Below are 57,671 nucleotides of genomic sequence, written 5' to 3'. Positions count from 1 at the left end.
GGAGGTATTCTTCCATTGCACGGCGTCAAGTCCAAGACTAAACTGTACCAGAGCATTTACACCATATCGAAACCTCTCTACCCTTTGTTAGAAAAATGGTTCCCGAATTCGATTACGACTTCAGAAAAGATCGGACGCGCAATGATCAAAATTGCCAAGCAAGGTTATCCAAAATCAATCATTGAGGGCCGTGATATCAATCTCATTTGAGAAATTGGCAAAGATGAATATCACATAAACGTGGAGCTGTCGTTCCTCTCATTCGATTTCTAGCGTAGATTTCCCAAAATAAAGAATCGACGTTCCGCTAAACTAGCGGCCGGGTGACTTTCCCTTGGAATTGTGCCCCTAAGTGAATATATATCCTTTCGGGACAGCCCCTTTCGTTGTTAAATTTCAAATATGATCACGAGAGGAGAAGATCATGATTACCGCTGATGAAATTAGAAGCAACGTGCTGTCTTTACCTGAAACGGAAGAACATGACCATTGGGAAAAACCTTCCTTTCGTATACGCAGCAAAATTTATGCGGTTATCCAACCTGATGGTGTCTCACTCGTGATTAAAACGACCAAAGAGGATCGAGCGGCTTATACCGCGATGGATCCTGATGTTTATCAGTTACCAGACAGCTTCCAAAACTTAGCGTTCATGATTATTCGAATGGATCGTGTCGATCCTGAGGAATGTCGTAATATGCTTACGCTGGCTTGGAGCCTTGTAGCCCCTAAGAAAGTCGTTAAAGCTTTTAATGAAAAAGAGCAAGAGTTAAAACAAGATTAACTTACATAAACAGCTGCTTAACGCTTGGGTTCCCAAGCGTTTTTTATTGTTTGCATAGTCAATAGCCTATTGACTGCGAATTGAAAATGATTTAAGCTACACATATGATTTATCGATGAATGAATTGTTCATTTAAAAATAAAGAGCGAGGTGCACGAATGAATAAAAAACATTTAGTTTGGGATCTGCTCCTAAGAAAGCCAAATCAGCGTAAAAATGCTAAGAGGCTTATCTTCCATGCGCCAAATGGCATCGCCCAGGAACGATTCGTTCAAATTGGCGGCATTGATCAATGGATCACCATTCGCGGCGAAGATCGCAGTAAGCCCGTCCTGTTCTTCATACATGGCGGTCCCGCATCAACTTATACCGTCTTCACTCCATTGCTGCGTTCATGGGAGAAGCACTTTACCGTCGTCCAATGGGACCAGCGCGGTGCAGGTAAGACATTCCGCAGGAATGGTGTGAATGGGAGTGGAGAAATTACTTTTGACAGCCTCGCACGTGATGGGCTCGAGGTTGCCGAATTCCTATGCAAGTATCTCAATCAAGAAAAAATTATTCTTGTTGGCAGCTCTGTAGGTAGCTGTATAGGTGTCATGATGGTTAAGCGCCGACCAGACCTCTTCCATGCCTATGTCGGGACTGATCAGAACGTCGGCCCAGATCCGGATCATCTGTCGTATCAGATGACACTGGAAGGACTTCGCGCTGCGGGGAACATTAAGGGCTTGCTGGCGATCGAGAGAATTGGTCCCGATTCCTCGAAGTGGAGCCGCAAGGACTTCGATGAAAGGAACAAGTGGATCATTAAATCTATTACTACGGTTCCTAATATGATTATGGACATCATGCTGCCTGCTATTCTGTCGTCGCCGGGCCACACCGTACGTGATATTATAGATATTTTCAAAGGCATGAACTTCTCCTTGGACTTACTTTTTGATGAACTCATGGCCTTTGACGTCCGCAACCTCGGGTTGGAATTTGACATACCATTCTTCATCTTCCAAGGTGATACTGACGCCATAACACCAACTGCACTAGCCCAAGCCTATTTCGATGATATTAGAGCTCCTCACAAAGAAATGGTTCTTATGCATAATGCTGGCCATCTCGCTGCTTTTGCTCGGTCAGAGCAATTTCTAGATGAACTTAGGAGGAGGATTAGTCCGCTTATAGACTCGGCAAGCAAGAAGGATGATGTTTCACTTCAACTTGAGAAGCCTATATAATAGGTTTAATGAAATGACATTATGCAGATCGGAGATTGACGACCATTGTCCCCATTAAATGAACAACAATTGACTCAGATTCGTGATGATCGCAGAGAACAAATTAAGAAAGCCGCTCTTACCGTATTTGCCCACCATGGAATCGCAGGAACTAAAATGAGCATGATCGCGGCAGAAGCTGGCATCAGTCAAGGCCTCTTCTACCGTTACTATAGCTCCAAGGACTCGCTATTCACTTCTCTCGTTCAAGAACTTATGGAAGAAGCAGGCAAGGAAATTGCTTACATTGCTCAAATACCTGGCACTCCCGTGGAACAAATTAAAGCGTTGACTCAAGGAATGTTGGATGAAGACAATAAGCATGCTTTCATGCTTATTCAACAAGCACGAAAAACGGATGATGTACCCGAAGAGGTTAAGCAAGCCCTTGAACAGCATTCCCCGAAAGTTCTTATTGATCAGCTAGTCCCTATTTTTATCAAAGGGCAGCAAGCTGGAGAATTCTCTGAAGGTGATCCCCGGGAACTGTTATCATGGTATTTTAACATCATCAATAGTCTGATTATGCAAGAACAAGAATATGAAGAATATGGGTTTCCAAGCGTGGATATTCTTATGCGGATTATTACGAAATAAAGCTCCTCTTTGCCATACCAATTGACATTGAAAAAGAGGAATGTTATAAAGATAGGGATGGCACTCGAAGACTGAGAGTGCTAATAATCATCTCTGACTAATTTCTACATATTTGAAAGGAGATCTCCCATTGGAAAAGAAACAGTTTCAAGCTGAATCCAAACGCTTATTGGAAATGATGATCAATTCGATTTATACGCAAAGAGAGATATTTCTAAGAGAGCTTATCTCCAATGCCAGCGATGCTATCGACAAAATTTACTACAAAGCTTTAACCGATGACACGTTGGTTTTTGACAAAGATAGTTATTTCATTAAAGTCATTGCCGACAAAACGAATCGCACACTCACACTGCGTGATACTGGTATTGGTATGACGAAGGAAGATTTGGAGAATAACCTGGGGATCATTGCGAAGAGCGGATCTTTGGCCTTCAAAAAAGAAAATGAAGCAAAAGACGGTCACAATATCATCGGCCAGTTCGGTGTTGGCTTCTATTCAGCGTTTATGGTTGCTGATGTCGTAACCGTAATTAGCAGAGCTTTAGGCAGCGATGTTGCTTACAAGTGGGAGTCCACAGGCGCTGATGGCTACACGATCGAAACGGCGGAGAAAGACGCAGTAGGCACGGAGATCATCCTGAAAATTAAGGATAATACGGAAGATGAGAACTTCGATGAGTTTTTAGACGAGTATCGTTTAAAAGCGATTATTAAAAAGTACTCCGATTTCATTCGTTACCCTATTAAAATGGACATTACCGGAAAAAGGCTGAAAGAAGGCAGCGAAAGCGACTTCGAGGATTACCAAGAAGAGCAGCATGTCAACAGCATGGTTCCCATCTGGAGAAAAAACAAAAGTGAATTGACTCCGGAAGATTACGAGAAGTTCTATCACGAGAAACATTACGGCTTCGACAAGCCGCTCAAACATATTCACGTTAGCGCAGATGGCGCTGTGGTCTATCAAGCTATCCTCTTTATCCCTGAAAATATTCCTTTTGACTTTTATTCCAAAGAGTATGAAAAGGGCTTGGAGCTCTACGCCAATGGCGTATTGATCATGAACAAATGTGCGGACCTGCTTCCTGACTATTTCAGCTTCGTTAAAGGTATGGTTGATTCAGAAAGCCTATCGCTCAATATTTCCAGAGAAATGCTGCAGCATGACCGTCAATTGAAGCTGATTGCCAAAAACATTTCAAGCAAGATCAAAGGCCAGCTGCAAAGCCTGCTGAAGGACGAAAGAGAGAAATATGAGCAATTCTACAAATCCTTCGGCCGACAGCTCAAATTCGGTGTCTACAGCGATTACGGAAGCCATAAGGACGTCCTGCAGGATCTATTGATGTTCCACTCCTCCAAGGAGAAAAAGCTGGTTACGTTGGACGAATACGTGGCAAGAATGCCGGAAGATCAGAAGTACATTTACTACGCTTCTGGAGAATCGATGGAAAGAATCGATAAGCTTCCACAAACAGAGCTCGTCACAGATAAAGGCTATGAAATTTTGTATTTCACTGATGATATCGATGAATTCGCGATTAAAATGATCATGACCTACAAAGAAAAAGAATTTAAATCCGTTTCAAGCGGCGATCTTGGTATTGAAGTGGATGACAACCAAACGGAAACCGATGCTGAAAAAAATGACAACAAAGAGCTTTTCGATTATATGAAAGACTTGTTGTTAGGCAAGGTTACAAATGTAAAAGCATCCAAGCGTCTTAAAAAGCACCCTGTGTGCTTATCGACAGACGGCGATGTGACGATCGAAATGGAAAAAATCTTAAATGCGATGCCGAATAATCCTAACGTGAAGGCTGAGAAGGTATTGGAAATCAACGTCAATCACGAAGTATTCGCTTCCTTAAAAGACGCTTTTGACAAAGACAAAGAGAAGCTGAATCTTTATACGGCCCTGCTCTACAATCAAGCGCTCTTAATTGAAGGATTGCCTCTTCAAGATCCGGTTGAATTCACGAACGATATCTGCAAAATCATGGTTTAATATGATTAAAGCACTACAACTATTACGTTGTAGTGCTTTTTTTATAGGATCAACCACTCTTATAGTCGGGAAAGGTTTCCTTTACCTCATATTGTTTCTTCGAATCCGAGTTTGCATACACATAAGCCAATAAGCGATCTTGATCAATTCCGAGAGAGCTAGCAACTTTTACGATATCTAATTCATAAGAAATGCTTGGAATTTGATTGGACTTGACGGACATATGCTTCAACCATCCTTCGAATAATGTAATTAATGGAAACTCAATCCGTAAATATGATATAGTTTTCTTACAAACATAAATCGGTCGATAAAGGCAAAACCACTGAAAAGTGGCGACGCAAAGCTAAAGGGACTAAAATGGCATTCGATGAATGTCCAAAATGTCAGCCAGCTACCGCCTCCGTCCGATTCATGTAGAAAGACTAGGAGGAAAAAAAAATGATGGGAAAAATTACGGTGGATGGTAAAATGAGTTTGGATGTACAGCAATTGATTGATAACTTGCACCTTCCAGAAAATGATCTTTTGGACATGTTCTCCTTTAAGTTTGATAACAACGTTTTAACCCAAGATGAAGCTATTCGGTTTATTCATTTTCTCAGAAGTGAACTGGACAAACGCACTCAATAAAGGAATTATGCACGAAAGCATACAAAAATACAGTCGGTTGATGTCTAAAGATTTACTTTTTTCAAATAAATTTTAATCGCACGATTGTTGATATCATGGGAAAAAATGAGAAAAGACAACGGGAATCCCGCTGTCTTTTTCTTATTTTTTGTCATATTTAGTTATTATTTATCCCGGAGAAGTCCGGTGTCATGCTTTCCCAATATTTGCGTTAACTCCTTCAGGAACATATTAATGTCCTTAAACTGTCGGTATACGGAGGCAAAGCGAATGTACGCCACTTCATCGACGGGGTACAGCTGTTCCATGACGATTTCGCCAATGCTTAAACTATCCACTTCAGCATGAGCTGTGGTGCGAAGCTGCATTTCCACTTCAGATACCATCATCTCAAGCCTCTCCATCGATACCGGGCGCTTCTCACAAGCTCGAATCAAGCCCCTTAATATTTTCTCTCGACTAAATTCTTCCCTACTTCCATCTTTCTTAATCACGATTAACGGCGTTTCTTCCACCATCTCAAATGTGGTGAATCTTCTCGCGCATTTCTCACATTCACGACGACGACGAATTGATTTGTTTTCATTGGCTGAACGTGAATCAAGAACTTTCGTACCGGAATAGTCACAGAACGGACACTTCATTCGCTATCTCTCCTTTCTCTTCTTTGATCTATTACCATATGTTACATGTCATGAACTTGAGAGATATGCACACAATACTATTACCAAACGACAAGGAGGTGAACAGACATGGGCGCAGGACAATCCCGCAGCAGCAATACATTAGTCGTTCCTCAAGCTAACGCAGCGTTGGATCAGTTGAAATACGAAGTAGCTCAAGAGCTAGGTATCGCCATCCCTCAAGATGGATATATGGGCAATATGGCTACTCGTGATGCTGGTTCTATTGGTGGTAACATCACTCGTCGACTGGTACAAATCGCTGAGCAATCCTTGGCTGGTCAATTCAAGTAATCTTGAATCCTAGCTACTGAAGCTCAAAAACAGGAAGTATTGGACTCTAAGCCCCCAAAAGGAGCTAGTCCAATGCTTCTTTGTTTTTGAAGAGGCAACCTAATCCTTATTTACCCCATTGCTGAGAATAAAGCTTCGTGTATTTTTCGTAATAATAGAGCACCCGCTGTACATAATGACGTGTTTCTCCGAATGGAATTTGATTAATATGCTCTTCTGAACCATCCCAAATGTCATTTTGCTTCCATTTATTCACATTCCCTTGACCTGCATTATAAGCCGCAATCGCATAAATTAAATTACCATTATAATGCTTCTTTAGCCAGCTCAAATACCAAGAACCAAGATTAATATTTACGTCCACTTTTAATAAATCTTCCTGCACATGAGGCCCTAAATTCGTAGATTCTACAATCCACTCTGCTGTGTCTGGCATAAGCTGCATAAGGCCTAATGCGCCTTTTCTTGACTCCAAATGATATTTGTAATTCGTCTCAACCTTAATAATCGCAGCAATTAAAAATGGATCTATATTGTGTTTCGCCGCGCTCTGCCTAATTTCCTGCTCAAAGTAGATCGGGTACAGCTTTCTTCCGATAAAATCACTATTCATAAAGAGAACCAAGACAAAAAAGATAAGAAGCAGGGCAAAAACTCTTTTTTTACGTAAAAAGGTCATGAAAGCCCCTTCTCTAGCCAAAACCGCTCCACTTCAGCGTTAGTTTCTTCCCATGTACCACTGTTGTCAATGACAACATCCGCGAATTTACGTTTCTCCTCAATGGACATCTGAGCATCAATGCGATTATTCGCCGCACTTTCCGCCAGTCCATCTCGCTCTATAAGCCGCTCCAACTGGACTGGACGTGGTACATAAACAACCATAACTTCTTGAAACATGAAAGATAAATTAGATTCGATTAATAACGGGACGTCGACCACAACAAGCTTGTCTGGAAATTGCCGTTCATAGGCTTCCATCTGTTCACGTATTTGTGCACGAATTGGCGGATGCAGAATACTTTCCAGCTGCTTGCGTGCCTCGGTATTACCAAAAATGATCTCGCCAAGCTTCTTGCGATGAAGTGAGCCGTCAGCCTGAAGAACGGCTTGTCCAAAATGTGCAGCAACCTGTTCAAGAACAGGGCTGCCGGGCTCGACGACATCGCGGGCTATGGTATCCGCATCTACTAATAGGGCGCCGCGGCTAACCAGCATGGCGCTAACCGTGCTTTTGCCGCAAGCGATTCCTCCTGTTAACCCGATATTCATGGGCAAATCTCTCCTCGTTTGCGTGCTACAACATTTTCAAAAGACCCATAATAATGAGTACACATCCCGGAAGTACAGATAGTTTCTTCATCCAATTCATCTCCGCATACCGTAAACCAAACCGCAAACCTAATGCAATAAATGAACCACTTGATATCGAAATGACGGTAGCCGTTAACAGTGGAACGAAACCGATTAATGCTGCGCCAATGCCTGCACCGAACGCATCCAATGATAGCGCCAAACCAAGCAGTGTAGCCTCTGAAGCCGAAATATTACCCGATTTGTCAACGTCTGCAATGGATGGTGTTCGCAAAATTTGAATAACAAGTCCGAAGCGTTTCAGCTCGATATTCAGTATTTCCTTCGTTCGCTGCAAAGTATCAAACGCGAGAATCTCTCCAGAACCAGGATGCTTACCCTCTTGTGAAGGAAGAACACCGCTTATCGATGCTTGATCTAAAGATGCGACTCCCCCTCGTTCCTGATGCTCTTGAGGCTTTTGTTGTCTCGTTTGAGCTAATGCCCAGATGCCAATCCCAATCAAGATGAGAGCACCGATACGCTTAGCTACCAAGGGAGACATGAAGGACGACATCAGTACACCGATCTGCATCGAGCTGTAGATAATGATACCAGACCAAAGCGATATAATCCCAATGGATAGGAGCGGAATTCGTATTTTACGTAATCCATACATCACACCGACGCCGAAGCCGTCCAAAGAAACTGCGAAAGCAAGAATAAGTAGTGAAACTACAGGAAGCATAATACCCCTCCTAAGAGTTTTACCTAGAAACTAGCTTGTAAGCCGTTTGTCTAGGCTAAGTACTCCATATCATATGGGGAGGGGAGGCTTCACGTGCCTATTTCTCTGACTTCTTTCGGATTCTAGTCTGCTTTAACGGTTGACAGGTTGGGCAAATATGCGTTCCTCTGCCGCCAACGACGGTTTTGTAGATCTCACTCCCGCATGTTTTACAGGGTTGAGACTGTCTGCCATAAATGTTCAGTTGATGCTGGAACAAGCCAATTTCGCCTTGTCCATTCACATACGATTTGATGGAGGATCCTCCAACTTCAACCGATTCACGAAGCGTACGAATAATAGCTGAGTGAAGGAGTACGAGTTCCTTCTTGCTCAGCGAGGAGGCTTCGCGTTCTGGATGAATACCAGCCAAGAAAAGGGACTCGTCTACATAAATATTCCCGATACCCACGATATATTCTTGATTCAGCAGCAGCGGTTTAATCTTCGTCGAACGATGAGCGATCCGGTCTTGGAAAGCCTCGAAGGTGAAGCTTTCATCAAGCGGTTCAAGTCCGAGCTTATGGAGCGGAGGCTGCGTCAGGTCTTCGCCTTTGGGGAACAGATGCATCGTTCCAAATTGTCTAACATCCTTATAGCGGAGCTCGCTGCCATCAGTGAAGCGAAACAAGACATGGGTGTGCAGCTCCAACGGATCTTCACCATCATACAGACCGTACCGTCCTTCCATCCGCAGATGTGAAACCATAACGTAATCGGTAAGTATGAAGCGCAGAAATTTCCCTCTGCGTTCTATCGTCTCAACCGTCTGGCCTTGCAGTAGAACCTCAAACATATGAATATCGTCCGGCTTTTGGATGATGCGAGGCAGTCTGACCTGAACATGTTCAATCGTTTTACCGGTGATTAGATTGTTCAGCGTTCGTCTGACCGTTTCGACTTCGGGTAGTTCAGGCACGGATGTTCACCTCTTTTTGTGTTGTTGATTGGCCGAGCGGGCGAGAAGGAGAGGCCGAGAGTGCCGAATGGCTCTCTCAGCGGCTACATTCACCGGGTTGATCAGCTGCTGAGAGGAACGAAATGTTCCTCTCAATGTGACGATTAACACATCTGAGCCATGTTTAACGCTGAAGAACATGCTTAATCTTAATCGGGGGCCACAGTTTTAAGTACAGTGCATCCTACTTAGCATCGTACCACGTAAGGCCGAAGTCAACATCCGCGCTCAGCGGGACGTCCAGCTTTAGGGCTGCAGCCATGACTTCCGGTACTAAGCTGCGCATGGTCTCAAGTTCCTCTTCTGGGACTTCAAAGACGAGCTCATCGTGTACTTGAAGCAGCATGCGGCTCTTGAGTCCGTCTTGTTTCAAACGGTCGGCCATCTGGACCATGGCTAGTTTAATGATATCTGCCGCCGTACCCTGTATCGGCGTGTTCATAGCTGTTCGTTCAGCAAAGGAACGCAGATTAAAGTTCGATGCCGTGATCTCGGGAAGATAGCGGCGGCGTTGCAGCAAGGTCGTGACATAACCGTCCCTGCGAGCATCCTTCACGATTTCATCCATATATTTGCGAACCCCTTGGAAAACAGCAAAATACTGTTCAATGAACTGAGCTGCATCCCTGCGGGTAATGTCTAAGTTCTGGGACAAGCCGTAGTCGCTGATGCCGTAAACGATCCCGAAGTTGACGGCTTTGGCCTGACGGCGCATGTTCGCGTCGACGGCGCTCTCTTCCACCCCGAAGACGTCCATGGCCGTCTTCGTGTGGATGTCCATATTCTGAAGGAACGCTTCCTTCAGATTGTCATCCTGCGAGATGTGCGCAAGCACGCGCAGCTCGATCTGCGAGTAATCCGCAGCAAGAATGTACCATCCAGGCTCGGATGGAACGAATACCTTGCGGATCTTACGACCTTCCTCCAGACGAATAGGAATATTCTGGAGGTTCGGGAACTGGCTGCTGAGCCGGCCCGTGGCGGCAATAGTCTGCCGGTAATAGGTGTGCACCTTACCGGTCTCCGGCCGCACCTCTTTGAGCAGCCCTTCGACGTACGTCGATTGCAGCTTCGCGAGCGACCGGTAGTTCAAAATCTCCCCTACGACTTCGTGGTAGGGCGCAAGGCGCTCAAGTACCTCGGCATCCGTCGAGTAGCCGGTTTTGGTCTTCTTCCAAGCTGGCAGCCCCAGCTTCTCGAACAAGATCTCGCCAAGCTGCTTCGGCGAGTTGATGTTGAACTCTACGCCGGCGAGCGTGTAGATGCGGGTCATGATCGCATCCAGCTTGCCTGCAAGCTCCACGCCGAAGGCTTTGAGCCCCTCGGCATCCAGCGCTATGCCGCGCAGCTCCATCTCTGCGAGCACGCCCGCGAGAGGCAGCTCCAGCTCGTAGAAGAGGCTATGCATCTCGCTCTTCTCCAACTCTTCGCGTAGCACCGGCACGATGCGTGCAATGGCCATCGCTTTGCGACCCAAGTGGTCGCTAAGCGCATCAAGCTCAGGCAAGCGAAACTTCGCCCCCTTGCCGAACACTTCCTCGTCGGTCTTAACGCCCGGCAGGCTGTACTTGCCCGTCAAGCCGCTCAAGCTAAGATTCGACTCTGTCGGATCGAGTAAGTAAGCGGCCAGCAGAGCATCGAAATCCACACCTTTGAGGTGGATGCCTTGCCAAGCCAGCACCAGCTGGGCACGGTGTTGGTCGAAGAGCTGCTTCTTCTTGGTATCATCGCTTAGCCAAGTGCGCAGCGGCTCGCCCGCTTCGCTCTTCAGCAGCGCTAAGGGCACGAAGTAAGATGTATTCGTTTCCCCATCATACGTAAACCAGACAACGCCAACCCCCACAGCTTGATGGGGATTTTCCCCAACAGCCTCAACATGGATTGCTGCGTTATCGCCTATTTTGCCAATCAGTTCTTCCATGTTGTCTTCCGTTACAACAACCGCATCCAAACTCTCGACAACTTGTTCCTCATCCACACTGCTTGGCCCGAAATCCATCTTCTCCAAGAGGGATTTGAATTCCAGCTTGCGGAACATACTGGATAAAGCTTGTCCATCAAAGCCATCGTAGCGGAAAACATCCCACTCGGTTTCCATCGGCACTTCGCGGAAAATCGTCGCGAGTTCTTTACTCATGATGGCACTTTGTGCATGTTCCTCGACTTTTTCTTTCATTTTGCCTTTGAGGCTTGATGCATTAGCAAGCACTTCTTCCACGGAACCAAACTCATGTAACATCTTGAGTGCCGTTTTTTCCCCAACACCCGGAATGCCAGGAATATTATCTGACGTATCGCCCATCAACCCTTTAAGGTCGATAATTTGTGCAGGCGTGAGCCCGTATTTCTCTTTTATTTCTGCAGGATTATAAAGATCAACTTCGCTAATTCCTTTACGTGTGATCGCAACGGTCACATGCTCGGAAGCCAGCTGCAGCATATCCTTATCTCCCGAAACGAGAAGCACCTTCTCGCCTCTTACATCGGCAGCCTTGGTCAAGGTTCCAATAATATCGTCAGCCTCATAGCCTGTCAGCTCAAACTGTGGAATCTTGAAAGCTTTAAGCAGCTCTTTGATCAGCGGAAACTGCTCGGAGAGCTCAGACGGCGTTTTGGCACGCCCACCCTTATATTCCGTATATTCTTTATGTCTAAATGTTATTTTCCCTGCGTCGAACGCAACGAGAAAATGCGTAGGCTTTTCTTCTTCTATTAATTTCAGCAGCATCGTTGTAAATCCATAAACCGCATTCGTGTGTAAACCACTAGAATTACTGAGCAAAGGTAAAGCATAAAAAGCTCGATTCGCGATAGAGTTACCATCAATAATAATAAGCTTATCCATAAGTTCGCACCCCGATTTTTGACATACTTCCTTCATCATAGCATACGAAATTAAAATAAAAAAACGGTTCCGCACATAAACTGTATGGAATCCATTATTCAATGGGCCGGTCTTCAGAAGGAGGTTCTCCATATGAGCCCTTTTTTCTCACCAATACGCAAAAAGGTTATTTTTTTCGATATGAATAATACGATCCTGGATCGCAGGCAATGCTTTGATTCGGCATTCCTTGAAGTCATGAACGACTTTACGGCGAGATGGGATCCGGGCGAAATGCTTTTTACAGCCCAAGAAGCCCTACAAAGCTACAAGATGGAGTGGAGCCGTCACCGAAAGGCACCGATAAGGAGTCCCATATCCCCTGATGAGTTGCGCCACATTTGTTTACGTAAAGCTCTTCAACCTATGCCTGTGAACGTTAGTCCTGCTTTTACACGGTCTTTTTTCGAACAGGTAGAAGATCAGGAAGATAACTTCGTTGCCCTCTTTCCCGGCGTTGAAGACACACTTGAGGCATTATCACATAACTATAAACTGGCTATCATCAGTAACGGAAATCGGAAAAGGTTGCTGAGTAATTTGGAGAAAATGAAACTCACCAGGTGGATCGATCAAGATCGTTTATTTAGTTCAGAGAAGGATGGACCGCGAAAGCCGCACCCCGCTATCTTTGAGAGAGCTCTAAAGACGATGGGCACGGCTTCAAACCAAAGTGTTATGGTTGGAAATTCGTGGCGTAACGATGTGGTGGGGGCCGCGTCAAGCGGCATGGATGCGATTTGGATACATCCGGGGAATATCAAGAAAATATCCGAGCGCCGAATCGGTAAACAGAAGGTCATTATTATTCGTTCTTTTAAACAATTGTTATACACTTTTTAATTCAAGGCCACTTGAGCCAATTTTTTCAAAATAATAAATACTTCCTTGATGCGCTTTTGCTTTCTTTTTAAGTAGGGCGGCTGTTTGGGAAATGTGTTCGAGTGAAATGGGAGATTCGCAGACACAAACGACTAAAGAGAGCGAAAGCGTAACTCCCTCGCTCTTTACCTTGTTGCCGCTCCGATCCCATACATACTCCCACTCCTCATCCTCATAGAACATCTGCACACCTTGTTCGAAGCGGCGAATGATTTCCTGACACAGTTGTTTTGGAGATAACGTGGCAGAGATCACGATAAAATCATCGCCTCCCACATGCCCGACAAAATCATGAGGTGTCCCACAAACCGCAATGGATTGCTGCATAACATCCGCTGTATATTGAATCAGTTGATCCCCTTTTTGAAATCCAAACCGATCATTGAACCACTTGAAGTAATCCAAATCCGCATACACCACATGAAACGGTTTGTTCTCACTTATCCTCTTGTTCAATTCGCGATTGATTTGCAAATTCCCTGGCAGTCCTGTTAGTGGATTGGCCACACGCGCAGACTCCATTCGTACATTCGTTATACTCTCAAGAATCGTTCTAATGGATGCTACTCCTCCCATTTTCCCATTGCTTGTAACGATGACTAGGTCGTATAAGTGGTTTATTGCGCGTGAGGTAGCCATCTGTGATACTTCCTCAACAGGCATGAACTCGTCCACGATTAACGGCGATTCATCCATAATACTGTCAATGGTTCGATTCCAGAACAAGGAGAAGGCGTATTGACCGGTTAATTGTTGAAATAAGCGGTCTCTCATCATGAGGCCAATCGGCACCTCTTCATCCACGATGACAGCACCCACAGCTTCTTGATTTTTTTTGAAGTAATCCGCCACTTCCGAAATCAGTTTTTTCTTGTCAAACACTTTTACAGGAGTTTTCAGGTCGCCAATGCTCCAAGTCATACTGCCTCCTTGTACTTTGCGATGCTGCCAAATCAACATTTTATGCATGTCCTGCACCTTCGCGGGAGATTCATTTGGCTTTCCAAGCAAGTAGCCTTGGGCATAATGCACGCCGAGCCGAGTTAATTTGGTTAGTTCATCCGCATGTTCAATGCCTTCAGCGATGAGGGATATGTTCATTTTATGGGCAAAAGTAACGAACGTTTCAAGGATATACTCTTTTACTTTGTTTTTATGTATATTTTCAATGAGGGAACGATCAATCTTAATAAAATCCGGTTGAAGCTCAGCTATTGCTTGCAGGGAGGAATATCCCGCACCAGCATCATCTATGGCAATTCGATAGCCTTGTTTACGGTAATGCTCCAGAATCTTTTGGGCTAAGGAGAAGTCCTCAATCGAACTTCTTTCCGTAATTTCAAAAACGACATTGCTTGGACGGAGTCCGTATTTCTGTAAAATCTCAAGCGTTTTACCAGGAACAAACCCAGGATCGTAAAGCACTTGTGATGAAATATTGATAAAAAGCAATTGCTGTGGATGCTCCAAAATGGATCCTTTAATCGCTTTTTCACGAGCAAGCTGCTCAAGCATGTAGAGCTCTCCTTGCTGCTCTGCGAATTGAAACATGGCCAAAGGTAAATGAAAGGGACTATCTTTGGGACCTCGCGTTAACGCTTCATACCCCATTACTTGACCATCCTGCAGTGAGATAATAGGCTGATAAACGGAATATATGTACTCTTTATCTATCATCTTATAGAATTGTTCCAGCATTTCTGACTGAGCCTTCATGTCCATCATCCCTTACCTGAATATACTTATTTCTCTAGTCTATCAAATCAAATGACTGGCTTTATTATCCATATGTAAAATGTATGTAAAGACTTCAAAAAAAAAAGAGGGAATTCAATCTTTTTCCCGAAAAAGAGAAGGATGGATTGTTAGGTGCGTACAATGTACAAGCACGGAAAGGATTTGAAATGGAACAACAAGTAAAAATCTTGGCGGTAGATGACCGCTACGAGAACTTGCTGGCTCTGAATAGCATTCTGGCCTCTTCCAACTATGACGTTATTTCTTTGCAATCAGGCGAGGAAGTTCTGAGATATTTATTAAAAGAACCCGCTGATCACATCGCTGTAATCTTGATGGATGTGCAAATGCCTGGACTTAGCGGCTTCGAGACGGCCGAACTGATCAAGCAGCGAAAAGCTTGTCAGGATATTCCCATCATCTTCCTAACGGCTCTCAGCACCTCTATTGAGCATGTTTTGAAGGGTTACCATGTGGGCTCTATTGATTATTTATTCAAACCAATTCATCCTAAAATGCTGCGCATGAAAGTCGATGGCTTCGTTAACATGCACCTCAATCATCAAAAAATCAAATATCAAAGTGAACTGCTGCATAAGCGAACGCTAGATCTCGAAGAGACCAATCGCAAGTTAGCTGAAGCGGAAGAGAAATTAAAGCAGCAAAATTTTCTTTTGGAGCAATGGGTGGAAGAGAGAACCTCCGAGTTAGTGGATGCCCATGAAAAGCTCATAAAATCACAAGAACACTTCAAGAAAATGTTCATACTCTCTCCTTCTTTGATGGCTATCCGCCGTCTACCTGATCTCACCTATCTCGAAATTAATGAAAGCTGGAAACAATATACAGGCTATGGTGATGAAATCATTGGAACAACACTTGATCTCTTACTAGCTGAAGTAGGTGATTCAAGGAATTGTAATGATGTCATCCATAATTGCAAGGTCAAGTACGAAACCAAGTCCAAGGAAATTCGAACGGCCCTGCTATCAACGGAAATCATCGATATTGAAAATGAAAGCTGCTTGCTTGAAGTTGCCGTCGATATCACGGAAAGTTTGCGATTTGAATCAGAGATGGCTCGTCTAGCTCAACTCAATCTAGTTGGGGAAATGGCCGCCGGTATTGCCCACGAGATTCGCAACCCGATGACGACCATTCGCGGCTTCCTCCAATTATTTCAAGAGAACGATCGTCATATGCAAAAAGAATACATCCCTATCATGCTAGAAGAGTTGGACAGAGCGAACGAGATTATTACCGAATATTTATCTCTAGCCAAAAATAAGCAATCCCACCAACAACCTGAAAATATCAATCGAATTATCGAAATGCTCATCCCCCTCATCCAAGCTGAAGCCGTCATGTCCGGCAAGCATGTTCATTTCCAATTCAAGGATTGTCCTGTTATTCAACTCGACGATAAAGAATTGCGTCAACTCATATTGAATATGTGTATGAATGGTTTAGAAGCAATGAGCCTCGGCGGTAAGCTGAGAATTGAAACCTACACCGAGACAGAACACGTCGTTCTACTTATTGCTGATGAAGGTATAGGAATTAATGAGGAACACCTGGAGAAGCTAGGAAGACCTTTCTTCACGACCAAAGATGAAGGTACAGGGCTCGGTTTAGCTATTTGCTACAGCATCGCTGCCAGGCATCATGCTTCGATTGAAGTTCAGTCAAGTGAGAAAGGAACGACCTTCCTCATTCGCTTTCCGATTACCGCCTCACGCACATGAAAAAGGGACGCTCACAAGTCATGATGACTTAGGAGCGTCCCTTCTATATACGATTTATTTACACATTCAAATCCTTGCGTTTCCCTGTGACCATATAAATAACACCTTCACCGATATTCGTAGTGTGATCGGCTACACGCTCTAAGAAATGAGCAACAAACAATAAATGGGTCAACTGACGGTTACGATTGTAATCCGAACCCATCATCCCCATCAATTCCTGCATCACCGAGCTGTATAGCTTATCCACGCGGTCATCTTTCTCGGCAAGCGATGCCGCCCTGTGAACATCGCGCTCCGTATAAGAAAGGAGGCTCTCATGCAGCATCTCAATGGCAATATCGGCCATTTCAGGAATGACTTCGAGCGGCTTAACAAGCTCTTCTCCAGCGAGACGGATCGTAATCTTCGCAATATCTACGGCATGATCAGCAATTCGTTCCAAGTCTGTAGCGATTTTCATAGCCGTTCCAATGATTCGCAGATCACTTGCCATTGGTTGTTGTAAAGCAATTAATCGAAGGCAGAGCTCATCGATTGTCGTTAAATAATCATCAATGAGATCATCATTCTTAATGACTTGCCGTGCCGCATTCTCATCGAACTTGGCCAACGACTCCACGGACTTAAGAATCAAATCCTTAACGCTTTCCCCCATATCCTGCAATTCTTTTTGCAAAACTGACAATGATTGATGAAACCCAGGTCTTGCGTCCATTTTGCGTCTCTCCCCTCAGTTGTAGTTAACCGAATCTTCCCGTAATGTAATCTTCCGTACGTTGATCATTCGGATTGGTGAAAATCTTATCCGTCTTGTCCGTTTCCACTAAGTATCCATTAAGGAAGAAGGAGGTCATATCCGAAATTCTTGCTGCCTGCTGCATGTTGTGCGTGACGATGATGATGGTGTATTTCTCTTTCAAGGTTTGTGTCAACTCTTCAACTTTGAGCGTTGAGATTGGATCTAGCGCCGATGTAGGCTCATCCATAAGAAGTACGTCAGGTTCTACAGCTAGTAACCGCGCGATGCATAAACGCTGTTGTTGTCCGCCGGACAGGCCTAGAGCAGATTTATGCAAACGATCCTTTACTTCATCCCACAAGGCTGCTTGTACAAGACTGCGCTCTACGATTTCATCTAGGACGGCTTTCTTCTTCGTACCATGGATGCGAGGGCCATATGCAATGTTGTCATAAATGCTCATCGGAAACGGATTTGGACGTTGAAATACCATCCCTACACGCTTACGCAGTGAAACAACATCGGAATCGGAATCATAGATATTGTGACCATCCACGGCTACATTTCCAGTAATACGTACACTATCAATAAGATCATTCATACGGTTCAAGGTGCGCAGGAAGGTGGATTTCCCACAGCCTGAAGGACCGATCAAAGCGGCGATTGTACCCGTTTCTATAGCCAATTCAATATCGTGGAGAGCATGATTATCTCCGTAAAATAAATTTAATTTGTCCGCTTTAATCTTATGCTTGGTCGCCACGATTTATTTCCCCCCGGAAAGTCTTTTTTGTAAAATTCGGCTTGGTATACTGACAAGTAGGTTAAATATGAGTACGACGATCAGGAGCAGCGCGGCACTTCCTTTAGCGATTTCCTTGGCATCCGGAACTAACGCTTCAGCGCCAACATACCAGAGATGAACAGATAGCGTCTCCCCCATCTTCAGTGGATTGAAATCCGGAAAGAAGCGAGAAACCGATAAGCCCGCTGTATAAATTAGAATCGCAGATTCGCCTAGCGCGCGTCCAGCAATCAAAGTAATCCCCGTAATTAAGCTTGGTAGCGAAGCAGGTATGAGCACTTTGCGAATGGCTTGCCATCTCGTTGAGCCAAGTGCAAGGCTTGCCTCCCAATATGACTCAGGAACCGTACGGATCGAGACCTCTGTGACCCTTACCATAACAGGTAAATTAAGCAGAGCAACCGTCGCGGCCCCACCAATAATTGAAAACTTCAGACCAAGCAAATTGGCGAAAAGTAAGAAACCGAACAATCCAAATACGATAGAAGGAACAGAAGCCAGAGCTTCAACCGAGATTCGTACGAGATCAGTGAACCAATTTTTTTGTGCGTATATCGCCAAGTATATCCCCGAGAATAAACCGATTGGAATGGATATCAGCAGGGATAAGAATAGGACATAGAAGGAGTTGAACAATTGCGGGCCTACACCGCCGCCAGCTTTGATCTCCTCAGACTTCCCAAAGATGAAATTCCATGATAAATGTGGAACTCCATCACCTAATATTCGAAATAGAAACCAAGCCAGAATCAATATAATAACAATGCCAGATGCCCAGAAATACATCGTGGCCAAACGATCCGTTGTTTTGCTCTTCATTTAAGTTCACTCCTTTTGGCTACGATACGGATAATAAGAATTAAGGATAAGGAGATCACTAGTAGAAGAAGCGCCATTAAATAGAGCGCATTATTCCAAGTGCTTCCGTAATTCGTATTCCCCATATCCTTCACAATCGCGGTCGTTAATACCGTGGTTGAGTCAAGGAGTGATTTCGGCATTTGCGGCGAGTTACCAATAACCATGAAAACAGCCATGGTTTCACCGATTGCACGCCCCATGCCAAGGATGATTGCTGTTAGAATACCGGGTCTAGCTGCAGGCAAAAGGACACGCCACATGGTTTGCCAACGTGTTGCTCCTAATGCCAGTGATGCTTCCTCCAGGCGCCCCGGCAATGCGCGGATAGCATCTTCTGAGATAGAGAGAATAGTTGGTAAGATCATGATTGCGAGAATGATGGAAGCTGGTAAAATACCGTATCCAACCCCTCCTGTAATTTTACCGAGTGCAGGAACGATAACTGTCATGCCGATTAGGCCATAAACAACCGAAGGGATACCTACGAACAGATCCGTCGCAGGACGCATGATTTCACGCATCCATCTCGGAGCAATTTTAGCCATGAATAATGCCCCTGACAATGCAAGCGGCACTGAAAACACAACTGAAACCAATGTCATGAGCAGCGTGCTGTATAAAAAAGGAAAGGCTCCGAATTTATTTTGACCTGGCGTCCAGTCTGTAGAGAAGAAAAATTCAAAAGGACTGACTCCTTGAAAAGTCTTAATCCCTTGCATTCCCACGAAAACAATGATAGAAAAAATGATGGCAGACACTAGGGCAGCACTTCCAACAAACACCCACCTCATGATGTTATCTTGTCTATGTTGTCCTTGGGTCCATTTCGTGACGATTGGACGACTTTCGTCTGATTTCGCGTTCGTTAGTTTGTCTGCTACGGAATTCAATGGGTAATTCCCCTTTCTCTTAAATCACATTACTTTTATGATAGAGCATGATTGTAATTGGATCGTCAATGAATTGTTAAGGGAATGTAAAAGTTTCGTATTTCAAAGTAAAAAAAGAGCGCGGCATAGGATGCCAGCGCTCTTAGTTTGTTCTATTTATTATTTTTTAAGCAAATCAGCAGGTAAGAATTTCAAGTCACGAACTTGTTTACCTTGGAATTCTTTGCTTGTGATGTAAGCGATGAATGCTTTAGCAGGATCTTTCGCTTCACCTTTTGTATACATATGCTCAACACCAAACAATTTGTAAGTACCGTTCTTAATGTTTTCCTCAGAGAACGCTACATTATCAATTTTCAATGCTTTTACTGTGTCATCAATGTAAGGTGTATCTACATATCCAATGGAGCTGGACTGACCAGCAACAGCTGTTTTCATTGCACCGCTGTTTTCTTGTGTAATACCGTCTTTCGTGAATTCTTTGCCATCAAGAATGATTTGTTTAACTAATGTACGGGAACCTGAGCTATCTGGACGGTGAACAAGAACGATTTTCGCGTCATTGCCGCCAACTTCTTTCCAGTTCGTAACTTTACCCATGTAAATGTCTGCTGCTTGTTGTTTCGTAACATTATCAACTTTTACATCTTTGTTTACGATTAATGCGAATGGAGCAATTGCTACTTGGTGGTCAACAAGACCTTTATCTTTATATTCAGCAGCTGGCTCAACGTCGGAGTTACCGATATCTGAAGTACCGTCTGCTACGTTTTTAATTCCTGTACCTGATCCGCCTGCAGTAACGTTGATCGTTACTTTTGGATTTTTTTCCATAAACTCAGTAGCAGCTTGTTTAACTAATGGAAGAAGCGCGCTTGAACCTGAAGCAGTAACCGTACCGCTTAGTTCTGTTTTTGTTGGAGCAGCAGAAGCAGCTGCACTAGCAGCAGGTGTTGGAGAAGCAGCATTTTTAGTATCTGTTTTTGCGCCGCAACCAACCAATGACCCCATCATTAATACCGCGGAAAGTGTAAATGTAATTCCTTTTTTCGACATGAACTTAAACATAGTTAGCATGTCCTCCTTTGATTTGTATGTTACTTGTTATGTTAGTATCGATTCCACTTTGTTGTCTGTCGAACTAACTTACTTACCTATCGTAACAACCGAATGTAAAATCCAAACCCACGAAACGTAAACGTAATGTAAAACTTTTATTTCTTCTTTCATTCGTTAGAAGTATGGATAAATTTACATATCTTTAACATAGTTAGATGCTTTAGTTAATAGAAGCACCCTATATTAATAAGTAGCAACACGAAAACAGTCGAATATTGTCAAGTAATATATAGGAGGAATGACTTATGAAGAAGATAAAAATCAATATGACCATGCGATTAAAATTAATTGCCAGTTTCAGCGGAGTGCTTCTCATTTTCCTTGCCGTTGCTTTGTTTAATCTGAATCAAGTACATCAAATCAAGAAGCATATGACGGACCAGAACGATAAAGTCGAACTTAAGGTGCTAGCGCTAGAGCTTAAAAATATGGTACAGGAAATGAACATCATTGCCTCAGGGCTAGAGATTTCCAAGAAACCGGAATACATCGCAAAATACAATGATAAGCGAAAGCCTTATAACGATTTCATTCAAAAGATTGGTGATACAGCTTCAACAGCTGATCAAAAGAAGTGGCGAAGCCAATTAATTCAATTATCCGTTGATTACATAAATAACTTCGACTCTGCGGCTAAAATGGTCCAAGACCCCAACTTGAAACCGATGGATCTGCAAATTAACCTCCTTTACCTATATAATGAGTCTCAGGAATTGAAGGATAAGATTTTTGAACTTGTTGATAAATTCTATGTCACCTATGCAGAGGCTGCAGAACAAGCAATAGCCAACTCAACGAAAGCACTTAATGAAAGCAGTAGAGTCATGTTGATCGCTTTTGCTATCGTCGTTATTGTAACCATTATTATTGCTTTTCTAATCATTAGCTCCTTCACACGTCCTATTAAAATTTTACAAAATGCCGTATCTCTTATTGCCGCAGGTGATTTGTCCCATACGATTAATTCTAAATCTAATGATGAGTTAGGTAAGCTAAGTGATAGCTTCGACCATATGATCGTTCAAGTTCGCCAGATGCTGAATGCTACGATGCAGATTGCTTCGTCATTATCAGAGCACTCCCATGAGTTTCACCGCTTTTCTAAGCTTACGGCATCGGCCAACACAGATATTTTGAAGGCAATTACAGAGATATCGACTGGTGCTGACGAGCAAGCCATGAAAACAGAGCAAAGCTCGATGATCATTGCAGAGCTGGAAGCAGAGATTCGTGAAATTACCGCTTATACCTATGAAATGAAGCGTACCAGTGAAGAGGCTGCGTCCGGTACAATACAAGGGACAGCATCCGTAAGGGCGCTGAAATCATCGTCAGATCAGTCACAGGCTGTCCTAAAGAAGGTCGATAGTGCCATGATGACCTTGTCTGACAGCTCCAAGCAAATTGGCGCTATTATTCACTCGATCACGGAAATTTCTACGCAAACGAACGTGCTTGCCTTGAACGCTGCGATTGAAGCAGCAAGAGCCGGCGAACACGGCCGCGGCTTCTCTGTGATTGCGGATGAAGTTCGTCAGCTTTCTCAGCAGACGAATGATTCCTCCAAGACAATCGGCGGCATCATTCAAGCGCTTCAGAAGCAAATCAAAGAATTACAGAGCTCACTGATTGAAGCTCGCGAATCTGCGGTTGCACAAAACCATCGGGTAGCAGATACGCTCGGTTCTTTCGAGGGCATCGAACAATCAATGAAAGGAATTATCGGGCAAATTGAACAAATCCATGTGAAAATTGAACATGTACAATCCAAGAACGATAGATTAGTAAATTCCGTTCAGTTCGTAGCCGCCATTGCGCAAGAAACAGCTGCCGGGGTCGAGGAAGTAAGCTCGACCTCGATACAGCAAGATGCATCCATCCGCCGGATCGCCGAAGAGTCGGATGATATCCTTGAACTTGCACAGCAGTTATTTGCGGAGATAAGCAAATTCCAGATTAGTGAGACTGATACGAAGAATCATCAGGAGAATTTTGATCTTCAATCGGAGACCATCCATGTCATGAATGATGAGCAATCCGAGGTTTTGGAAGATTATCAAATGGAACTGTTTGAAGAAGAACAAGAAAGCTTATCAACGGAAACACCACAGGATGACCTGAACAAAGGTGAATCTAGGAAAGAAAACAAAGAGCTTGCTCTTGTAGGAAAATAATAGTAACGCTAAAATCCCTCTACTCCTCCTAATTGGAAGCGTAGAGGGATTTTTAATTTCGAGTAATACGACCGTCTAAAGCGAATCTAACTGTGGAGGACCAAACAATCATTACTGCCTAATGCACAAACCGACCTTCCTCAGGAATCGCTATCTTCTCGAAATCCTCCGCCAAACGGCCTAGTTCGCGGCTTAGTTCTTCACCGTTCATCGCTTTTCCATGTCCCGTTATCGCTAAAGATGGATGTAAATCTTGAAGCTTTCTAACCGAATCCCAGGCTGCTTGCCAGTCTGTCGTGAAATACTTAGGAGGCCCGCTTATTTCTTGTTCTTGCGTGAACAGCTTGTAAAGCGACTCTTGTTTAACGGTAACGAAGGCATCTCCGGCTATTAATGAACTATCTTTGGCTCGAAAAAGAGAAATGTGTCCTGGTGTATGCCCCGGTGTATGAATCCATTGCCACCCCATCAGTCCAGGAACGATACCATTAGCGGGCAAAGGATGTACATGATTACCTATGTCAATACCGTGGTTTGGAAACAGGGGCGAAAGCTCGCTTACAAGCCCGCCATTTACCGTAGAATCCCCTTTAGGATAATTGGATTTTCCCGTCAAATAAGGGATTTCCAACTCATGCGCATATACCGGAACATCCCAGTATTCCAAAAGATTCTCGATAGCCCCGACATGGTCGAAATGCCCATGCGTCAAGATGATCGCCGTAGGCTTCTTATGTGCTCCAAAACGCTCCTCAGCGACACGAATGATCTCATCTGCCGATTGTGGCATACCTGCGTCAACTAAAACCCATTCTTTCTCCCTGCTTGTTGGATTGCCAATGAAACAAATATTCACGATCTGAATGCAGTAACCATATATATCAATGGCTATTTCTTTGCCTTCACCACTGGATAATGTAGTTAGCGGGATGTATGTATGCTCATATGTAAGATCTGTATGCTCCATGTAAACTTCTCCTCATCATTGCAAATTCCACTTTACTATCCCCATTTCGCTGTAAAATTACTCCGTATTTCTCGATATGAAATGTGTTTTTTAACGAAAAAAAGGCCAGAGTCTAACGACTCTTAGCCTTACAAATCTTATCGGAAATTGAAATTTATTTCGCAATCTCATCCGTCGCTTTAATGTTACGCAAGATACTCACTTCAACTCGTCGGTTCTTCGCTCTACCTTCTGTTGTATCATTTTGTGCAATCGGCCGGTATTCACCGAATCCGACCGAAGAGTAGGAAGCAGGCTCAATTTTACTGTTATTCAGAAGTATTTTCATAAAATTGACCGCACGCTTGGCGCTTAGATCCCAGTTCGTTTCAAAGTCAGCTCGGTGAATCGGGATATTATCCGTATGACCTGCTACTTGAACCTCATATCCTGGATAACTACCCAGCAGATTAGACATAGAAACAGCCAGCTTTTGTGATTCTTGTTTAATTGTAGCCGACCCTGAATCGAACAGTGCACGGTCACTAATCGTAATGGTCAGCTTCTCATTATCCAGCTTCGTGGTTAGCTGCTCACTCATGTTGTTTTCTTTAATGTAAGCATCCATGCTTTGCTTTAACTCTTTGAGATCCTTCTCTTCCTTCTGCAGCTTTGCAGCCAGCTGGCTGTCGGTTTTACTTTCCTCTTTCGTTGGCGGATTCTGGTTCTTGTTATTGTTTTTCGTAGAATTCGCCGCATCATCAATCGGAATCAAATTTGACATTGCGAAGGGCGCTTCTCCACCGGTGAAGGCATTGTTCAAGGACCGCATAATCGAGTCGTATTTCTTAGAATCCAATTGACTGGATGCAAACAGAATGATAAAGAGGGCTAGAAGCAAGGTAAGCAAATCCGCATAGGGAATGAGCCAGGTTTCATCAATATGTTCTTCATGATCCTCATGCTTCTTCTTTTTACTCACTGTGGAGCGGCCCCCTTCGAATCTTCGTCATACGACGCACGTTCATTGTTGGCAACGAAGATCATCATTTTTTGCTTCACGGAATTGGCAGATACACCGGATTGAATGGAGAGCAACCCTTCTACGATCATAAGTTTAATTTCTACTTCTTTCTTAGACTTCTGCTTCAGCTTATTTGCAAATGGGTGAAAAATAACGTAACCAAGGAAAATCCCGAACATTGTTGCAACGAAGGCCGCTGAAATCAGATGACCTAGTTTTTCTACTTCACTCAAATTACCAAGAGCAGCGATGAGTCCAACAACGGCGCCAAGTACGCCGAGTGTCGGTGCATATGTACCAGCTTGCGTAAAAATACTTGCATATTTCTTATGTCTTGTTTCCATCTCCGCAATATCTTCGAGCAATACGTCACGTACGAAATCTGCGTCATTTCCATCAATAATGAGGCGCATGCCGCTTTTCATAAAAGGGTCTGACAGCTCCTCTGCTTGCTTTTCCAAGGAAAGTAATCCTTCACGACGTGTAATGGAAACCCATTCGATGAATGTCTCGATCAGTTCTTTTTTAGGCATTAATTTCTGTACGGTAAAAATAATTTTCAATAAAGTCGGAATCTTCTTTATTTCTTCCATTGAAAAAGCAATAAATAAGGCCGATGCTGTACCACCGAAAATAATTAAGGCAGCGGCAGGATTCAGCAGTGCTACCAGGCTTGCCCCTTTCAATACCATACCCACACCAATGGATATAAAAGCTAATACAATTCCGATTAGTGATGACTTCTCCATATTCCAGGCACCTCTCCCTATGATCTAATTTTCATGAGTTGTCATGCTTCCTAAAGATCTCAACAAGCTTGCCAACGTTTCCTGTTCTTCCCCCAGTTTAGAAAAAAAGCGGCGATCGGCTTGCTCGACAATGTCTATTGCCTTGGATATCAACATCTCTCCAGCTGGCGTTAAAGAGATTGATTTGGCCCGCGTGTCCGTCGGATGTTCCTTGCGAATGAGAAACCCTTTCTTTTCTAAGTTACGAAGTACTTGTGATGCCATCATGGGATCAATGTGCGCATGCATGGCAATTTGAACTTGTGTCACATCCCCAAGAGGGGATTGAGAATTTAACCATTCTGTGGTTGCCAGTAAAATAAATTGAACATGCGTGAGATCCAAATCATGCAGGGCATAACGAAGATTTTTTTGCCATAGATTCGTAACCTGCCAAAGATGAAATCCTGGGCTGTCATAAGGCTTTCCTTGCTCAATTGTCATTGACCCTCCGATAATTCAACAAAAAGTTGTATATGTACATATAATAAGTTTATTTATTATTTAATACAATCATTTTTTGTCGAAAAATAGGACTAAAGTCATGTATTTTTTGTGAAAATGCAAACAATTTGACGAATGCTAGCGTCCTTCTCTCACTTATTTTATACTTGAGGAGAACTAATTCCTGCTTGAACCGATATCAGTATGAAGGAAACATGTTTCATATTACAATTTGGTATGATTAGCTATCCTTTTTGGAAACGATAGGAAAGAATGAAAGTCGCCATCTTACATAAGAGGAGTGAATCATGTGGAGAAACGTTTGTTTGGTTCGACCGGGCAGCAATTTCCTATTCTGAGCTTTGGTGCTCAGCGCATTGTCGACGAACACCAGTGTACGGAAGAAGAAGCGATTCAAATTGTGAATCGTGCGATTGACGAAGGGATCACCTATTTCGATACAGCACCAAGCTACTCGGATGGGCAATCCGAGGAACGACTGGGTAAAGCATTGGCTCGCGATGGACGAAGGAATGATGTATGGATTGCTACAAAAACACATGATCGGACAAGAGACGGTTCCCTGAAGCTGCTGGAAGCAAGTCTGAAGCGTCTACAAACGGATCACGTCGAAGAATGGCGATTACATAATATCATGACAATGGAGGAACTTGATCAGTGCTTCGCCAAAGGCGGAGCGCTAGAAGCGCTTCTTGAGGCCAAGGAACAAGGGATCATAAAGCATATCTCGATCAGCGGCCACACGAATCCTAGAGTTCAGTTGGAAGCAATTGATCGGTTTCCGTTCGACAGCGCACTTGTTGCTTTATCCGCAGCGGATCATCTCATCTACAGCTTCGCTCATGAGTTTTTACCTAAAGCGAACGAGAAAGGTGTCGCTGTCATCGGCATGAAGGTTATGGCGCTTGGTAAGCTGGCACCCTGGTACGAGAAAGCACTCCAATATACGTTCTCGCTGCCGATATCTACAGCTATTGTCGGGATGGAATCCATGGCGCAGCTGGAACAAAATTTGGCCATTGCTAAGAGCTTCAAGCCAATGACTGAGTTAGAGCAGCTCGAGTTCCTCAAAGAAATTGCCCATCTCGCAACGCCGGATGTATTGCGTTGGAAAACAACCGATTGGGTGTCCGGAGAATGGTACGTTCGTAATTAATGAGAAAACCTCTATCGAGGCCATTCAAAGATGAGCGACCGCGTTTAGAGGTAGGTTTTATCGCCAATAAGAAAAACGGTTTTCATGAACCGAAAACTTATACTTTCTTATGTGGTCAAACAAGCCAGCAAGTAAGTGCCCTGAGTATCGGCACTAACTTGCTGGCTTTTTCAATTGAAATGAATGGGTTTGACACTCGCTTATTCTTCGAAGATGTGAGTCAGCAGCGCCCCTAGCTCTTTGATTGCCTGCTCCTCTTGTTCGCCGTCCACTTCCAAAGTTACTTCGTCATTCTGTTGAATGCCAAGTGTGAGCATACTAAGTGAGCTTTTGCCGTTAACCTTCTTATCGCCTTTGATTACATTCACTTTGCAAGGAAACGTACCAACCTTTTGAACGAATACTTTTGTCGGACGGGCATGAAAGCCGGATGGATTTAGGACAGTAAATGTTTGGGATATCATTTCAAGTCACTCCTTGTTTTCTGTTCTACGAATTGTTTAATTTGGGTCTGACTGCTCATGGATAAAATCTGCTCCGTGTAGCCTGCCCACTCCCGATGTGAAGTTTGTTTAATTAATGCTCTCGCTGGCAAAATCGAGCTGGCACTCATGCTAAATTCATGGAGTCCCATGCCGAGAAGAATCGGTATGGCCGCTTCGTCACCGGCCATTTCTCCACACATCCCAACCCATTTGCCTTCTTTGGCTGCTGCCTGAATAACCATTTGAATTAAGCGTAAAATAGCGGGGTGACAAGGTTGGTATAAGTAAGAAACGGTTTCGTTCATCCGATCTGCCGCCATTGTATATTGGATAAGATCATTCGTTCCAATACTGAAGAAATCGGCCTCTTTCGCCAAGAAATCCGCTGCTAGCGCTGCAGCCGGCACCTCAATCATAATGCCAACCTCTATGGTTTCGGATACGGCAATTCCTTCTTGAACTAGCTTTTCTTTCTCTTCTTGAAGCAATTGTTTGGCAGCCAGCAGCTCATCCACAACGGCAATCATCGGGAACATGATTTTCAATTGTCCATAGCTGCTTGCTCTCAGAAGCGCCCTTAGCTGTGTGCGAAATAGATCCTGCTTGCTCAGACATAGACGAATCGCGCGTAGACCAAGGAACGGATTGCTCTCTACAGGGAGCTTCATGTACGGCAGTTCTTTATCTCCACCTATATCGAGTGTACGTATGACAACAGGTTTATTGTTCATTCGTTCCAACACATGCTTATAGACCTGGAACTGTTCTTCTTCACTAGGCAGAGAACTGCGCCCCATATAAAGAAATTCGGTCCGAAACAAACCGATGCCTTCAGCCCCGTTAGCTAACACTTTTTGTAAATCTTCCACACTGCCAATGTTGGCAGCCAATTCTACGCGACGCCCATCTGCTGAGATTGAAGGTTGATCCAACAGCTTGCGCAGTTCGATTCTTCGCTGATCGTATGCTGCTTTACGAGCTTTGAAGGTCTCCATCTCTTCATCACTTGGAGCGATGAGTACAGTGCCCTCTACGGCATCCATAATAATCATGGTTCCCGTTTTGATTTCCGCTGCCGCTGTTCCAGCTCCAACAATAGCTGGCACCTCAAGCGAGCGAGCCATGATCGCCGAATGAGAAGTACGGCTGCCGATCTCCGTTACAAAGCCAAGCACATAATCGAGATTTAACTGTGCGGTATCGGACGGCGTCAAATCTTCGGCTATCAAAATGCAGGGCTCGTTAATGGCCGCAATTGCTGCATAAGAGACACCGCGAAGCCGGCTCATAATCCGGCCTGTGACGTCACGCACATCACTAGCGCGTTCCCGAAGCAGCTCGTTATCCATGGAGCTAAGTACTTCGATGAAGCTGCTCGCAACTTCATGCAGCTTAAATTCAGCATTCAAGCCTTCGCTTTCAATACCCTCGATAATTGCATCAATATAATCCGGATCTTCCAAAAGCATCAAATGTGCTTCGAAAATTTCAGCTTTTGCTGCACCCATGCGCTGTTCAGTCAAATTTTTAATCTCTTCTAACTCTTGTTTCGCTTCCTCGACAGCATTGCGAAAACGTTCTACTTCTATAAGAGCGTCTGCCACCTTTTCACGGGCAGGTTCGTAATGATCATTGTTCAACCGAAAAGCTTTCGCTAGCGCAATGCCGGGGGAAGCAGCAATGCCGGTTAGTCGTTTTGTCATCATTTTAGCCAATAGGGAACTCCCCTTTCTCAAGATCGATCTGATTGCTGTAATTGTTCATATTGCGTTTTAATCATCTCATGGATCAGGTGATCTTCGCCAATGGTCGTATACTTCGTAATCGTTTGGGCAATTCCAAGCTTTTGCAAATCCGCTTGAATCTCTACGGCTTCAGGATCTTCCTGATCCTTAAATAAGAAAGCAGCGGCCATCACCATCGCTAAGTAAGTCGGTTTCATCCCAAGCTCATAGGCCTGCAAAGCGGGACGAACAAGACGATCATTGCTCGATAACTTGCGAATCGGCGATCTGCCTACCCGAGTAACCTCGTCGATCAAATGGGGGTTGATGAATCTGTTCAAAATTTTATCGATATACTGCTCATGCTGAGCAAGATCGAAGCCATGCTTTTCGATAAGCAGGGCGCCGGTCTCATGCATCACATGACGCACTAGCGAGGCAATTTGTGAATTTGCCATCGCATCTTGAATCGTCGTAAAACCATGTAAATATCCAAGATAAGCAGCACTGCAGTGCCCAGTATTGACCGTAAACAGCTTGCGCTCAATGTACGGCTCCAAATGTTTCACATAATGGATACCCTCAATGCGGTGAAACCCCTCCAGCATTTGGGACTCGTCAACAACCCATTCGTAGAAGGGCTCAACCGTGACTTGCAGCGGGTCTTCATTATGTTGGATTGGAACAATCCGATCCACAGCAGCATCAGGAAATGCGATGCTTGCGTCTACTTTATCGCGCAGATCTTCACTTAGATGAGCGTATACGTGTTCTTTGAGCTGCGTACTTCCACCAATTGCATTCTCACATGCAATGATGTGTAGTGGCGCCGCTCCACGTTCGATCCGCATTTCAATCCCTTTGGCGATCCCAGCAGCAATGTGTTTCAGAATATTTACGCCCACGGCTGTTGTAACCAAATCAGCCTCAGCAACGGCTCTAGCTACATCTTCTAAATTCTTACCATTAATCGCTGTAACATTTGAAACGGTGAACGTTTCTTGATCCTCATTAGCTAAGCGTACTGTATATGACTTCCTCTCGTGCAATAGCTCAACCAAGCTATCATTCACATCGGAGAAGGTCACCTCATAACCGGCTTGGGACAAAATTAAACCAATGAACCCCCTGCCGATGTTTCCTGCACCAAAATGGACAGCCCTCATGACTCCATCCCGCTTTCGAAAATCTTCACCATTTCCTCAGGCGTCGCCGCTTTCATGATCATCTCCATGTTCTCATCCTCGGAACAAATCATCGCGACATTCGTTAAGATATCCAGATGATCATTACCCGCGGCAGCAATACCAATGACTAAGGTGGCTTTTTCACCTTCACCGAAATCCACACCCTCCGGAATTTGTACAATCGACAATCCTGTCGATAGAATCAATGATTTGGAATCCTGCGTACCGTGTGGGATGGCCAGACCATTTCCCATATAGGTGGACAAAGTTTGTTCTCGTTCCAGCATTTTATCGATATAAGCAGCTGACACATGACCTGCGTCTACTAACAGTTGACCTGCCATCCGAATGGCCTCGAATTTATCCTTGGGCTTAGCGTTTAGTTTAATTTTATTCGTTGATAAGATAGTCATGGTTATCTCTCCCTATATCCGATTTATTTTTTATTTTCTAAAAAGGCAGCGAGTTCCTGGGATAAAAAATGCTTGATCTCCGACTGAGTTCCCGATTTCAATAGTTCGATCATTTCTGGAATCAATAGATAAGAACTTATTTCGCTGAGCACTTCAAGGCTTTCTTTCGAAAGCTCCTTCGGACCCAGCATAAGCAGCAGTTGCTTTACGTCTGACGCCATACCTTGGTCTAGCAGCAGATCTTCCTTTAATCGAAACAAATTGAAAGAAGGTTTCTTAACCTGCTCACTTCGAATGTGAAAGAGGGCCAGACCCGTGTCTGGGATAACTTGACTGCTTAATCGTTCTCTTTCTAGCAGCAGGTTGACGATTCGCTCCACTTCATCGATCACACCTGAGTGTCTAACATATCCACAAATAACCTCCAGAGTTTCTCTCAGACTGTGAAAGGATTGCTCGATATGATACACCGTGAATGGATCGATGATGCTTACAATTTCATTTACATAGTGTTGAATTCGATGCAATCTGTTCGTGGAATCGGCCTCTTGTAGCGATTCAGTACGCTCTCCAGCTTCTTTTTGCAGCGTAACATTTTGAATAAATAGCCTTAGCCGCTCGGCTTCTTCCTTCGTTAACAGCGGGCTTAGCTTCAAGTACTGATCTTCATCCAAAGGCAAATCCACTGTAGATATAATCAAATCGTATTCCTTTTCGGGGATGCGCGCTGCTTCAAACCAAGAAGCATGACCGATAATATCAATTTGCGGAAGCTCCTTAGTAAGTCTTACGGCCAACATTTTGGAAGTCCCGATCCCACTTGTACATACGAGAATCGCTTTTACATTGCGCCTAAATTGCTTTTGTCTCTCGATAGAAGCTCCGAAATGCATAACCAGAAAGCCAATTTCTTCATCTGGCACGGCAATTTCGGTTATTGTTTTATCTACAGCTCTCCGTATAGTTTCAAATAGAGCTTCATATTCTTTCTTGATTTGCGATAAAAGCGGATTACGAATGGTTGCACCTGCTTGAAGCCGCTTCAAAGCGGACTCCAAATGGCTCAGCAGCCCCTCTCGTAATGAACGATCATCGCTGAAACGAACCGCGATACTGCTCTCCATGTTCCGGATGAGCTTCCATACGATTTCCATATAGCTTAGCTCTTCCATAGGAAGCAGCTGATTCGGATGTTTGAGTGACTTAGGCTCCAGTAGTTCGGCTATATATAAAATTTCTGCTGTTGTTAATTCAATTGGAATTACCTTGGATAGCTGCTCAATCGTATGCGTAAGCAGCTTATTTGAGCGAAGCGAGTAAGGTTCAGGGTGCAGTTCGATCTGTCTACCCTGCTGAATTCTAGCGATAGTTATCGAAATCTGAATGAGCAGATTGGTGTAATCTTGCTCGGATAGTTCACTTAAACCTTCATCTTCAGCAAGCCAAAGAGCGGCTTCTACCTTCGTAAAGTTTTCTTTCCCAATGAGTTCCAACAATCTTTGTGTAACTGGCGAATGCGAATTTACATTTTTCCCGAATAGATCAGCTTCATCGAGACCGTTTTTGGCAAGCTGTGCAATCATCCTGCGTTTATTCGCCTCGGAACCGCTCAAACCAACACCATACCCTCTTTTACGTACAAGGATTAAGTCAGACTTCTGAATCCTGCTATCCAGCTCATCGAGATCGTGCGTGATGGTTGGGACCGTTACGCCCAAGTCATGAGATAAAGTGAATAGTTTGACAGGCTCATCTTCTTGCAACAAGGTGCAAAGAATCATGATTTTGCGATCCTCAGCAGAAAATTCAATGTCCGTCATCCCATATAACAAGCGTCGAAACGCCTCAAGTTTTTCAGGTTCTGCTTGTAGATGTATCCCTTTCCCCGATTTTTTTTGTAAAGTTAATCCATAAGCTGCCAAAATCGTCTCCAACTCGGACAGCTCCCTATGAACCGTTCTTGTGCTTACATTGATTTCGGCAGCGATTTCTCCTGCTGTAATATCATCTGTTCGATTCATTAACAGCTCTAGGATTTGACGATTCCTGTTAGACAGGCTCATGATATTTCTCCTCACTAACAAAATGGAGATAACGCCGGCAAATAGCCAGCGTTAGAAAGGTATATTAAGATAATCGTTTCACAAGTTCATCGTATTCTGGACTTTTCATGAAATTATCGATGGAAATGTGTTCAGCCTCTGGAGCCTTATTACGTGCTCGATCGGTTAATGATTTATGAGTGATAACGATATCTGCATCAGGTGGAATCTCACTAATTGCTGTGTTGGCCACGATGACGTCGATATCAGCTTCTTTCATTTTCTTTCTTAAAATGGAAGCTCCCATCGCGCTTGACCCCATGCCTGCATCACAGGAGAACACAATTTTTTGTACCTCGGAAGCTGGCGTTAACGTTGAGGCGCTGACTTTTTCAGCTGCCGCGGCGGCGGGGGCTTGTTTCATTTCTTTCATTTTCGCTGTAGCCTGCTCCAAATCTTCTTCATTCTCGTTTTGCTTCGTCGTTTTCAACAACAATGCACCGACTGCAAAAGAGACAATCGTAGATGTGATAACCCCAGTGAAAATCGGCAGCATACCGCCTTTAGGAGCCATGGCAATGTAAGCGAAAATGCTTCCCGGTGATGGCGGAGCAACTAGACCTGCATTGAAAAGGGAGAATGTGAACGTACCCGTTACGCCACCTGCGATAACAGCCAGGATCAGACGCGGATTCATAAGAATGTACGGGAAGTAGATTTCATGAATACCGCCAAAGAAGTGAATAATAGCAGAACCAGGAGCCGAAAGCTTCGCAGCACCACGTCCCACCATCCAATACGCCAGTAGGATACCAAGACCTGGACCCGGATTGGACTCCAACATGAATAAGATCGACTTGCCTGTTTTGGAAGCTTGATCCAAAGCAATCGGACTTAGCACGCCGTGATTAATCGCATTGTTCAAGAACAATACTTTACCTGGTTCAATCAGAACGTTCGCAAGCGGGAGCAGACCGGCATTCACAAGTGCTTGAACTCCGGAAGCAAGAGCTTTACTCACTACCTGAACCGCAGGACCAACTACCGAGTAAGCAAGAACGGCAAGAATAGCGCCAATGATGCCTGAAGAGAAATTGTTGACGAGCATTTCGAAGCCGGATTTAACTTTACCTTCAATCGATTTATCAAACTTCTTGAGTACCCACGCAGCGAACGGACCTACGATCATCGCCCCAAGAAACATGGGGATATCCGTTCCGATGACGACCCCCATCGTGGTTACAGCGCCGATGACGCCGCCGCGTGTTCCGTGTATCATCGTACCTCCCGTATAACCAATTAGGACAGGGAGTAGATAAGTAATCATGGGGCCGACAAGCTTAGCCAAATATTCATTTGGAATCCAGCCTGTCGGAATAAATAAAGCCGTAATTAATCCCCAAGCGATAAATGCACCAATATTAGGCATCACCATACCGCTCAAGAAACGACCGAAACTTTGTACTTTCACTCGGAATCCTCCGGAGGATGCTTGCTTATGTGCAGAAGTTGCACTCATTAGGATAACCTCCCTTTGTCTGTTTCATGTTACTATCGTAATGCAAAAGCGCTTACATGTTCAATCAAATCAAAATCCCTTTTCGTCATGAATAATGTTGACAACATTTTAACCTACAGCTATCTCGGCTTACGCCGTGCAAAAGTTACGCCGAAGATAGTTTTCGATGCTTCTATCCGTGTATTGTTGTATTTTGTACAACACTTGGGAGGCTAATCCACGTAATTCCAGCGAATGTTGTAAAAAATGCAACAATTTTATGAGAAAGTAGCTCAATAGCCAGAAATAAGGCTAAATTGTTGCACAAGATACAACATCTTCAGCTTAATAGGAAGAAATCAAGGAAATTGTTGTACGGAGTACAACTTCCCTTCCAATTTGTTCTCTTACTTCTCCTACTTCCTCCACTTCTATCACTTCTACACTCCCATGATTTCCACTATTCCCCTCACTTCTATCACTCTCAACACTTCCACCAATTCAACTACTTCTACCACTTCCATCAATTACAACACATCAAACTCTTCAAACAATTCCACCATTACAACCACTTCCACTAACTTCTACCTCTTCCACCTTCTATCACTCTCACAAGTTCCGCTTCCAGCAATTCCATTAACTCAACACTTTCAAATAATTAAAAAAGAGCCGCAAGAGAAATCATTCTCTCACAGCTCATTGGTTACTCAATGATAAGTGCATAAACGATGCCAGGTCCATGGACACCAATGGTCAAATCATTCTCGATGTCGGCTGAGCGGCTCGGACCCGAGATGAAATGAATGCCTGCCGGTCTATCTTCGGCCGCAAGTTCATCGAATGGCCGCAGTACTTCGCCCAGCTTTGTTTTTATCCGATCCACTGGGATTATGGCAATGAACGTGGTTGGCAGCAAGCTGACACTTCTGCCTCTGGTCGCATCTGAAGTGACCACTAGTGATCCTGTGTACGCGACAGCGTGTTGGGCGGCCACGATGCCGATGTCCGCTCCAGCCGCTTTCGCGACAAGCTCGTCTTTGGCAGCTGGATCAGCACCTTCTGCGTTCCACACCGTGATGTCCGTTTCCGTGTCAGCAAGCGCAGCACGAAGGGACTCTAGATCCGGTTGATCCTGAATGATCAAGTGTTTTGCCTGTGTCTCTGCGATGAAATTTGCAATGAAATCCTCTGCTTCAGCCATACTCGCAAGACGCTTCGTATGGCCCCCGGCCTTCTGCCAGTTCGTCATGAACAACTGAATGCGCTGTTCGAGCGGGAGATCCACCTGCTCCCAGAATTCAGGAGCGCCCTTCATAGGGTGCGCGGGAGCTGTTTGTAAAGGCTTAGCTCTACCTAGTCGATTAGAAATATTAGCAAAGAAGGTCTCCTGATCCTTCAGAGCCTCTTGGTGAAGCTTCTGGAGAAATGCTGCATCTGATTTAGCCATGATGATGTCCTCCTCCGCCGTCTTTGCGATCTGCCACTAGCTTCTCCATGCGGGCTTTCATCACGGAATCAAGTTCAGGGAAGGTGCCTTCTAATCCCTGCTCGATGTCCTTCCATGATTCACGGAACGTCTTCTTCGCCATGCTTGGCGCATAACGATACGAATTCCAACCTTTTAACGGACCTATCTTCGCTTTGATGTGACCATCGCGAACTAATAATTTCTGCCCAATGCGACCGAGTTTAATTAACGCTTTAACCCGCTTCGCGTCTGACATCAAGAAATTAAAGCCTTTCATACCGACCTTTTCAACAAAATCCGTCGCCCCGCGCTCCACTTTGCGTTGACGGAGATAAATCAACATATCATGCAGGGGAATCTTCACCGGGCATGCCTCATAACAGGCACCGCACAGGCTTGATGCACTCGCGATGTCGTCCCATTGGTCGACGTTTTTGTTAAGTGCCGGGGTAAGCACAGCGCCGATCGGACCACTATACACACCGCCGTAGGCGTGGCCTCCGATGTGGCGGTAAACCGGGCAAGCGTTTAAGCATGCACCACAGCGAATACAGTTCAGCAATTCCTGGAACTGCGGATCTCCAAGTTGCAAGGAACGTCCATTGTCCAAAATAATGACGTGCATTTCTTCCGGTCCATCGCCATCCTGCTCCCGCTGCGGTCCAGAAATCACAGACATATACACCGTGAGCTTTTGTCCTGTAGCCGAACGCGGCAGCAAGGTCGCCATCACTTCGAGATCGTCCAAAGTTGGAATGATTCGTTCCATGCCCATGAAGGTGATTTGTGTCTTAGGGATGGTACTAACCATTCGCGCATTACCTTCATTTTCGAAAAGAACGATAGACCCCGTATCCGCAATAGCAAAATTACAGCCCGTCATCCCAATGTCGGCTTCAAGGAACTTCTCGCGCAGCTTCCTTCTTACATAGCCAGCCAATATACCCGTGTCCGGCTCAAGCTTCTCGCCGGCATCCTCAGAAAGCAGATCGGCGATCTGATAGCGATTCTTGTGAATCGCTGGAATAATAATATGCGAAGGCGTCTCGCCTGCCAGCTGAATAATATATTCGCCAAGGTCCGTTTCAATCGCCTCGACACCAATTTGCTCAAGCGCATGGTTGATATGCAATTCCTCAGAAACCATCGACTTGGACTTTACTACACTTTTAGCCTTCTTGTGCTCGGCGATTTGCATCGTCAAACGAACAGCGTCTGCTGCATCGGCTGCGAAGTGAACGTGTACGCCCTGCGCTCTCGCATTTTCAACGAATTTGCCAAGATAGTAGTCCAAGTGTGCAATCGTATGGAGCCTAATTTGCCTGCCTCGCTCACGCCACTCTTCCCAGTTTCCAAGCTCTTCGGAGGCGCCCAGTTTACCGTTTTTAAGCCGCTCGGTCGTGAACTTAACGGCATTGCGAAGAAAGTCATTGTTCAGCGCGACTTTGGATCTTTCCTTGACGGTACCACTAGGTTTATGATCGCTCATGCGCCAGCTTCACTCCCTCGGCCAATAATTCCGCTAGATGCATGACCTTCACGGGTTTTCCACGGTAGGATAAATTGCCTGCAATATTCATTAAACATCCCATATCTAGTCCAACTAGCACTTCTGCTTCCGTTTCTAACACGTGATCAGATTTCTCAGATACCATGGCTCCAGATATATCGCACATTTTCACTGCAAAAGTTCCGCCAAACCCACAACAGTCCTCTGCATGTGGAAGGGGGATCAGCTCCAAGTCACGAATATTTTGCATCAGCTGCATCGGTTCCTCTTTGACACCCAACAATCGGCTGCCGTGGCAGGACGGATGATAGGTCACTTTGTGCGGGAACACGGCCCCCAAGTCAGTAACTCCCAATACTTGCACGAGGAACTGCGTGAATTCATATGTTTTTTCTACTAATCGGTTAGCTCTTGCTAGATTGATAGGGTCATTTTCAAAAAGCTTCGGATAATAATGATGAATCATACTTGTGCATGAACCCGAAGGTGATATCACAAAATCACTGTCTTCAAACGCTTGAAGCAGTGTCAATGCGGAACCTCGCGCCTCATCCCAATAGCCACTATTGAAGGCAGGTTGACCGCAGCATGTCTGAGTCGCAGGGAAGTCTAGCTTGACGCCATATTTTGCAAGTAAATGAACCATAGACTCACCAACCTTGGGGTAAACAAGGTCGCTCAAGCACGTAATAAACAAGGATACTTTCATAATTGCAGCTAACTCCCTTCCTTAATAGTTCCCTCCTCAGAGGCATTTGGTTATACAAAAAACCATCCTCAGTACGAGAGAAAACATACTGGTGATGGGAGGACATCATTTTTTAACCTTTATCTAATTGGAGGACGTTCACACCTTTATCGCGAATCTGGTCCACATCATCCTTGTTTGTTTGCCCATCTGTAATCAAGTGCTTGATTTCGGGCCAGCCGGCAACTTGCGTCAAAGATTGCATGCCGAATTTACTATGGTCAACAAGCAGGTACGTTTCATCAGCGATACTGATCATTTTGCGTTTAATAAGCGCTTGCAGCTCGTTGGATTCGCTAATTCCACGTTGGATATGAACCCCTTTGCATGACAAGAACAGCTTATGAACGTGATACATGTCTAAGGATCTTTCCGCAAGTGGTCCTACATAGGACAACGATTTTGGAGAAAGGAGCCCACCTGTGGATATGACCTGAATTTTCTCCTTATTGCTCACCTCAAGCGCAACCTTCATCGAGTTCGTGATGATCGTCAGCGGCATATCGGGAATAATTTTGGCCATATACCAAGCCGTTGTACTTGCATCTAAAATGATCCGATCATGCTCCCTAATATGCGAAACTGCTTCCTTCGCGATGCTGTTCTTGAAATCCGACTGCGCTGTTTCCCTTTCCATAAAAGGGACTTCCGACTGCGCTTCCTTCACACTAACAGCGCCGCCATGGCTGCGCATCAGCTTGCCTTCGCTTTCTAACCGATCCAAATCACGTCGTATCGTTTCTTCCGTTACTTGACACAGCTCGCTTAGCTCCGTTACGCGAATACTTCCTCTTTCATTCACCAACTGAACGATTCTTTGCCATCTTTCCGCTACCAGCATCGTATTCCCTCATTTCACCGTCAATCGGGACGCCACCTGACAAAATGTTGCATACGCTGCCTGCCAACCCGCTCCATCCTGAGGGAGGTACGTTTTGACCGGGAACGAATTCCGAATCAGCTTTCTGGCTTCGCGCAAATTCGCGATATACCCTAGTGATATCCATTGTACTACAAGGTTACCTAAGGCACTACCCTCAACAGGACCCGCCCAAACCTCGCGCTGTGTAGCATTTGACGTAAATTGACAAAGAAGCTCGTTCTGGATGCCTCCACCAACGATGTGAAGACCTTGATACTTCTTCCCTGATAGCTGTTCTGTTCTTTCTAAAACAAACCGATACTTCAAAGCCAGGCTTTCCAACATACAACGAACAATTTCACCTTCCGTTTGCGGTACAACCTGTTCCGTTTCCCGGCAGTATTGTTGAATTTGCTTCGGCATATGCTCAGGATTCAAGAACATGTCATCATCCGGATCGATGAAACATTGGAAAGGCTTCACCTGCTCGGCAAGCTTGACTAACTCAGCAAAGCTGGTGTTCTTGCCTTCCTTATCCCATGTACGCTTACATTCCTGAATTAACCATAAGCCCATGATGTTCTTAAGCAATCGGTTCGTACCATAAACGCCGCCTTCATTGGTGAAATTCCAAGCTAATGCCTGTTCACTTAGCACCGGCGCCAACGTCTCAGTTCCGAGCAGTGACCAAGTACCGCAGCTTAAGAAAGCGAAATCTTCTTCTAAAGCGGGAACCGCGACAACAGCAGATGCTGTATCATGCTCGCCTACGGCAATGACAGGAATCGAAGGAACATCAAGTTCATCACAAATTTCTTTGGTTAAGGCGCCAACTCTAGTCCCTGACGAAACCGGTTTCAGTAATAGCTCACCAGGAAGACCAAGCTGATCTATGAGCGCCGTGTCCCACGTCTGCGTTGTTGCATTAAGAAGCTGTGTCGTTGTGGAATTAGTGTACTCGCTGTGTTTTTCTCCAGTCAAGAAGTATCTTAGCAAGTCAGGAATCATCAAGAACGTATCTGCACGCTGCAGAAGCTCTGGATTTCTTTCTTTTAAAGCATATAGTTGAAAAATCGAATTAAATTGAAGGAACTGAAGCCCTGTTTTGGCATACAGCTTTTCACGACCAACAAGATCAATGACCTTATCCATGACATGGTCCGTCTGATGGTCCCGATAGTGGTAGGGATTACCGAGAAGCTCACCATTTGCTGCAAGCAGCCCGAAATCTACCGCCCATGAATCTATGGCCAGGCTTTCGATATCCGTATAACCCAGATGCTTCATCTGTAAAATACCTTGTTTCAATTCATGAAACAATCTCAAAATGTCCCAATGAAGGTGGTTGCCCACCTTCACTGGATCATTCGAGAAGCGGTGAATTTCCTCGATCGTCACTTGGCCCGCTTCGGAATCAAGTCGTCCGACGATCGCTCTGCCGCTGCTTGCTCCCAAATCAAAGGCCAGTACGCAGGAGGGCTTACTCACCAGCTGGCACCGCCTTTGCCACGAGCATTAATGCTTTCGTCGTAGCCGCTTTCTAGGTAAGCTTTCATCGGATCTACAGGTACACCAATCTCTTCACGAACGGCTTGCAGAAGCGGAGTAACATCGAATTCGAATGCCTTACGCACTGCGTCTTCTGCGCCTAGAACATCTTGGCGCTCTTGAGCGTCTCTAACTTCATCAAGATTGATCAGCAAAGCTTTCGCATACTGCGTTTGAACATTAAGCACGGAACGCAGCATCGCTGGAATTTTACGCTCGATATTGTGGCTTTGATCGATCATGTAAGCAATATTGTCAGCAGCCTGACGGATTTGTGGATTTTTATCGTTCGCTGCATCAATGATTTGGTAGAAAATCAGGAACAATTCATACGGATTGACCGAACCAACGATCAGATCATCATCCCCATATTTGCGGGAATTGAAGTGGAAGCCACCCAGTTTATTTTCATCCAACAAGTAAGTCACGATATGCTCAATGTTCGTTCCTTGCGGGTGATGCCCCGTATCCACTAGCACTTCAGCTTGAGGCCCCAATTTGTTCGCCAAATTGAATGCCATCCCCCAGTCCGCTAGATCCGTGTGATAAAACGCAGGCTCATAGAACTTGTATTCAATCAGCATACGCATGTTTGGCGTCATTGCTCCGTACATTTCTTTAAGCGCTTCATACATCCATGTTTTACGAGCTCGAATATCGACTTGCCCAGGGTAGTTGGAACCGTCTGCGAACCATAGGCTAAACACATCAGAACCTACCGTCTTAGCAATGTCCACACACTCAAGCAAATGATCCGTCGCTTTGCGGCGAATAGCTTCGTTAGAATTCGTCACACTACCAAAGATGTAATCATCCTCTTGAAAAAGGTTAGGGTTTACAGCTCCGATAGAAACACCGAGATCAGCTGCATGCTGTTTAAGCTTTGCGTAATCATCCACTTTGTCCCAAGGAATATGGATCGCAACCGAAGGGCAAGCACCCGTCAATTTGTGAACCTGCGCAGCATCCTCGAATTTCTCGAAGGGATTACGCGGAACACCGTTTTGCTTATACACTTTGAAACGGGTACCTGAATCGCCGTAACCCCATGATGGGGTTTCGACTTTCAGTGCTTTGATCTTAGCTTTAACGGTAGCCAAATCAATACCTCTATTTGCTTGCTGCTCTTCGAACAGCGTATATGCTTTATCACTCATCGGATTATATCTCCTTTTGGTTGTGGAAGTAATTAGCGAGTGAAGGCAGCCGGAACGCCACCGTCAACTGTGATCATACAACCTGTCGTTTTGTCTGCTTTGGAAGAAGCGAAGTATACAATAGCTTCCGCAACGTCTTTCGGGAAAATGTTAACGAGCAGCGTCGTTCTTTTGCGGTAGTGCTCTTCCAACTGATCCGGTTCAATACCGTAAGCTGCAGCCCGTTCATTGCGCCAGCCGGAATTCCAAATCGCAGAGCCCTGAAGAATTGCATCTGGCAATACCGAGTTCACGCGAATGCCGAATTCCCCGCCCTCAGCAGCGATACAGCGTGCTAAGTGAATTTCAGCCGCTTTGGCTGTCGAGTAGGCGGAGGCATTTTTGCCTGCAAATACCGAGTTTTTGGAGCCGACGAATACCATACTGCCGCCGATGCTTTGCTTTTTCATAATTCTAAAAGCTTCTCTAGCTACAAGGAAATAACCCGTGCTGAGCACGTTCATGTTCAGGTTCCACTCTTTAAGTGATGTTTCGTCAAAAGGACTAGAAGTCGCAAGACCTGCGTTATTCACGATAATATCGATACCGCCATAGCTGAGAATCGATTCGCGGTAAGCGGCTTCTACTTCCTCTTCTTTCGTTACATCCATTTTAACGGCAATGGCTCTGTTTTCGCCATACTGCTCGTTCAGTTCAGCAGCTAATTTTTGTGCGCCTTCAAGATTCAGGTCAGCTAGAACAACGTGCGCGCCTTCTTTTAAAAATTGACGAGCCGTTACGCTTCCGATTCCACCTGCGCCGCCTGTGATGAAAGCAATTTTACGGGAAAATTCCGCTTCAGCCGGAGCCAAAGTTAATTTATAAAGTTCAAGAGGCCAGTACTCGACATTGAAGGATTCATTTTCGCTTAAAGAAACGAACGTTCCGAGAGCTGTTGCGCCTCTCATTACGGCAATCGCACGGTGATAGAGAGCTCCGCTTACTTGTGCATTAGACCAGCTTTTGCCTGTGTTGATCATCCCGATACCTGGGATCAGAATAACGCGAGGTGCTGCTTCGTTCATTACATCGCCTTCATTTTTGTTGCGGTCAAAATAAGCCTTGTACTCTTCTTTGTAAGCCGCGATTCCAGCGTTTAAAGCTTCAATCAAGGAAGCAACATCACGGGAGTTGGGATTCCAATCGATATAAAGAGGCTTCATTTTCGTGTGAACCAAGTGATCCGGGCAAGCCGCTCCTACTTGGGATAGCACAGCAGCATCTTTACTGTTAACGAACTTCAGAACATCATCCGCGCTGTCAGTGGTCAGGATCATTTTCTTCTCATTGCTCACTGCTCCGCGAACGATTGGCAGGACTTGTGCCAAAATATCTTTTTGCTCGGATTCAGAAAGGGACTCATATTTCGCTCCGCCATAAAGGCTGCTCTCGTTCACACGAGCTTCAATGAAGCTTTCTGCTTCTTGAATGATAGCCAAAGTTTTGAGGTAGCTCTCTTCAGACGTTTCGCCCCAAGTAACCAGACCATGTTTCTCCATCAGCACGAGCTCAGCTTTTGGATTGTTTCTAACGCCTTCCGCGATCATTTTGGAAAGTGTAAAACCAGGACGCACATAAGGTACCCATACGAAACGGTCGCCGTAAATTTCTTTCGCCAACTCACGTCCGTTGTGTGCACAGCAGAGACCGATAATCGCATCTGGATGCGTGTGGTCAACGTTTTTGAAAGGCAAAAATGCATGTAAAAGCGTCTCAATAGAAGCACGCGGATGTTTGCTGTCGATCATACAATTCACAAGGTAAGCAACCATTTCTTCGTCGGACATTTCATCTCTCTCGAACAAAGGACGAATGTCTTCCATGCGAAGACCTGTGAAATTCTTTGCTTTCATTGTAGCAAGGTCAGAACCGCTGCCCTTTACCCACATCACTTCTACATCACGACCGCGGAAATCCTTCTCGATTGTTTTGTACGAAGTGTTACCGCCACCCCAGTTAGCAACTGCACGATCTGCCCCTAATAAATTGGAACGGTACACCAGTTCCTCTACGCCTTTTGATACTGCATTCGCTTTTTCCGCTTCCCACAAATTCGCAACCATACGTATCCTCCTAATATAGGGATCTTTGAACGTAGTTCAAAGTCTCTCCGCTTACGCTTACTTCTCATGAGTATGTGTTTGTTCTTGATGGATTCATCGTAACATATCTTTGTTTATTTTTGAATAGTTATTTTTATTTTTGTTTTAAAGAGAAAACAAAACATAACGGACTTTAAAACTTAAATCAAAAACAAAAAAAAGGAGCTATCCCAAAAGGGTTATAAACCTTGAGGGGTATCTACCTTAAAATTGGTTACACGAATCCATGAGGACTTCCGCCAATAAGGGGGAGGTCCTTTTGGGGCAGAGTTGTTCTTAACGGAACGACAAGCCGCTAAAGTGGATGAAATGAGCTAAAAATTGAATTAGCGGAATGTGAGGGCGTTATTTGATGAAATTTGAGCTATCCGAAGCTAAAAACAACGGAATAGCATCGCTACGTTCCTCGTATGCTGGAATTAGCGCATATTTCACGTATTTAGCGTCTCTACGTTCCCCTTAGCGGAAGCCTACCATTGGTAGATGGATGCATTTATCCACGAAGAAGACTAAAAAGAAAAGAGGGCTTTCCCCAAGTAGATTTATCTACTTTCGAGACAGCCCATTTGAATCCTTTTATTTGTGAAAACAGGCAATATTCTTCCTGCTGGCTCGATATTCGGAAGGCGTCATCCCCGTATATCTGTGAAATATTTTCATGAAATAACGACCATCCAAGTAACCGACAGACTCGCTGATTTGTGCGACCCTGCGCTCTTTCTCTTCGAGCAAGGACTTTGCCGTCTCCATTCTCAACTTCGTCAAATACTCGACAAACGTGACTCCGAAATGCTGTTTGAATAGCAAACTAAAGTAGCTGTTACTGATGCCTAGCGTGCTTGCAAGCTCATCGATGCCAAGATCATTGGCCATTCGTTCATGGATATAAGCCTTGGCTGATTCCATAAGTGCGATGCTTGATTTTTTACTTACAAATACTTCAAGATATTTACTGACCATTTCATTCAATACAACAAGTAAGTCTTTCGCGCTGATACTGTAACTGAGCTTATCCCAAATGCTCTCCTCTTCGAGCTGTTTAAACATGTTGAATTCACGCATTTCGCGAAGAAGGTTAAGTACTAGATAATGCAAAATTTGCTGTACACGCAGCATAAGTGAATCGGGAATTATTTTCAATTGATCATTGAGCGCTTCCATAACTTCTTCCGTTTTAACACGGTTGCATTGTTTAAGCGCAGAGACCATATCCTCCGTTATTTGCCACAGTAAATCAATCTGCAATTGCGATGTACAATTCGGATTCGTTGATGTCACAATGGTGTTGCAGCCAGGAGACAAGTGAATTTCCCACTGCACTCGCTTATACGCTGCCGCTAACCCAGTGACGGGCAAACAATGCGAATAAATGCCTACACTCACTTCCAGTTTAACATTGTTTTTAACACACTCGCGAATGTGATTTGCCCATTTTTTAACCTGATTGATCTCCACATCCGACCTCTCGCCCCGGGCTTGTTTGATCAATAAACACCATTCTCCCAGGCGCATTTGCAGGACTGTGTATGTTCGCTTTTCCAAGATCAGCGCTTCCCGAAGTACGTTATAGATCGCAAAATTCCACAATCTCTGTTCCTTCTCATCCCAACCGAGTGACAGCTTGGCATAGTGCTCAAGATCAACAAGAAACAGCATATATTCAGTCTCATCCAGATGCGGTCCCTCAGCAGTTAGAAGGGGATGGGTTGCAATGGACGTGTAATCCATCAGAAAGTCATACAGCATTTTTTCGTAAACCAAGCTGACGACGTTCCCCCATGCCTTTTCCTCTTTCTTGGCTTTCAGTCGTTTAACAAGGATCGAATCCGCAACACGTCTTACAACTCGCTCTAACTCCTCATAATTAATAGGTTTCATCAAATATTCCTTGACCCCGTACCGCATAAGCGATCTAGCATATTCAAAGCTCTGATATCCTGTTAACATAATACATTCACAAGAATCGTCTCGCTCTCGCAGCTTTTGAACGAAGGTGATACCGTCCATGACTGGCATACTGATGTCCGACAGCACGATGTCAGGGTTATAAAGATCCACCAATTCCAATGCTTTGGCGCCATTCTCAGCTAACCCAACGATTTCAATACCGATATCTTCCCATGGAATAACACGCCCCAAATTACGTAAAATGTTAATTTCATCGTCAACAAGCAGTGCTTTCAACATCAAAGACATCTCCCTTCTTCAAAAGTCAGGAAATCTGCATCCCTATTCGTATATACGGGGATTTCGATTCGTTAGCCCTTCACGCTGCCTGCTGTAACACCTTGAATAATTTGCCGCTGCAAAACACTGTAAATCGCAATAACCGGTACGACGCTGATCATCACGGATGCGGTAAGAGCTCCATAGTTCATTTGAAATTTATCCATGAAAGAAACAACCGCAACAGGCAAAGTTCGCAGGTTTTGACTAGATAAAAACAGGTTTGCCATAATAAATTCATTCCAGTGTCCCATAAAGTTCAGAATAAATACCGTCACAAGTGTTGGCATTGTAAGCGGCATGATGATACGTGATAGCAAGCCATATACAGTAAGTCCGTCCATGATGCCCGCTTCCTCCAGCTCCCTGGGGATGGACTTCAAGAATGCTGCAATGACAAACACGGATAGCGGAATGCCGAAAGCTGTATAAGGAACAATCAAGGCAAGAGGCGTGTTGTAGATCCCCATATTCTTGATCATGATATACAAAGGAATGAGCAGCGACGCAGGCGATATGAGCAGCGATAACAAAAGAATGCCGTAAACAATTTTGCTCACTTTAGAAAATTTCATTCTCGTTAAGGCATAAGCGATTGAAGTCGCCAGCAAGATAGCTACCGTTGTTGAAATCGTACTAACATACAAACTATTAACAAAATAAATACCAATATTTGAGCTTGTGAATGCGTCAATGTAATTATCCAATTCGAATTTCTTTGGAAAGCCCCAAGGATTAAGAAAGACCTCTGAATTGTTTTTGAATGAAGAATTGAGTATAAATAGGAGCGGATATAAGACGATAAGCAGGTAAACCAAAAGAATCAGATGCCGGAGTATGCCGCTTGTGTTTCTTCTCATATTAGTATTCGACCTCCTCTGACCTTTTGGTAATGAAATGGAAGATTAATGTCAATAGGACTGTGAATAAGAAAATGATGATAGATATCGCATTGGCGTAACCAAATAAGGACATGGAGTAGGCCTGTTTGTACATATATGTTGCCATAACCTCAGAACTGCCGAAAGGGCCGCCTTTTGTCATAATAAACACGATATCCAAGGCTTTCATCGCACCTGTAATGGATAGCATCATGACGACTAGAATGACCGGACGAATAAGTGGAACTGTAATATGACGCGCCTTTAACCAACCGACGGCACCATCAATTTCTCCTGCTTCTTGAACATCTTTGGATATTGCAAAAATGGCAGCCAATACGAGAACGATATAAAACCCAGTCCACTGCCACGCATTCGTGACCAGTATGGCCATCATCGAATATCCCTCTTCGCCAAGCCATAGATGCGTCCACTTCTCAAGCCCCATCGCGCGTAACAGCTGATTAACTAAACCCGCGTCAGGATGATAAATGAATTGCCAAATCACTCCGACAATAGCTGTCGAAAGCACACTCGGCAAAAACACGGTCGTTTTATAGAAGTCCAGAAACCTGCGCGCCCCACTTATCAAAATCGAGAAAAAGATAATGATTGGGATTTGTACAAACACGGAAAAGAGCACGAAATAAATATTGTTCTTGAGGGCGATCCAAAATTTTTCATCATGGAAAGCCTTAATGAAATTATCCAAACCATTGAAGATCGGATCGTTAATTCCGTTCCAGCTTGTCACCGAATACTTCAAAGAGCTGATCATGGGTAAGATGTAAAAGACCATGTAGAGCACCACGCCTGGAACGACGAATAGCGCGTAGGCAAGCGGATTGCGTAATACTTTATTCATGTTATCCCCCATCTTTCGATAATAATGACTTGATCTGTCACGGAGGCGCAGCTTCAATGACCATAAATCAGGACACCACCGCGTACGTGTGGTGCCCTGTGCTTTATTCAATCTTATTTAGCATCTTGTGCTGCTTGCATTTTCTCGGCAGCTTTCTGCGGCGTTACTTTACCGCCCATCAGCTCTTCCATTGTACCTTCCAGCGTTTTCTTAACCGCAGGTGAAACCAATGCGTCAAATGCTGGGAAAGCACCTTTCTTAGCAGAAAGCTGGCCTTTTACGACTTCTGCAACTAAACCTGAAGCATCACCAATATCAGCTAGCTTCATGGCTGGAATGTTGCCGGATTCTTTCAAAGCACGCTTCTGATTAGCTTCCGTATAGAAGTTTTTAATAAACGCTTTAACTGCTTTTAATTCGCTGTCATTCAACTTGGAAGAGAAACCGTAACCGTTTGACCAACCGCCGTTGATCATATCATCCCCTGCACCGCCCAGGTTCGGGAAGTTAAAGAAGCTTGCGTCTGCAGCGACTGTGGAGTTTTTACCCATGATTCCACCTGCCGCCCAGCTGCCATCAAACAGCATCGCAGCTTGACCTGTGTAGAATTTGGCTTGGCCGTCCGAATATTTCGTCGCGATCACGTTTTTGTCGATATAACCTTTTTGTTTCAATTCATCCAGCTTCTTGAACGACTCGACGACTGGAGCATCCGTCCACTTCGTTTTCCCTGCCGCGAAGCCTTCTTGGATTTGTGGTCCGCCAAGACGTACGAACAACGTGTTCGCAAGCATGTTAATTACCCAACCATCGCCAGCGCCTCCAGCCATGGCAATCGGAGTTATCCCTTTTGCTTTAATCGCTTCACAAACCTTCAAGAATTCATCCCACGTTTTTGGAACCTGAACGCCTGCATCCGCAAACATTTTTTTGTTGTAGAATACACCTTCCACATATCCCGCTCTAGGAAGACCATAGATTTTGCCATCAACGGTGAACTCGTTCAAGTTCATGAATTTGTCTTTCAATCCAAGCTCACTGAGAATCGGCGTCAAATCAAGAAGACGACCTGCTTTGGAATAGTTCTGGGTATCCGCTCCACCGAAAAGGTCAAAAATAGGCGGCGGGCTGCCAGCCTGCATCTCAGCTTTAAGCTTCGTATCGCGATTGACAACATCCTCAACGCCATCCAGCTCAAATTTCAATCCAGGTACTTCAGCTTCTGTTGCTTTGACTACATCCTGCAAGATAGCAAGATTCGATTTCGCCGTATCTTTGATTTCTATGTGGCGCAGAACCATCTTGAATTCTTTCGGCTTTGCGGTTTCAACCGGTTTAACCGAAGCAGCGGGAGCAGCTGAAGCAGGAGCGGTTGAAGATGATGCTGTCTTTGTGTCCCCGCCCGAACCGCACGCCACTGATGTCGCTGCCATTGCCATAACCATTGCCAAAGATAATGCACTTTTCGTCTTTTTCATTCTTGACCTCCTACAGATCGTTAACTATTTGCTTACACTTTGATTATAGAAATGGGGACTGGTAAATTATAGTCAGTCATTTCGAGACTGTAGGGATAAAATTCTCTATTCTGCCCCATATGGCATAAATGAGGGGAAACCAAAAAATCCCCTTGCAAGCAGAAGTGTCTAAGTTCATGAACTTAGACACTTCCCGCCGTAAGGGGATTTAACCATTCTAACTATATTTAATGTTTGTTTGATTTCTTCTAGGCTGTTGCTTCGACTTCCTCATGCACGGTTTTGATTTGAATCATAACCGTATTCGGATCCGTCAACACTTCAATGCCATCCTTGAAAATCAGGTCGGAAACGAGAAGCTTGTCGCCAGCATCAAGACTACTAATATCCACTTCCATCGAAGTCGGCAAATCACCAGGCATACAACGAACTTCTACTTCATAGATTTCGATTTGCAGTACCCCGCCAGATTTAATGCCAATTGCCTCTCCAGAAAACTGAATGGTCACTTTGCTGTCCATGATTTCAGTCATGTTTACATGATGAAAGTCGATATGCAGCAGATTGCCAGACATGGAATCCCTTTGAACGCTCTGAACAATGACCGGAATTACTTTTTCATCGGATGTATTGCCTTGCAGAATAGCTCGCGGATTTTTTTTCAAAATATCCAGCATTTCTTTTTCATTTACTTCTAATGATAAAGTATCTTTACCAATCCCATATAACACAGCCGGGATGCGTCCCTGTTTTCTTGCTTGATTCATGTGGGACTTTGTTTCACCAGTGCGCTTGTTCAATTGAATAAATTTACTCATTTGTTTGTTTCCCGCTCTCTTTGACCATAAATTCTTGTCAAAATGATTATAACATGACCATAAAATCTAGTCAAACTTTGATGAAAACCCACTCGTTACTATTCATACTCCATAAATGGATCAGGGATCTCAATCTGATAAGCCTCTGCATCACTAACGCCAACAGAAAGAACGGCTCGCCCATTGCCTGACCGTATAAGCCCACCGCTAAAAATAACATCTTCAAGATCAGGCCGTTTGCCAGGACCTCTTGGAAAATCACTTCTTGCCGCAATAATTTTCATGGGTGTTTTCTCACAGGTCTCAGGGTTTATCGAAAAGACCATGGAATAATAATGCTTTTTTCCTATGGTATCAAAGCAGGCTATATGTCCCAGAACGCCCACATGACCATTCCCCAGTAAATGCGCTTCGTTCGCACCGCCCCATTCTTCGGGGACAAATTGTTCTCTAAGAATTTCCGCATTTATGAAGGTTTGCTCATTGAGCTCCTCCAGCGAGTTGATGATTGTAAATCCGATTTGCCCTCTCCCACCTCTTGCTCCCTGTGGTCTAGTAAAGACACCTACTCTACCATCGGCAAGCTCAATTAGACGAATATCCTTCATCGTACCGGGTCCAGAAGAGAAGTGACATAATGAATCTATGTGAAAACCACGATAAAATTGGGTAACCCACGACACAATCTTACTCGGATTATCGACAGCCGTAATGACTTCAACTCCGCCAACTATTAGTTCACCTTTGATGATGACCATACATGGATCCTGCAAGTTATAAGTGTGTGTATGTATTCGGGGACTCCAAACCTGATTTTTGCATGTAAAAAAGAAGACTTGAGAGAACTCACTATCCCGTTCCTCAACTCTTCCTAAGATGTCTTCCTCCCCGTCGTACTGAAACGGGGCCGTTATATTGTATACATCGCGATTTCCAACTCCAGAGAACACTAGTTTCTGCACTTTTGTTAATCTGGGGTTTGCATAAAAAGCTTCCAGAAGCTGTTTACAGCTCTCTGTTGTTATCGATTTCCTTGTCATTGACGTCCTCCTGATAATCCATCGATGCATCTATCGTCCAATCACTTTCCTCATCCATTTCGATGCCAATGAGCTGCCCAGGCTGGACATTAAAATACAGACAAAGCTTCAGCAATAAATCTCTAGGATACTGTACCATCTCATCCTTATACATCCGCCGAACGGAGTCAAAGTGGTAGTTAATCTCTTTAGCGAGCTTACGTATAGATAATTTAGGGTCGTGATTTTCCATGACTTCTTTTAGTTTACTACGTATGACTGACACACATACACCTCCTCCATAAATATATAGGGTATACAAAGGAGAGTCAATGAATTGACAAGAAAAAATGGTCATGTTATAGTGAAAACAGGAAATAATTTGGAATTTTCTGAAAATAAAATACCCCTTCCCCCAAAAGAATTAAAGATCTATCTTTATATTCTTTTTTTTGTGTTCCAAAAATCGCGAACCAACATGGAGGCTCATTATATGAAGTATACAAGCAGCAATAGGAATATCGTTTTTCTAGGTACTAGCCTGCCGAGAGAATGCGGCATAGCTACATTTACACAAGATTTATTAGATGAACTCCAGCACATCAAAGGCTTTAACAAGCCTCGTATCATTGCAATCAATAACAACGAAACTTACGACTATCAAGAGCAAGTGATGAGGGAAATTGACCAACATAAGCTATCAGATTATATAGAAACGGCCGATTATCTTAGCTCATCAGACGTTGATCTTCTCGTTATCCAGCATGAATTCGGTATATACGGCGGAGAAAGCGGTGAATACTTGATTCCATTCGTCGAGAGACTGACTATTCCGTATGTCGTCATTTTTCATACCGTGTTAACCAAACCTTCTGCCAAGCAGCGTCACATCATGAATCGAGTTGCAGAGCTAAGTGTTAAAGTTGTCACGATGGCGCAGTCTACAGTAACCGATTTGATCTCCATATATGGCGTTGATGCTGCCAAAATCGCATTCATTCACCATGGTGTACCCCATGTCCAAACCGGATCAAGATCAGAGCTTAAAGAGCAATATGGCTTTGCAGATCGAAAAATATTATCCACCTTTGGGTTTCTAAGTCCTGGTAAAGGAATTGAATACAGCATTGAGGCTATGCGCGGAGTGGTCAAACAGCATCCCGATTCTCTCTATATCATTTGGGGGAAAACACATCCGGTCGTTAAACAAGAAACAGGCGAGGTATACAGACAAAAGCTGATGGGCCTTGTGGAAGAATTTGATTTAACGCGTAACGTTCGCTTCGTCGACAAGCTTCTAACGCAGGATGAAGTCATTCAATCGCTGGTCATGTCAGACATTTATATGACTCCTTATTTAGGCAAGGATCAGGCCGTTAGCGGAACTTTGGCATACGGAGTCGGTTATGGAAGGGTTATTGTCTCCACACCTTACCGGTATGCCGAGGAAATGCTGGCAGAGGGCAGGGGCTTACTGGCAAACTTCCGTGATTCAGCCTCCTTGGAAGCTTGCATTCTTCAATTACTGAATGACCCTACTAGAATAGCTGAAATGGAAAATCGTACGCTCGAACTCGGAAAAACCATGCTGTGGAACGAAATTGCCAAAACCTATGCCGACATCTTCCAAGAAAAAATACTAGATGCAGAGTCAACTAAAGTAAATACTTACGATGCCAGTTTTGCTAAAGTAAAACATTTAGGAGTGATTTAATGCAAGTACAAACGATACGGCAGTTTAAGTCCGATTACATGCGCAGGATAACCGATGATACAGGCATTTTTCAACATACCAAGTTTGGCGTACCCGACCGGTCGAAAGGTTATACGACGGATGATAATGCACGGGCATTAATCGCAGCCGTTTTATTGTACAACAGCAATAAAGATTCCAGCACGTTAGACCTCATTCATACTTATGTTTCCTTCATTCACCATGCACAGAATACAGATGGAAACTTTAGAAACTTTATGGATTATAACCGTACATTCATGGAGGAAAGCGGCTCTGAGGATTGTCAAGGACGCACGTTATGGGCACTAGGCTTTACGCTCGCCCATTCTTCCATTCTACCTGATAATGTACTTAATACCTGCCGTTATTTAATCAATCAGGCATTACCGCATATCGAGAAGCTAGGTTCTCCTCGTGCTGGTGCCTATGCGATAATCGGTCTGAGTTATTTAATAGAAACCCCTGATGCTTTAACTTACTCCTTCCCCTATCTCCACACGCCAAGCACCGCAGAAGATAAGGCTTTTCTACCAAGAGCATTCATCATCAATGTGATCGAAAAAATAGCGGTCCGACTGCACAATCAATATGTTCGCAATAAGGGAAACGGTTGGAATTGGTTTGAAGACAGCCTTACCTACGGAAACTCCATGCTACCATGGGCACTTTTAAAAGCATCACATATCTCGGATAACCTTAGTTTGAAGGAAACAGCTAAAGAAAGTCTGGATTTTCTAGTATCCAAAACCTTTGCTAAAGAAGGATATTATAAGCCGATTGGCAGCCATGGCTGGCAGTTGCGAGACCAGAAGGCCGCTCTCTACGACGAACAGCCGATTGAAGCCTGTGAAATGCTTCTTGCTTGTAAAGAAGCCGCGATCGTGCTCCAAGACCCAGCTTATCTGAAGATAGCAGCCTTATGCTACGAATGGTATTTAGGCCATAATTCATTAAAAATCTCTCTCATTGATCCTCAAACAGGGGCTTGTTACGATGGCATCCATGCCACAGGGCTTAACCTTAATCAAGGCTCTGAGAGTATCATTTCCTTCTCCATTGCCCATTTGGTGATGCATCATGAATAAATTTGCTACCATCCTTGCAGGCGGAGGCGGAACCCGCTTCTGGCCGCTGTCTAGACAAGAGATTCCGAAGCAGCTTCTAAATATTAGCGGAAATGATATTATGCTAAACGATACGATCGAACGATTCAAAGGAATAATCCCGCAAGAAAATACCGTTATTGTTACGAATCGTTCTCAAGCAGTTCTGCTGGAGAGCATTATGCATAGCAGTGTTTCGAAAAGCAACATTTTGATCGAGCCCGTCGCCAGAAACACGGCTGCAAGCATACTTTTCGCGGCGTTATCTATAGAAAAATCACATGGTGATTCCTTAATGGTCGTATTGCCTTCCGATCATTATATAACCGATGAAGAACAATTTCGGCTTACGCTAGACGAAGCCTGTACGGTCGCGATGAAGACGGACAAAATCGTTACCATCGGAATTAAACCGACATTTCCATCGACCGGGTACGGTTATATCGCCTTCGATAAAGAACCCATTTCTTCCAATCCTGTTGCCGTATACGAAGTAGCTGAATTTGTAGAAAAACCTAACTTTCAGAAAGCACAAGGTTATCTGTCATCAGGTAATTATTTATGGAATAGCGGCATATTCATTTGGAAAACTTCCGTCATTATTGATAATTTCAAGCGTTACCTGCCTCGGCTGTATAAGACAATGCTTCCAATCAGCGATTATCTGGGTACGGATCAGGCAGAGGAAATCATTAATAACATCTATCCTACGCTTCAAAACATTTCGATTGATTACGGGATCCTTGAGCGCTCCGATGAAGTCGTTGTTCTGTCTGGTCAATTTGGCTGGAATGATATCGGCAGTTGGGATGCGCTCGGCGCGATCTTCCCTCCGGATCCATCGGGAAACATTATTAAAGCAAATCATATGGGCATAGATACACGAAATTCGATCATATATGGAAATGGCAGACTAATCACGACAATTGGCGTAGACGGCTTCATCATTGCGGATACTGGAGATGCACTGTTGATATGTCCCAAAGACAAAGCACAATCTGTTAAGGATATCGTCGACCTGCTGAAGGAAAAAGGAATGACTGAGTATATTTAAATTGCCTTACTCTGGTGAAGATGATGGAACAGCCGCCACTTTGGGACCGCGGTATTTGAAGAAGAACGCCACACAGATAAGCGCCAAGCCGTTGATGGCAAAAACGAGCGGAATACCGATCCATCCGCCCAAAAAGCCACCGATAATCGGACCGCTCATGGTTCCAAGCTGCGTAGCGGATTGATTTAAGCTAAAAGCTCGGCCTCTAAAGCTCGAATCCGTAAATTTCACGATGAGCGCGTTTAACGCCGGATAGACGGCAGCAAAAAACAACCCATAGCTGAACCTCAGAATGCCAAAGGCCAGCAGGTGGTGAGTGCCTAACTGAAGCAGATTCCCAATTCCTCCGCCAATTAGGCCGATGAACAGTGTTTTGGAGTAGGTGATTTTCTGTCCGAGTTTCCCCCATCTCGGTGCTGCAATGACGGTTGCGACACCGACAGCAGAGAAAATTATGCCTGAACTCAGCGAAGCTGAGCTTTGGGTGCCGCCCATTTGCAGCACATAGATGGTAAGCAGCGGCTCGACAATCATGACCGAAGTTGCTACCAACATGGTGACACCTAGAATCATCATGAAAGGGCGATTATGAGCAGCCGACTTCAAATCATCCATAACACCCGATCTCGTAGCCGAGCGGTTAAAGTTCGTTTCCTTAGCCCCAAACAGCCCGATAAAGGCTGCGACTAAGACGACACACCCAGAGACTAGGAACGATTCTCGGTTTCCCACCCAGTGACTGACGAATCCGCCTACCAGCGGACCGATGACACTTCCGGCGGCTCCTGCCGTTGACATAACCCCCAGCGCATAACCCACTTCTTTTTCAGGCGTGTTCGTGGCTACTAAGGCAATGGAAGCAGGAACAAAACCGGCAAGCAATCCCTGAAGAATCCGAACGACCAGAAATACGTAAGGATCATGGACGAAAAAAGTCGCAAAATAAAGAACGCTTAGGCTGAAGCCTGAGCGAATCAGCATCGGTTTGCGGCCATACTTGTCCGCCAAAGAGCCCCAAAAGGGCGCGATTAAAGCACTAGCCAAAAAGGTGATGCCAAACGTAATACCTGACCATGCTTCCAGTCCTTTATCAATGCCGAGCTCCGTATGCAGAAAGATAGGTAAGAAAGGAACAGAAATTGTATACGCCATGCCGCAGAAAAATACACCGATCCATAAAGTGATGAGATTACGTTTCCAGGAAAATGCCATGTGTTTACCCCCTGATGCTTGATGACTGAACGACCATAGATATACGAAGATCTCCCGACAACCATGCTATGATATGTATATTTTATCATATTGCTTGAATTTGCGTGAACGTAAAAATTGTAGAAGGATTAGGCATGACTTTAAAGGTAACACCTTATTTGAAACTAAACGGCAGAAGTGTAATTGTTAATCTCATCAGAAAAGAGAGGTTGGTTGCTCGTACATCACCATGTACAAGCATCCAACCTCTTTTTGCTATCTCACTCATGGGGAAAAACGGCAGCACACCCAAGCCCTCATACCAACCCCATCATGTAGAATATAATAGACCTCTTTTATATTTCTTCAAAATCCGTATTATTAGCGGCGTCGGCGAAATCGAAGTCTCCAGCCAGATCTCCCGACTGGTCACCCTGTTCATCTTCGGCGATATTTTGTAAATCATAGGCATTAATCGTGATAATCGGGTAGGCATGATTCGCAGCAATCTGCACTGCCTGCTGTTTCATAAACTTGGGTGACCCCTCGGTATCTTCATCATATACAAGAATGATGCCGTCCGAATTACGGAGCAGAAACTTGTCTCGTTCCTTGAACTGCCAAGGTCCTTCATATTTGGTTTTTGTCACGCTGTTCACGTAATTCGCCCGTTCCATGACGCTATTATAGCTATTTTTCTTATCATCGCTCCATTTTTCTTCTTGCTCAAGAAAAGGGGTAACGACAGCTAATTTCAGCTCTGGGTAGGCGCCTCCTCTAAGGTCAAGCACAGCCTCAGCTGCCCACAATTCGACCCCCCATTGTCCACTCACAACGACCCATTCTAAACCTTCATCCATAAGTGCGATGAGTCTCTTTTTGATCGCTTTTTTGATAATCGGAATGCCTGGGTGCTTTAATGAAAAAATGCCCAGCTCTGATGCTTTATAACCCGTTATTAAGACTCGTTTCAAAAGAGGTACACC

53 protein-coding genes and 1 riboswitch (1 of these 54 running past the window's edge) are annotated in these 57,671 nt (G+C 44.4%); of the genes, 14 read left to right on the top strand and 39 right to left on the bottom strand.

Features of this window, described 5'->3' with window-relative positions; all coding sequences use genetic code 11:
* The 5 genes from AC58UU_RS01270 to htpG form a co-directional block, all read left to right on the top strand.
* Positions 1–210 carry the final stretch of an NAD(P)H-binding protein gene (locus tag AC58UU_RS01270; protein WP_497312261.1) on the top strand. Its footprint begins 450 nt before the window's first position, so the window shows 210 of its 660 coding nt (coding positions 451–660); its start codon lies off the left edge, out of view; its stop codon occupies positions 208–210.
* A 214-nt stretch (positions 211–424) separates the two neighbouring features.
* Positions 425–784, top strand: coding sequence for an MmcQ/YjbR family DNA-binding protein (locus AC58UU_RS01265; RefSeq protein WP_497312259.1), 360 nt, complete (start codon positions 425–427; stop codon positions 782–784).
* Positions 785–942: 158 nt separating this feature from the next.
* Positions 943–2,019: an alpha/beta fold hydrolase gene (locus AC58UU_RS01260; RefSeq protein ID WP_497312257.1), complete on the top strand. Its 1,077-nt coding sequence runs from the start codon at positions 943–945 to the stop codon at positions 2,017–2,019.
* A gap of 45 nt (positions 2,020–2,064) precedes the next feature.
* Positions 2,065–2,655: a TetR/AcrR family transcriptional regulator gene (locus tag AC58UU_RS01255; RefSeq protein ID WP_497312255.1), complete on the top strand. Its 591-nt coding sequence runs from the start codon at positions 2,065–2,067 to the stop codon at positions 2,653–2,655.
* 130 nt (positions 2,656–2,785) lie between these two features.
* Positions 2,786–4,666 (top strand): molecular chaperone HtpG, encoded by a 1,881-nt coding sequence (gene htpG / locus AC58UU_RS01250; protein WP_497312253.1) that lies wholly within the window; start codon positions 2,786–2,788, stop codon positions 4,664–4,666.
* Between the two features lie 49 nt (positions 4,667–4,715).
* On the opposite strand, the gene AC58UU_RS01245 is transcribed toward htpG, so the two are convergent.
* Positions 4,716–4,889, bottom strand: coding sequence for a hypothetical protein (locus AC58UU_RS01245; RefSeq protein WP_261301978.1), 174 nt, complete (start codon positions 4,887–4,889; stop codon positions 4,716–4,718).
* 82 nt (positions 4,890–4,971) lie between these two features.
* A riboswitch (cyclic di-GMP riboswitch) is annotated at positions 4,972–5,068 on the top strand.
* A gap of 39 nt (positions 5,069–5,107) precedes the next feature.
* On the opposite strand from AC58UU_RS01245, the gene AC58UU_RS01240 reads away from it, so the two are divergent.
* Positions 5,108–5,299 carry a hypothetical protein gene (locus AC58UU_RS01240; RefSeq protein ID WP_171690126.1) on the top strand — a complete coding sequence of 64 codons (192 nt, stop codon included), beginning with the start codon at positions 5,108–5,110 and terminating at the stop codon, positions 5,297–5,299.
* A 164-nt stretch (positions 5,300–5,463) separates the two neighbouring features.
* On the opposite strand, the gene nrdR is transcribed toward AC58UU_RS01240, so the two are convergent.
* Positions 5,464–5,943, bottom strand: a complete 480-nt coding sequence (gene nrdR, locus AC58UU_RS01235; RefSeq protein ID WP_029199331.1) for a transcriptional regulator NrdR — start codon at positions 5,941–5,943, stop codon at positions 5,464–5,466.
* A gap of 108 nt (positions 5,944–6,051) precedes the next feature.
* On the opposite strand from nrdR, the gene AC58UU_RS01230 reads away from it, so the two are divergent.
* Positions 6,052–6,276 (top strand): alpha/beta-type small acid-soluble spore protein, encoded by a 225-nt coding sequence (locus AC58UU_RS01230; protein ID WP_090817514.1) that lies wholly within the window; start codon positions 6,052–6,054, stop codon positions 6,274–6,276.
* A gap of 106 nt (positions 6,277–6,382) precedes the next feature.
* Here the strand turns inward: AC58UU_RS01230 and AC58UU_RS01225 are convergent, their stop codons facing one another.
* From AC58UU_RS01225 to polA, 5 genes are all read right to left on the bottom strand, one after another.
* The gene (locus AC58UU_RS01225; RefSeq protein WP_497312250.1) at positions 6,383–6,955 is read right to left on the bottom strand and encodes a lytic transglycosylase domain-containing protein; all 573 of its coding nucleotides are present in this window, start codon (positions 6,953–6,955) and stop codon (positions 6,383–6,385) included.
* The gene (coaE, locus tag AC58UU_RS01220; protein ID WP_497312248.1) at positions 6,952–7,548 is read right to left on the bottom strand and encodes a dephospho-CoA kinase; all 597 of its coding nucleotides are present in this window, start codon (positions 7,546–7,548) and stop codon (positions 6,952–6,954) included. Before coaE ends, AC58UU_RS01225 begins: the two co-directional genes overlap by 4 nt.
* A gap of 25 nt (positions 7,549–7,573) precedes the next feature.
* Positions 7,574–8,317, bottom strand: a complete 744-nt coding sequence (locus AC58UU_RS01215) for an MntP/YtaF family protein (protein WP_497312246.1) — start codon at positions 8,315–8,317, stop codon at positions 7,574–7,576.
* Between the two features lie 97 nt (positions 8,318–8,414).
* Positions 8,415–9,275 (bottom strand): DNA-formamidopyrimidine glycosylase, encoded by an 861-nt coding sequence (gene mutM, locus AC58UU_RS01210; protein WP_497312244.1) that lies wholly within the window; start codon positions 9,273–9,275, stop codon positions 8,415–8,417.
* A 223-nt stretch (positions 9,276–9,498) separates the two neighbouring features.
* Complete coding sequence (polA, locus tag AC58UU_RS01205; protein WP_497312242.1) at positions 9,499–12,159, bottom strand: DNA polymerase I; 2,661 nt, start codon at positions 12,157–12,159, stop codon at positions 9,499–9,501.
* Positions 12,160–12,291: 132 nt separating this feature from the next.
* On the opposite strand from polA, the gene AC58UU_RS01200 reads away from it, so the two are divergent.
* Positions 12,292–13,041 (top strand): HAD family hydrolase, encoded by a 750-nt coding sequence (locus tag AC58UU_RS01200; RefSeq protein ID WP_497312240.1) that lies wholly within the window; start codon positions 12,292–12,294, stop codon positions 13,039–13,041.
* Here the strand turns inward: AC58UU_RS01200 and AC58UU_RS01195 are convergent.
* Positions 13,027–14,796 carry a GGDEF domain-containing protein gene (locus AC58UU_RS01195; RefSeq protein ID WP_497312238.1) on the bottom strand — a complete coding sequence of 590 codons (1,770 nt, stop codon included), beginning with the start codon at positions 14,794–14,796 and terminating at the stop codon, positions 13,027–13,029. The two genes, AC58UU_RS01200 and AC58UU_RS01195, sit on opposite strands and share 15 nt — an antisense overlap.
* Positions 14,797–14,984: 188 nt before the next feature.
* Between AC58UU_RS01195 and AC58UU_RS01190 the strand changes: the two genes are divergently transcribed.
* Positions 14,985–16,562 carry an ATP-binding protein gene (locus AC58UU_RS01190; RefSeq protein WP_497312236.1) on the top strand — a complete coding sequence of 526 codons (1,578 nt, stop codon included), beginning with the start codon at positions 14,985–14,987 and terminating at the stop codon, positions 16,560–16,562.
* 58 nt (positions 16,563–16,620) lie between these two features.
* On the opposite strand, the gene phoU is transcribed toward AC58UU_RS01190, so the two are convergent.
* From phoU to AC58UU_RS01165, 5 genes are all read right to left on the bottom strand, one after another.
* Complete coding sequence (gene phoU / locus AC58UU_RS01185) at positions 16,621–17,280, bottom strand: phosphate signaling complex protein PhoU (RefSeq protein ID WP_497312234.1); 660 nt, start codon at positions 17,278–17,280, stop codon at positions 16,621–16,623.
* 25 nt (positions 17,281–17,305) lie between these two features.
* Positions 17,306–18,070 carry a phosphate ABC transporter ATP-binding protein PstB gene (pstB, locus tag AC58UU_RS01180; protein ID WP_036635822.1) on the bottom strand — a complete coding sequence of 255 codons (765 nt, stop codon included), beginning with the start codon at positions 18,068–18,070 and terminating at the stop codon, positions 17,306–17,308.
* Positions 18,071–18,928 (bottom strand): phosphate ABC transporter permease PstA, encoded by an 858-nt coding sequence (gene pstA, locus AC58UU_RS01175; protein WP_171641477.1) that lies wholly within the window; start codon positions 18,926–18,928, stop codon positions 18,071–18,073.
* Positions 18,925–19,860: a phosphate ABC transporter permease subunit PstC gene (gene pstC, locus AC58UU_RS01170; protein ID WP_171641479.1), complete on the bottom strand. Its 936-nt coding sequence runs from the start codon at positions 19,858–19,860 to the stop codon at positions 18,925–18,927. The genes pstA and pstC overlap by 4 nt, the downstream gene beginning before the upstream one ends.
* A 159-nt stretch (positions 19,861–20,019) precedes the next feature.
* Positions 20,020–20,916, bottom strand: a complete 897-nt coding sequence (locus AC58UU_RS01165; RefSeq protein ID WP_497312231.1) for a phosphate ABC transporter substrate-binding protein — start codon at positions 20,914–20,916, stop codon at positions 20,020–20,022.
* 308 nt (positions 20,917–21,224) lie between these two features.
* Between AC58UU_RS01165 and AC58UU_RS01160 the strand changes: the two genes are divergently transcribed.
* On the top strand, positions 21,225–23,153 hold the full coding sequence (locus tag AC58UU_RS01160) for a methyl-accepting chemotaxis protein (protein WP_497312229.1): 1,929 nt from the start codon (positions 21,225–21,227) through the stop codon (positions 23,151–23,153).
* A 118-nt stretch (positions 23,154–23,271) separates the two neighbouring features.
* Here AC58UU_RS01160 and AC58UU_RS01155 read toward each other — a convergent pair whose 3' ends face one another.
* The 4 genes from AC58UU_RS01155 to AC58UU_RS01140 form a co-directional block, all read right to left on the bottom strand.
* Entirely contained in the window at positions 23,272–24,120 is an 849-nt protein-coding gene (locus AC58UU_RS01155) for an MBL fold metallo-hydrolase (RefSeq protein WP_497312227.1), read from the bottom strand.
* A gap of 154 nt (positions 24,121–24,274) precedes the next feature.
* Entirely contained in the window at positions 24,275–25,081 is an 807-nt protein-coding gene (gene motB / locus AC58UU_RS01150; protein ID WP_497312225.1) for a flagellar motor protein MotB, read from the bottom strand.
* Positions 25,078–25,872, bottom strand: coding sequence for a flagellar motor stator protein MotA (gene motA, locus AC58UU_RS01145; protein WP_497312223.1), 795 nt, complete (start codon positions 25,870–25,872; stop codon positions 25,078–25,080). The genes motB and motA overlap by 4 nt, the downstream gene beginning before the upstream one ends.
* A 24-nt stretch (positions 25,873–25,896) precedes the next feature.
* Positions 25,897–26,355, bottom strand: coding sequence for a MarR family winged helix-turn-helix transcriptional regulator (locus AC58UU_RS01140; RefSeq protein WP_497312221.1), 459 nt, complete (start codon positions 26,353–26,355; stop codon positions 25,897–25,899).
* A 310-nt stretch (positions 26,356–26,665) separates the two neighbouring features.
* Here AC58UU_RS01140 and AC58UU_RS01135 point away from each other — a divergent pair, with 310 nt between their 5' ends.
* Positions 26,666–27,532, top strand: a complete 867-nt coding sequence (locus AC58UU_RS01135) for an aldo/keto reductase (RefSeq protein ID WP_497312219.1) — start codon at positions 26,666–26,668, stop codon at positions 27,530–27,532.
* 200 nt (positions 27,533–27,732) lie between these two features.
* On the opposite strand, the gene AC58UU_RS01130 is transcribed toward AC58UU_RS01135, so the two are convergent.
* The 20 genes from AC58UU_RS01130 to AC58UU_RS01035 form a co-directional block, all read right to left on the bottom strand.
* Positions 27,733–27,996, bottom strand: coding sequence for an HPr family phosphocarrier protein (locus AC58UU_RS01130; protein WP_029199314.1), 264 nt, complete (start codon positions 27,994–27,996; stop codon positions 27,733–27,735).
* Positions 27,993–29,720, bottom strand: a complete 1,728-nt coding sequence (gene ptsP / locus AC58UU_RS01125) for a phosphoenolpyruvate--protein phosphotransferase (RefSeq protein WP_497313120.1) — start codon at positions 29,718–29,720, stop codon at positions 27,993–27,995. The genes AC58UU_RS01130 and ptsP overlap by 4 nt, the downstream gene beginning before the upstream one ends.
* Before the next feature lie 29 nt (positions 29,721–29,749).
* On the bottom strand, positions 29,750–30,907 hold the full coding sequence (locus AC58UU_RS01120) for a mannitol-1-phosphate 5-dehydrogenase (RefSeq protein ID WP_497312216.1): 1,158 nt from the start codon (positions 30,905–30,907) through the stop codon (positions 29,750–29,752).
* A complete protein-coding gene (locus AC58UU_RS01115; protein ID WP_171641498.1) occupies positions 30,904–31,341 on the bottom strand; it encodes a PTS mannitol transporter subunit IIA in 438 nt (145 codons plus the stop codon). The genes AC58UU_RS01120 and AC58UU_RS01115 overlap by 4 nt, the downstream gene beginning before the upstream one ends.
* 23 nt (positions 31,342–31,364) lie before the next feature.
* Entirely contained in the window at positions 31,365–33,404 is a 2,040-nt protein-coding gene (locus AC58UU_RS01110; RefSeq protein ID WP_497312214.1) for a BglG family transcription antiterminator, read from the bottom strand.
* A gap of 64 nt (positions 33,405–33,468) precedes the next feature.
* Positions 33,469–34,902, bottom strand: coding sequence for a PTS mannitol transporter subunit IIBC (locus tag AC58UU_RS01105; protein ID WP_497312212.1), 1,434 nt, complete (start codon positions 34,900–34,902; stop codon positions 33,469–33,471).
* Positions 34,903–35,584: 682 nt separating this feature from the next.
* A complete protein-coding gene (locus tag AC58UU_RS01100) occupies positions 35,585–36,328 on the bottom strand; it encodes a LutC/YkgG family protein (RefSeq protein WP_497312210.1) in 744 nt (247 codons plus the stop codon).
* Positions 36,321–37,838: a LutB/LldF family L-lactate oxidation iron-sulfur protein gene (locus AC58UU_RS01095; RefSeq protein WP_497312208.1), complete on the bottom strand. Its 1,518-nt coding sequence runs from the start codon at positions 37,836–37,838 to the stop codon at positions 36,321–36,323. Before AC58UU_RS01095 ends, AC58UU_RS01100 begins: the two co-directional genes overlap by 8 nt.
* Positions 37,825–38,568, bottom strand: coding sequence for a (Fe-S)-binding protein (locus AC58UU_RS01090; RefSeq protein ID WP_497312206.1), 744 nt, complete (start codon positions 38,566–38,568; stop codon positions 37,825–37,827). Before AC58UU_RS01090 ends, AC58UU_RS01095 begins: the two co-directional genes overlap by 14 nt.
* A 112-nt stretch (positions 38,569–38,680) precedes the next feature.
* On the bottom strand, positions 38,681–39,448 hold the full coding sequence (locus AC58UU_RS01085; protein WP_497312204.1) for a DeoR/GlpR family DNA-binding transcription regulator: 768 nt from the start codon (positions 39,446–39,448) through the stop codon (positions 38,681–38,683).
* Between the two features lie 9 nt (positions 39,449–39,457).
* The gene (gene rhaB, locus AC58UU_RS01080; protein ID WP_497313118.1) at positions 39,458–40,960 is read right to left on the bottom strand and encodes a rhamnulokinase; all 1,503 of its coding nucleotides are present in this window, start codon (positions 40,958–40,960) and stop codon (positions 39,458–39,460) included.
* A complete protein-coding gene (gene rhaI / locus AC58UU_RS01075; protein WP_497312202.1) occupies positions 40,954–42,174 on the bottom strand; it encodes an L-rhamnose isomerase in 1,221 nt (406 codons plus the stop codon). The genes rhaB and rhaI overlap by 7 nt, the downstream gene beginning before the upstream one ends.
* 32 nt (positions 42,175–42,206) lie before the next feature.
* The gene (locus AC58UU_RS01070) at positions 42,207–44,276 is read right to left on the bottom strand and encodes a bifunctional aldolase/short-chain dehydrogenase (RefSeq protein ID WP_497312201.1); all 2,070 of its coding nucleotides are present in this window, start codon (positions 44,274–44,276) and stop codon (positions 42,207–42,209) included.
* Positions 44,277–44,891: 615 nt separating this feature from the next.
* Positions 44,892–46,502, bottom strand: a complete 1,611-nt coding sequence (locus AC58UU_RS01065; protein WP_497312199.1) for a response regulator transcription factor — start codon at positions 46,500–46,502, stop codon at positions 44,892–44,894.
* Between the two features lie 71 nt (positions 46,503–46,573).
* Entirely contained in the window at positions 46,574–47,401 is an 828-nt protein-coding gene (locus AC58UU_RS01060) for a carbohydrate ABC transporter permease (RefSeq protein WP_497312197.1), read from the bottom strand.
* Between the two features lies 1 nt (position 47,402).
* Entirely contained in the window at positions 47,403–48,287 is an 885-nt protein-coding gene (locus tag AC58UU_RS01055; RefSeq protein ID WP_497312195.1) for a carbohydrate ABC transporter permease, read from the bottom strand.
* A 113-nt stretch (positions 48,288–48,400) separates the two neighbouring features.
* A complete protein-coding gene (locus AC58UU_RS01050) occupies positions 48,401–49,765 on the bottom strand; it encodes an extracellular solute-binding protein (protein WP_497312193.1) in 1,365 nt (454 codons plus the stop codon).
* Positions 49,766–50,013: 248 nt separating this feature from the next.
* Entirely contained in the window at positions 50,014–50,583 is a 570-nt protein-coding gene (locus AC58UU_RS01045; protein ID WP_497312192.1) for a 50S ribosomal protein L25, read from the bottom strand.
* 98 nt (positions 50,584–50,681) lie between these two features.
* Positions 50,682–51,623, bottom strand: coding sequence for a DUF1861 family protein (locus AC58UU_RS01040; RefSeq protein WP_497312190.1), 942 nt, complete (start codon positions 51,621–51,623; stop codon positions 50,682–50,684).
* On the bottom strand, positions 51,589–51,888 hold the full coding sequence (locus AC58UU_RS01035) for a helix-turn-helix domain-containing protein (protein ID WP_312883361.1): 300 nt from the start codon (positions 51,886–51,888) through the stop codon (positions 51,589–51,591). Before AC58UU_RS01035 ends, AC58UU_RS01040 begins: the two co-directional genes overlap by 35 nt.
* A gap of 207 nt (positions 51,889–52,095) precedes the next feature.
* On the opposite strand from AC58UU_RS01035, the gene AC58UU_RS01030 reads away from it, so the two are divergent.
* From AC58UU_RS01030 to AC58UU_RS01020, 3 genes are read left to right on the top strand one after another with little or no spacing between them, the layout of a single operon-like run.
* Positions 52,096–53,316, top strand: coding sequence for a glycosyltransferase family 4 protein (locus AC58UU_RS01030; protein ID WP_497312187.1), 1,221 nt, complete (start codon positions 52,096–52,098; stop codon positions 53,314–53,316).
* A complete protein-coding gene (locus AC58UU_RS01025; protein WP_497312185.1) occupies positions 53,316–54,422 on the top strand; it encodes a glycosyltransferase in 1,107 nt (368 codons plus the stop codon). Before AC58UU_RS01030 ends, AC58UU_RS01025 begins: the two co-directional genes overlap by 1 nt.
* On the top strand, positions 54,415–55,494 hold the full coding sequence (locus AC58UU_RS01020; protein ID WP_029196696.1) for a mannose-1-phosphate guanylyltransferase: 1,080 nt from the start codon (positions 54,415–54,417) through the stop codon (positions 55,492–55,494). Before AC58UU_RS01025 ends, AC58UU_RS01020 begins: the two co-directional genes overlap by 8 nt.
* Before the next feature lie 6 nt (positions 55,495–55,500).
* Here the strand turns inward: AC58UU_RS01020 and AC58UU_RS01015 are convergent, their stop codons facing one another.
* Positions 55,501–56,706 carry an MFS transporter gene (locus tag AC58UU_RS01015; RefSeq protein WP_497312183.1) on the bottom strand — a complete coding sequence of 402 codons (1,206 nt, stop codon included), beginning with the start codon at positions 56,704–56,706 and terminating at the stop codon, positions 55,501–55,503.
* Positions 56,707–57,041: 335 nt separating this feature from the next.
* A complete protein-coding gene (locus AC58UU_RS01010) occupies positions 57,042–57,659 on the bottom strand; it encodes an SLOG family protein (RefSeq protein ID WP_497312181.1) in 618 nt (205 codons plus the stop codon).
* Positions 57,660–57,671: the final 12 nt, after the last annotated feature.

It is taken from the genome of Paenibacillus sp. JT22N1, assembly GCF_059692155.1.
Note: the sequence above shows the minus strand (reverse complement) of the source record. Positions and strands in the feature narration are given on the sequence as shown.

What these genes read in the sequence shown, in the direction of transcription:
- AC58UU_RS01265 (WP_497312259.1), top strand. Translation starts at nt 425, where the DNA reads ATGATTACCGCTGATGAAATTAGAAGCAACGTGCTGTCTTTACCTGAA.
- AC58UU_RS01260 (WP_497312257.1), top strand. Translation starts at nt 943, where the DNA reads ATGAATAAAAAACATTTAGTTTGGGATCTGCTCCTAAGAAAGCCAAAT.
- AC58UU_RS01245 (WP_261301978.1), bottom strand. Translation starts at nt 4,889, where the DNA reads ATGTCCGTCAAGTCCAATCAAATTCCAAGCATTTCTTATGAATTAGAT.
- AC58UU_RS01240 (WP_171690126.1), top strand. Translation starts at nt 5,108, where the DNA reads ATGATGGGAAAAATTACGGTGGATGGTAAAATGAGTTTGGATGTACAG.
- nrdR (WP_029199331.1), bottom strand. Translation starts at nt 5,943, where the DNA reads ATGAAGTGTCCGTTCTGTGACTATTCCGGTACGAAAGTTCTTGATTCA.
- AC58UU_RS01230 (WP_090817514.1), top strand. Translation starts at nt 6,052, where the DNA reads ATGGGCGCAGGACAATCCCGCAGCAGCAATACATTAGTCGTTCCTCAA.
- AC58UU_RS01225 (WP_497312250.1), bottom strand. Translation starts at nt 6,955, where the DNA reads ATGACCTTTTTACGTAAAAAAAGAGTTTTTGCCCTGCTTCTTATCTTT.
- coaE (WP_497312248.1), bottom strand. Translation starts at nt 7,548, where the DNA reads ATGAATATCGGGTTAACAGGAGGAATCGCTTGCGGCAAAAGCACGGTT.
- AC58UU_RS01215 (WP_497312246.1), bottom strand. Translation starts at nt 8,317, where the DNA reads ATGCTTCCTGTAGTTTCACTACTTATTCTTGCTTTCGCAGTTTCTTTG.
- polA (WP_497312242.1), bottom strand. Translation starts at nt 12,159, where the DNA reads ATGGATAAGCTTATTATTATTGATGGTAACTCTATCGCGAATCGAGCT.
- AC58UU_RS01200 (WP_497312240.1), top strand. Translation starts at nt 12,292, where the DNA reads ATGAGCCCTTTTTTCTCACCAATACGCAAAAAGGTTATTTTTTTCGAT.
- AC58UU_RS01195 (WP_497312238.1), bottom strand. Translation starts at nt 14,796, where the DNA reads ATGAAGGCTCAGTCAGAAATGCTGGAACAATTCTATAAGATGATAGAT.
- AC58UU_RS01190 (WP_497312236.1), top strand. Translation starts at nt 14,985, where the DNA reads ATGGAACAACAAGTAAAAATCTTGGCGGTAGATGACCGCTACGAGAAC.
- phoU (WP_497312234.1), bottom strand. Translation starts at nt 17,280, where the DNA reads ATGGACGCAAGACCTGGGTTTCATCAATCATTGTCAGTTTTGCAAAAA.
- pstA (WP_171641477.1), bottom strand. Translation starts at nt 18,928, where the DNA reads ATGAAGAGCAAAACAACGGATCGTTTGGCCACGATGTATTTCTGGGCA.
- AC58UU_RS01165 (WP_497312231.1), bottom strand. Translation starts at nt 20,916, where the DNA reads ATGTCGAAAAAAGGAATTACATTTACACTTTCCGCGGTATTAATGATG.
- AC58UU_RS01160 (WP_497312229.1), top strand. Translation starts at nt 21,225, where the DNA reads ATGAAGAAGATAAAAATCAATATGACCATGCGATTAAAATTAATTGCC.
- AC58UU_RS01155 (WP_497312227.1), bottom strand. Translation starts at nt 24,120, where the DNA reads ATGGAGCATACAGATCTTACATATGAGCATACATACATCCCGCTAACT.
- motA (WP_497312223.1), bottom strand. Translation starts at nt 25,872, where the DNA reads ATGGAGAAGTCATCACTAATCGGAATTGTATTAGCTTTTATATCCATT.
- AC58UU_RS01140 (WP_497312221.1), bottom strand. Translation starts at nt 26,355, where the DNA reads ATGACAATTGAGCAAGGAAAGCCTTATGACAGCCCAGGATTTCATCTT.
- AC58UU_RS01130 (WP_029199314.1), bottom strand. Translation starts at nt 27,996, where the DNA reads ATGATATCCCAAACATTTACTGTCCTAAATCCATCCGGCTTTCATGCC.
- ptsP (WP_497313120.1), bottom strand. Translation starts at nt 29,720, where the DNA reads ATGACAAAACGACTAACCGGCATTGCTGCTTCCCCCGGCATTGCGCTA.
- AC58UU_RS01120 (WP_497312216.1), bottom strand. Translation starts at nt 30,907, where the DNA reads ATGAGGGCTGTCCATTTTGGTGCAGGAAACATCGGCAGGGGGTTCATT.
- AC58UU_RS01115 (WP_171641498.1), bottom strand. Translation starts at nt 31,341, where the DNA reads ATGACTATCTTATCAACGAATAAAATTAAACTAAACGCTAAGCCCAAG.
- AC58UU_RS01110 (WP_497312214.1), bottom strand. Translation starts at nt 33,404, where the DNA reads ATGAGCCTGTCTAACAGGAATCGTCAAATCCTAGAGCTGTTAATGAAT.
- AC58UU_RS01105 (WP_497312212.1), bottom strand. Translation starts at nt 34,902, where the DNA reads ATGAGTGCAACTTCTGCACATAAGCAAGCATCCTCCGGAGGATTCCGA.
- AC58UU_RS01100 (WP_497312210.1), bottom strand. Translation starts at nt 36,328, where the DNA reads ATGGCTAAATCAGATGCAGCATTTCTCCAGAAGCTTCACCAAGAGGCT.
- AC58UU_RS01095 (WP_497312208.1), bottom strand. Translation starts at nt 37,838, where the DNA reads ATGAGCGATCATAAACCTAGTGGTACCGTCAAGGAAAGATCCAAAGTC.
- AC58UU_RS01090 (WP_497312206.1), bottom strand. Translation starts at nt 38,568, where the DNA reads ATGAAAGTATCCTTGTTTATTACGTGCTTGAGCGACCTTGTTTACCCC.
- AC58UU_RS01085 (WP_497312204.1), bottom strand. Translation starts at nt 39,448, where the DNA reads ATGCTGGTAGCGGAAAGATGGCAAAGAATCGTTCAGTTGGTGAATGAA.
- rhaI (WP_497312202.1), bottom strand. Translation starts at nt 42,174, where the DNA reads ATGAGTGATAAAGCATATACGCTGTTCGAAGAGCAGCAAGCAAATAGA.
- AC58UU_RS01070 (WP_497312201.1), bottom strand. Translation starts at nt 44,276, where the DNA reads ATGGTTGCGAATTTGTGGGAAGCGGAAAAAGCGAATGCAGTATCAAAA.
- AC58UU_RS01065 (WP_497312199.1), bottom strand. Translation starts at nt 46,502, where the DNA reads ATGTTGAAAGCACTGCTTGTTGACGATGAAATTAACATTTTACGTAAT.
- AC58UU_RS01060 (WP_497312197.1), bottom strand. Translation starts at nt 47,401, where the DNA reads ATGAGAAGAAACACAAGCGGCATACTCCGGCATCTGATTCTTTTGGTT.
- AC58UU_RS01055 (WP_497312195.1), bottom strand. Translation starts at nt 48,287, where the DNA reads ATGAATAAAGTATTACGCAATCCGCTTGCCTACGCGCTATTCGTCGTT.
- AC58UU_RS01050 (WP_497312193.1), bottom strand. Translation starts at nt 49,765, where the DNA reads ATGAAAAAGACGAAAAGTGCATTATCTTTGGCAATGGTTATGGCAATG.
- AC58UU_RS01045 (WP_497312192.1), bottom strand. Translation starts at nt 50,583, where the DNA reads ATGAGTAAATTTATTCAATTGAACAAGCGCACTGGTGAAACAAAGTCC.
- AC58UU_RS01040 (WP_497312190.1), bottom strand. Translation starts at nt 51,623, where the DNA reads ATGACAAGGAAATCGATAACAACAGAGAGCTGTAAACAGCTTCTGGAA.
- AC58UU_RS01030 (WP_497312187.1), top strand. Translation starts at nt 52,096, where the DNA reads ATGAAGTATACAAGCAGCAATAGGAATATCGTTTTTCTAGGTACTAGC.
- AC58UU_RS01025 (WP_497312185.1), top strand. Translation starts at nt 53,316, where the DNA reads ATGCAAGTACAAACGATACGGCAGTTTAAGTCCGATTACATGCGCAGG.
- AC58UU_RS01020 (WP_029196696.1), top strand. Translation starts at nt 54,415, where the DNA reads ATGAATAAATTTGCTACCATCCTTGCAGGCGGAGGCGGAACCCGCTTC.
- AC58UU_RS01015 (WP_497312183.1), bottom strand. Translation starts at nt 56,706, where the DNA reads ATGGCATTTTCCTGGAAACGTAATCTCATCACTTTATGGATCGGTGTA.